The organism is Streptomyces sp. NPDC059649, from assembly GCF_042734445.1.
Lineage (GTDB): Bacteria > Actinomycetota > Actinomycetes > Streptomycetales > Streptomycetaceae > Streptomyces.
The window spans coordinates 1-49,203 of the sequence record NZ_JBHWDV010000049.1; the positions used below are offsets into that span (position 1 = coordinate 1).

A 49,203-nucleotide genomic window follows, 5' to 3' on the forward strand; every position below is an offset into this window, starting at 1 on the left:
GGCGCTTCCCTTCGGTCTTGCGTTTCCGACTCTATCAGATCCTCGCGGTCCTGATTTTCGCCGGTGCGTTTCGGCCTTTCGGCTTCTTCGCGGTTCCCACCTTACCAGATCCGTTTCCGTCTCCGGCGCCCCGTGGGAGCGGGCTCGGCCGCTTCGCTTTCGCTTTTCGGCCTTTCCGACTCTATCAGATCTTGTTCGTTCCGTTGCCGGTCCGAATTCGTTTCCGATTCCCCGTCGGAGGGGGTTTTGCCGCGCCTTTCGGCGTGTTCACTACGTTAGCGGAATTCCTCGTCGACGCATAATCGCGTCGCGGTCCGAATTTCGGCATGCCGAAATTGTTCCCGGTGAGGGGCCGTGCAGTAGTGGTGTGCCGCGAGGCGGCGGAAGGGCTACCGCAGAACCGTTCCGGCGCTGTGGCAACTCGGAGGACACTACAGATCGGGGTGACCGGTGTCAACTCGCGTGGGTGGGGCGCTCATCAGTCGAGGTCGGTGAGGCGTCCGCCGGCGTCCGGCTGGGTTTCCTCCACCCGGCGCAGCAGGCGGGTGAGGACCTGGCCGAGGAGTTGACGCTCCTCACTGGAGAGGTCCTGGAGGAGGTCCTCCTCGAAGACCGAGGCCATGCGCATCGCGGCGAGCCACTTCTCGCGGCCCTCGTGGGTCAGTTCGACGATGACGCGGACGCGGTTGGTCTCGTCGCGTTCGCGGGTGACCAGTCCTTCGTTCGCCATCCGGTCGATGCGGTGGGTCATCGCGGCCGGCGTCAGGCCGAGGTGCTTGGCGAGTTCGCCGGGGCCCATCCGGTAGGGGGCACCGGAGACGACGAGGGCCTTGAGGACCTCCCATTCGGCGTTGCTCATGCCGAGGGTCGCGGTCTGCCGCCCGTAGGCGACGTTCATCCGGCGGTTGAGGCGCTGGAGGGCGGAGACGACCTGCTCGACCTGGGGGTCGAGGTCCTGGAATTCGCGCTGGTAGGCCGCGATCTGTTCCTCAAGGGACGGCTCGGCTGCGTCCGCGGCCGCATCGGAGGGCTCAGGCATGCGGCGCAGTATGACATGAAAGTGATTGGCGTTGAAGTACTTCTCCGTGTACTCTTTAGCTTCGAAGTTTAGTGCTGAAGTCTTCAGGGTGAGACCGTCCGGAAGTCAACCTTCCGGTTCGCGGGTCTCGCCCTGGTGTCTGTCCAGCTCCTTCGACTGTCCCTTATGTCGTCTGATGACTTGACCTAGGTAGGTGAGTGTGACCACCGCGATGGGCGCCGCGCTGCGCCGGATCCAGCTGGGGAACGCGCTGAGCGCGTTCGGTAACGGCTTCACGGTTCCGTATCTGTACGTCTATGTGGCGAAGGTGCGCGACCTTGGTGCCAGTACGGCCGGTGTCGTGCTGGCGATGCTGGCCGTGGCCGCGCTGGCCGTGCTGCCGCTGACCGGTCGGGCGATCGACCGCCGCGGCCCCCTGCCGGTGGCCATCGTCGGTACGGTCTCCGCCGCGGCCGGCTCCCTGGGGCTCGGCCTGTCGTCGACCGAACCGCTGGTCATCGCCTCGGCGGCCGCGCTGGGCGCCGGTATAGCGGTGATCCAGCCGGCCCTGGCGACGATGATCGTGTGGTGCTCGACGACGGTGACCAGGTCGCGGGCGTTCGCCACCCAGTTCTTCCTGAACAACCTGGGCCTGGGCGTCGGCGGCCTCGTGGGCGGCCTGCTCGTGGACGAGTCGCATGCGGCGAGCTTCGTGCGGCTGTTCGCCATCGAGGCCGTGATGTTCCTGGTGCTCGGCGCGGCGGTGGCCACCGTACGGCTGCCGCGGGTGCCGAAGGTCGAGGACGCGGTGCCGAGCGAGGAGCGGCCCGCGGGTGCCTGGCGGGCGCTGTTGGCCGACCGGCGGATGATGTCGGTCTGCCTGCTGGGGTTCGTGCTGTTCTTCGCCTGCTACGGGCAGTTCGAGTCGGGGCTGGCCGCGTATGCGACCGAGGTGACCCGAATACCGCCGGCCAGCCTGGGCATCGCGCTCGCGGCCAATACGGCGGCGATCGTGGCGGCGCAGTTCGTGGTGCTCAAGCTGGTCGAGCGGCGGCGGCGCAGCCGGGTGATGGCGCTGGTCGGCATGGTCTGGACGGTGGCCTGGCTGGCCGCCGGGCTGTCCGGGCTGGTGCACGGCGCGCAGGCGGTGGCGACGACGCTGTTGATCTCGACGTACGCGCTGTTCGGCATCGGTGAGTCGATGCTGTCGCCCACGGTGGCGCCGCTGGTGGCGGATCTGGCGCCGGCTTCGCTGATCGGCCAGTACAACTCGGCGTTCGCGCTGGTCAAGCAGCTGGCGCTGGCGGTCGGTCCGGCGGTCGGTGCCCTGATGGTGGGGCATGGCCTGTATGCCGCGTACATCGTGATGCTGGTGGTGTGCGCGCTGGGGATCACCGCGCTGTCGTTGCGGGTGGGCCGGATGCTGCGGCCCTGGCAGGACAACCCGCACCGGGTGGCGCCGGCCGCGGTGGTGCCCGCGGCGCGGGTGCCGGCCGAGGCGGAGTCGGTGGTCTGCGGGGCCTGAGGTCCTCTATGTGCCCGTCGGCCGCGGTCCCGTGGGGGCCGCGGCCGACTGCCGTTTGCGGGCGGCCCGTTCACGGCAGCCGTTCAGGCGCTCCGCCGGGAGGTCCGTTCCGCCGCGCGGGCGGATCAGCTCCCGGGCAGGGCGAACTCGCACCAGACCGCCTTGCCGCCGCCCGGTGTCCGGCGGGAGCCCCAGGACGAGGCGATGGTGGCGACGATCGAGATGCCGCGGCCGGCCTCGTCGGCCGGTTCGGCGCGGCGGCGGCGCGGGAGGTGGTCGTCCCCGTCGGTGACCTCGACGATCAGCCGGCGGTCCGTACGGCGCAGGCGGAGGCGCATCGGGGGTGTGCCGTGCTGGAGGGAGTTGGCCACCAGTTCGCTGGCCGCCAGGACGCCGAGGTCGTGCAGCTCCGGTGAGAAGCGCCAGGAGGCGAGCACGCCGGAGGCGAAGGCGCGGGCGCGCGGGGCCGCTTCGGTGCCGCCGTGGAGTTCCAGGGCGGCGTTGTGGAAGAGCTCGGCGTCGTGGCCGGTGCGCTCGGGGTGCTGGAGGACGAGGATGGCGACGTCGTCGTCATGGGTGGCCGTGATGCCCAGGGAGCGGAGCAGGCGGTCGCAGACGATGTCGGGCGGGCCGGCGGCGCCGGCGAAGGCGCGTTCCAGGGCGTCGACGCCGTCGTCGATGTCCTTGTCGCGGCGCTCGACCAGGCCGTCGGTGTAGAGGACGGCGCTGCTGCCGGGGCCGAGGGTGACGGACCCGGAGGTGTGCAGCCAGCCGCCGGTGCCCAGGGGCGGTCCGGTGGGCTCGGCGGCGCGGCGGACCGTGCCGTCCGGGTCGCGGACCAGGATGGGCAGGTGGCCGGCGGAGGCGTAGACCAGGCGGCCCTCGTTGGGGTCGTGGACGGCGTAGACGCAGGTGGCGATCTGGTTGGCGTCGATCTCGGCGGCCAGGCCGTCCAGGAGCTGCAGGACCTCGTGGGGCGGGAGGTCGAGGCGGGCGTAGGCGCGGACGGCGGTGCGCAGCTGCCCCATGACGGCGGCGGCGCGCACACCGCGGCCCATGACGTCGCCGATGACCAGGGCGGTGCGGCCGGCGCCGAGGGTGATGACGTCGTACCAGTCGCCGCCGACCGCGGCGTCGGTGCCGCCGGGCTGGTACGTCGCGGCGACCCGGAGGTCGTCGGGCTGCTCCAGTTCCTGGGGGAGCAGGGAGCGCTGGAGGGTGACCGCGGCCTCGCGCTGGCGGGCCTCGCTGGCGCGCAGTCGTTCGGCGGACTCGACCTGGTCGGTGACGTCGGCGCCGAAGACGAGGACGCCCTTGTGCGGGGCGACGCAGGCGACCTCGGGGTCGGGCGCCGGGCCGCTGGCGGCGACCTCGATGGGGGTGCAGGTGAAGGTGTAGTAGCCGTCGCGGGAGCGGTCGCCGCCGGCGCCGCCGGGGACCTTGCGGGACTTGACGGTACGGGGCTTGCCGCTGCGCAGGACCTGGTCCATCAGGGGGAGCAGGCCGAGCGCGTCCAGTTCGGGGAGGGCCTCGCGGGCGGTCTGGCCGGCCGGACGGGGGCCGAAGACGGAGGCGTAGGCGCCGTTGACGTAGGCGAGGAGGTGCTCAGGGCCGTAGACGACGGCGACCAGGGCGGGGATGGTGCCGAGGATGTCGTGGACGGAGAGCGCGTCGACGGTGGGCGACAGGGTCACGGGCGCGGCTTCCTGGGCGGACGCCGGGTCGGGGCGTTCGGCGCGGGCGGCGGGGACGGAGCCGGTGGTGGTGGCGGCCGTCAGGGCGGCCGGGGTGCCGTCCGCGGTCGGTCCGGTGGGCTCCGGGGCCGCGGTGGGCGGGGTGGCCGGTGTGCCGGCGGGGCGGGCGGCGGCGCGGTCGGACCGCGCGGCGGCGCGCCGCTGTGTGCCGGGGAGTTTGGCGCTCCAGCGCGTGAAGATCACGGAGGGGTACCTCTTACTTCGCGTCGTCGCGCGGGATCGGGCCGTCGGCATGGCGGGACCTCCCGGCGCCGGGCCGGGGGAGGGTCGGCTGGGGGCACTCTCGGCACCCTTTTGCGGAATGCAGCAAACGTCCAGAATCCTCGTAGTTGTCACTCTTTGCAGATACGAGCCCACCCATGGTCACACGTCCAGTGTGGCCGACCGGACGGACATCCGTCAGACGCCCGGCGGCCGGTATGGAGTTCCGGACTCCGCAACCACCGGCCGGTCCAGGGCTGACGTCACGTCAAAATTCCTGTCCCCACGGCGCGTCAGCTGGCTTCGTTGTGCCGGCCGGTGCCGGCGGCGAGTTCGAACTCGGCGCGCGGGTTCTCCAGCGAGCCCAGCGAGACGATCTCGCGTTTGAACAGGCCGGCGAGGGTCCATTCGGCCAGGATGCGGGCCTTTCGGTTGAAGGTCGGCACCCGTCCGAGGTGGTACGCGCGGTGCATGAGCCAGGCGGGGTAGCCGCGCAGCTTGCGGCCGTAGACGTGCGCGACGCCCTTGTGCAGGCCGAGCGAGGCCACCGAGCCGGCGTACTTGTGCCGGTAGTCCTGGACGGTGCCGCCGCACACCGTCGCCGCGACGTTCTCGGCGAGCACCTTGGACTGCCGGAGGGCGTGCTGGGCGTTGGGCGCGCACAGGGGGCGGGGCTCGTCGGGTTTGGCGGGCGGTTCGGCCGTCAGGTCGGGGACCGCCGCGGCGTCACCCGCCGACCAGACGTGTTCCACGCCGTCCACCCGGAGCGTGGCGGTGCACTTGAGGCGGCCGTGATCGGTCAGCGGCAGGTCGGTCGCGGCCAGGATGGGGTGCGGTTTGACGCCGGCGGTCCACACCAGCGTTCTGGTGGGGAAGCGGGAGCCGTCGCTGAGTTGGGCGACGCGCTTCTCGCAGGAGTCCAGGCGGGTCTCCAGCCGTACGTCGATGTTGCGGCCGCGCAGCTCCCGTACGGCGTAGCGGCCCATGTCCGGGCCCACTTCGGGCAGGATCCGGCCGGTCGCCTCGACCAGGATCCACTTCATGTCCTCGGGCTTGATGTTGTGGTAGTAGCGGACGGCGTAGCGGGCCATGTCCTCCAGTTCGGCGAGGGCCTCCACGCCCGCGTAGCCGCCGCCGACGAAGACGAAGGTCAGCGCGGCGTCGCGGATCGCCGGGTCGCGGGTGGAGGAGGCGATGTCGAGCTGTCCGAGGACGTGGTTGCGCAGCCCGATGGCCTCTTCGACGGTCTTGAAGCCGATGCCGAATTCGGCCAGGCCCGGAACGGGCAGGGTGCGGGAGACCGAGCCGGGGGCCAGAACCAGCTCGTCGTAGACCACCTCGATGGCGCCGTTGCCGGTCTCCTCCGCCGCCAGGGTGGCGATCGTCGCCCGGCGTTCGTCGTGGTTGATGTCGGTGACCTCGCCGACGACCACGGTGCACTGCGGCAGCACGCGGCGCAGGGGGACGACGACGTGGCGCGGGGAGATGGAACCGGCCGCGGCCTCGGGCAGGAACGGCTGGTACGTCATATACGGATCGGGATCGACCACGATCACCTCGATGGAGCCCTCCCGCAGCTGCTGCTTGAGTTTCCGCTGCAGGTGGAGGGCGGTGTACATGCCCACGTAACCACCGCCGACGACGAGAATGCGGGCCACGTTGTTCGAAGACACAGCCTTCACAGGGTTCTCCTCGCGGTGTCGACCGGGCCCGGGGCGGCGCCGATCCGGTGGCCGGCCGGCAGCGCGCCCACCCTCGGGTGCCACGCTCCCGGGAAAGCGCAGCACTGTTCCATGACGCACCGCCGCAGCGCCTTTGTCCACAGGCCCGTCGAAATGTATGACCAAGCGCTGCCCTGGGGACGGAGCCGCGCTTTCCGGGCCGGCGGGGCCAGCTGCGCTGGTCAGCGGGCGGGTGGCGGAAAGCGTACGGGGGCGTAATCCGGGCGGATCAGGCCGTTGGGCCGATCGGGGGGCGCACCGTGCGGAAGGCCCCCTTCAATCTTGACCCGGGCTCAACTATGTTCGTATCTCGCTGGGGTGCACCCTTTCGTCGGTGCGTCCCGGCAGTCAGGGCGGGGAGTCTCCGGGGGGAGACGTCATTACCGGGGGATCACTATGACCATTCAGAGCTCTCAATGGCCGACAGCTGTCGCCATGGCACACACCACCGACGGCGGCAACGGCAACGGTGGCGCGCACGGCAACGGCGGCCATCACAACGGGGGCGGCGGCACCGTCGGTGCCCATACGGGCGCGGGCGGACGGACCACACCGCTGCGGGTGGACGCCCAGCGCAATCTGGAACACGTACTGCGGGCCGCGCGCGAGGTCTTCGGCGAGCTGGGCTACGGCGCGCCCATGGAGGACGTGGCGCGGCGCGCCCGGGTCGGGGTCGGCACGGTCTACCGCCGGTTCCCGAGCAAGGACGTCCTGGTCCGCCGGATAGCCGAGGAGGAGACCTCCCGGCTGACGGACCAGGCGCGGGCGGCGCTGGGGCAGGAGGACGACCCGTGGTCGGCGCTGTCCCGCTTCCTGCGGACGTCGGTCGCCTCGGGTGCCGGACGGCTGCTGCCGCCGGGAATCCTGCGGGTGAGCGCGGAGGCTGACCGGGCGGACGCGGCGACGGACGGCCTCGGCGGGGCCCGGGTACCGCAGCAGCGGATGGCGCCCGGTCCGGACGGCGGGCCGGGCGATCTGCGGCTGGTCGAGCGGCACGGCGGGCCCGAGGACGGCCCGGCGACCGAGCCGGTGGCCGAGCTGGCGGCCGAGCCGGCGCCCGCACCGGTCGAGGTGACGAACGGCGCGGAGGCGCTGCTGGAGGTCGTCGGACGGCTCGTGGAGCGCGCCCGGGCGGCCGGTGAGCTGCGGCCCGACGTGACGGTCTCGGACGTCCTGCTGGTGATCGCCACGGGCGCGCCCGCGCTGCCCGACCCCGGTCAGCAGCAGGCCGCCTCCGCGCGGCTGTTGGAGATCCTGCTGGAGGGACTGCGCCCGCGGCCGGCACGGTGAGGTGAGGGGTGCGCTCCGGTCCGCTCCCGGTGATGTTGATGGTCCGGTCCTGGCGTGTTGACGGTCCGGCCCGGTGACGTTGGTGGTCCGGCCCGGTGATGTGGGCGGTCCGGCCCGGTGACGTTGATGGTCCGGCCCGGTGGAGTAGCCGGTCCGGTCCTGTGATGTGGGCGGTCCGATCCCGGCGTGTTCGCGGTCCGGCCCGGTGTGCCGTCTCCCGGGGTGCGGGAGACGGCGGGGCCGGACCACCGGGAGTGGTTCCGCCGTACGCACGGTGGCCTCGGCCCGCGTGTGGGATGTGGCCCATACGGGTTTGCCGCGCCGTATGACCCGATTGCGCCATATGGCCCGTACGGGTGAACGACCGTGCGGGCGGGCGGGCGCTCTCCTCGGATGAGTGGTTGACGGACGAGGCCCTGAGGTGCCGGCGCCCGATGTGGCACGCTTGCGCGGTATTCGGGTGTCACGGCGGCTTCGGGGGCCTCGGCGATGGGTGTTGACGGGCGGGACGAGCAACGCGACGGCGGGACCGGGCCGGGCGGATCCGGTACGTCGCCGTCCCCTCAGGTGCCTGGACAGGCCGGTCCGTTGGGGGCCACACCCCGGGCGGGCGGGCCGACCGGTCGGCATGCCCGCGCCGGCGGTCCCGCGGGCGAAGGCCCGAGCGTGCCGCCGCAGCGCGACGGTTCGAGCCGGGCGACGCCGCAAGGCGGTCCTGAGGGCGTCCCGGCCACCACGCGTCTCGAAGGCGTCCCGGCCACCACGCGCCCTGAAGGCGCCCCGGCCACCGCGCATCCCGAGGGCGTCCCGGCCACCGCGCGAGGGTCTCGGGAAGGGGGTCAACTCCCGCCGTCGGACGACCAGTTGATCGCCGGGATGCGGGCCGGTGACGACGGCGCGTACGAGGAGATGTACCGCCGGCACGCCGACGCGGTCCGGCGCTACGCCCGGCACTGCTGCCGGGACGAGCACACCGCCGAGGATCTGACCGGTGAGGTCTTCGCCCGGACTCTGCAGGCGGTGCGCGGCGGTGCGGGCCCGAGGACCGCGGTGCGCGCGTATCTACTGACGACCGTCCGCCGGGTCGCCGCCTCGTGGGCGAAGACCGCGCGGCGCGAGCAACTGGTCGAGGACTTCGCGGTGTTCGCGCTCTCCGCGGCCGGTGCGGCGCTGGACGACGACACCCTGGAGCTGGGTGCGGACGTGCACGCCATGCACGAGGCCGAGCAGTCGATGGCCGTGCGGGCGTTCCGCAGCCTTCCGGAGCGCTATCAGACGGTGCTGTGGCACACCACGGTCGAGGACGAGTCGCCGAGCGAGGTCGCCCCGCTGCTGGGGCTGACCGCGAACGCCACCGCCGTATTGGCGCACCGTGCCCGCGAGGGCCTCAAGCAGGCGTACCTGCAGGCCCACGTCAGCCAGTCGCTGACCGCCGGCGGGGACTGCGCGCGGTACGCCGACCGGCTCGGCGCATACGCCCGCGGCGGGCTGCGGATGCGGGCCGAGCGGGGCCTGCGCCGGCATCTGGACGGCTGTGCGCGGTGCCGTACCGCGGCGCTGGAGGTCGAGCACGTCAACGAGCGGATCGGGGCGCTGCTGCCGGTGGCGGTCATCGGCTGGTTCGCCGCCTCGTACGCCGTGAAGACGGCCGCCGCGGTGGCCGGGGTCGCGGGTGCGGCCGGGACCGGTGCGGCCGCCGCGGCCACGGGCGGTTCCAGTACGGCAGGCAGCGCCAGCAGCGCGGGCGGTTCCAGTACGGCAGGCAGCGCGGGCGGTTCCGGTACGGCAGGCAGCGCGAGCAGCGCGGGCGGTTCCGGTACGGCAGGCGGCGCCAGCAGCGCGGGCGGCGGCCTCGCCGGTGAGGGACTCGGTGCGCCGGTCAAGGTCGGCATCGGGGTCGGGGTGGTCGTGGCCGGGGTGACCCTCACGCTCGCGCTGGCCGGCGGCGACCCCACACCGGCGCCGCACCCGCGGGCCGCGCCGCACCGGCCGGCCCCGGCCGCGCCGCGCCATCCGTCGCCCGCCCCGGCGAAGCCGCTGCCACCGGCGGCCGGCGCGGCCCCGACCGCCCGGCCGACCCCGTCGCCCTCCCGGTCCGCCCACCCGGCCCCGTCCCGGCCGGCGCCCGCCCCGACGACGGCCACCCACCCGCCGTCACCGACCACGCCTCCGGCCACCCCTCCGACCTCCCCTCCGGCGCCCACCCCCGAGCCGTCCCGGCCCCGCCCGGAGCCACCGCGGCCCGCCCCGACCCCGTACCAACTCGCCGCGCTCGACCACGACTTCATGGGTGACGGCAGCAAACCGGAGGTGCGCACCCTGGGGAGCGGCTGGCTGTGGCAGCGCCGGTCGCCGAGGATCGCCGGGACGACCTATGCGCACGGCGCGACCATGCACGCCGGGTCGTCGGTCCTCATCGACCTCAACCGGCCCTGCACCTCCTACGACGCCGTGGTGGGCGTCGACGACCTCAGCATGGGGATCGGCGCCCTGCGCTTCTCCGTGTACGCGGACGGCGAGCGGCTCTGGCGCTCCGCGGTGGTCCACGGCGGCCGGTCCGCCGTCCCGGTCCACGTCCCGCTGACCGGCCACCGGACCCTCCGCCTCGTCGTCGACCCCGCGACGCCACTGGACGCGGTGGCCCTGGGCGACTGGGCCGAGGCCGACATCAACTGCCGCTGAGGACAGCGAAGGCGGCATCAGCTGCCGCTGAGGACACCGGCGGCGCGACCGCACGCGGATCGGGCACCGGGATCGCTCAAGCGGAGCCGGCTGAAGGCGCACGCGGATCGGCTGAGGCGGCACGCGGGATCCGGCTGAGGCGTACGCGGCTCCGGCTAAAGGCGTACGCAAATCGGCTCAGGCGTACGCCCACGGCGCGCATGAGGTCCTCCCCGCGGTCGTATGCGCGGCCCAGCCCGGCACACAGGCCGCGCGCCCAGGGGGCGGGGCGAGGGGGCTGCGCACGACCCGGTGGGCGGGGCCGGCCGCAGGCGCACGCTCAGGACAATCGGGCGCGCGGAACCACTCCGCCGGCGACCGCCTTCTGGCGCGGCGCCTCCGCCCCCGTCCAGCAGCTGCCGCGGCGGGCGACCAGGCGGCGCAGCCACAGTTCCGTGGCGACGAGTTCGGCCAGCCCGTCCAACGGGAGCGCGGCGCCCTCGGCCGCCGCCCGGAGGGCCGTGCGGGCCACCCGCGCTTCGATCAGGCCGGCGTCGGCCAGCAGGGGTGCGTCGAAGAGCTGCACCAGGTCACCGACGGCACCGCGCAGCCCGGCGCGTACCGCCGCGGCGTGGGTGATGTGCGAGGTCGCGCCCCAACCGGGCGGCAGGTCGCGGACGCCCGCGCCGGCCAGTACGGAGCGCAGTACGGCGGCCCGTGCCCCCGGCTGCACCCGGAGCGTGTCCGGCAGGGCGCGGCAGGCGAGCACCACCTGGTTGTCGAGGAAGGGCGCGTGCAGCCGCTGACTGCGCACCTCGGCGGCCTGCTCGAAGACCCGGTGGTCGGCGGCCTGGCGGGCCAGCGCCGCACGGGCCCGCCGCTCACCGGGGCGTCCGACCGCGGCCGTACGGGCCGCCGCCTCGCTGAGGCGAACCGATACTTCGGCCAGTGCCTCGCCCGTCAGCCAGCGCGCCGCGGGCCCGGGACGGCACCAGGTCAGCGCGGCCAGCGAGGCGTCCACCGCCCCGCCGGTCACCGGTTCGTCGGCGAACTGCCGCTCCAACAGGCGGCGCGCGGCCTCCGTGATGCCCTCCGGGTACGGCGTACGGGCGAGCCGTCGCGCGGCCCGGTAGACGGTGAACGGCACCAGGACGGACTGGGCGGACGGGCCGTCGGCCTTCGCCAGCGCGGTGACCGGCCGCAGCAGATGGCGCCGGCGGCGGTCCATCAGGAGGTCGGCGAGCCGGGCGGGGTGCGCGTCGAGGACCTGCCGGGCGCCGTGTCCGACGAAGTGGTCCGCGCTGCCGGCCAGCAGGCGGCGCCGGTGGCGGCTCGCCACCGTCAGGGAGGGCCCGGGCTCGTCCGTGAGCGGGCCGCTTTCGAGGTCGGCATACGGGAGGGCCTCTTCCCCGGCGGCGACGACGACGTGGTGCAGCCGCGGGTTGTCGGCGATGCTGCGGGCGCGCTCCAGTTCGGCGTCGTGGTGGGCCCGCGCGCCGTTGGTGGCGCGGTCGTTGAAGGTGACGGCCAGCAGGCGTTCGCCCTGGCCGTTGAGGCGTCCGGGGCGGCCGGGCAGACCGGCGGCCAGCAGGGCGAGGGTTCCGGACGCGCTGCCTCCGGAGAGGTCGGCGCCGACGCCCGGGGCCGGCGCACCACGTGCCGCGCGCCGCTCGGCGGGCCCCATACCGGGCACCGGGCCGGGGTCGAGGCCGTCGAGCCCGTCCGGGTCGGGGGCGTGCCGGGGGACCGCGAGCCGGGCGCGGACGGCCTCGACGAGCGCGTCCCGGACCCCGTCCACGGCCTGCTCCGGCGGGAGTTGGGGCGCGGCGACGGCGAGCGAGGCGGTCGGCTCGTAGGAGGTGATCTCGCCGGCGCCGCCGCGCAGGATCAGGGCGTGGCCGGGCGGGATCCGGCGGACGCCCTCGTACGGGGTGCCGGCGCCGAGCGCCTCGGGGGCGTCGGGGCAGGCCAGCAGCGCGGCGAGGTGGCCGATGTCGAGGCTGGCCTCGATCAGGTCGGCGAGCGGGAGGGCGGCGGTGGCGTAGGCGGTGCCGCCCGCCCACGGGGTGTGGAAGACGGGGCGGGCGCCCGCCAGGTCCCCGGTGACGGTGATCCGCCGTCCTATCTGGACGACCGCGGTGTAGCTGCCGGACCAGGCGGTGAGGTGCCGCAGTGCGCCCCCACGCGCCGCGTACAGGCCGACCCGCAGCTGGTCGTCGGTGGCGCCGCAGATGCCGAAGACGGCGAGCCGGGTCTCGGGGTCGGCCTGGACGACGCGGACCTCGTCCGGCCGCCAGTCGCCGACCGCCCACAGGGGGTCCGGGTCGCCCCAGAGGAGGTGCGCGCCCACGGGGAGGACGGTGCGGCTCCCGAGACCCTCCGGGTCCGCGGCGGACGGCCTCGTGGCGGCACTGCTCCACCCCACCAACCAGCGCATGCCGCCTCCACCCGAATTCCCCGCGCGCCGGGGCCAACGGCCGCCCCGTACAGCGGATTGCCAAGCTGTCGCCGAGCTGTAGCAGCTGCCATAGTCGTTGTGACGGCGCTGCCGCCCGTAGTGGCGACCATGCTGCCATGACAACGGCGCGGCGGAGACGCCGGAGCGGGACGTATACGGGCAGTTCACGGCGGACGGCGAGCGACGGACACATACGGTGGACGGGCACGCCCGCGGTGCGGTACGGCGCCACGCTTGCGCAAGCCCGCCAACTGGACATGCCGCATTGCCACTTGATCTGCGGTGGCGTCAACTCGCCCCCGGTAGGCCCCCCGTGTGGCCCCCGAGGCGTCCGAGCGATGCTCGCCGGCGCTCACGAAAGTGCCGCGGCGCGAAACCATCGCCCGTCGATTTTCAGCCAAAGTCCTTACCGCACAGGGAAGTTGACACCTACGGACCTCATGTCAACCGGCGGCACGCTCCTACGGCGGGCGACCTGTGCGACGGTCCGGGAGGCGGGCTACGCCTCCCGGACCGGACCGTCACCCGCGGGGAATGAGGTGACGGTGTCCCCCAGCCCACTGGATCCAGTGCAGCGGGCCGACCCACGCACCAGCCATGGAAGCGCTCCCGTGGTCGGGCGACCAGCGCGCACGGGCAGGCGCACGGGCACACGTACCCGGAGCACATGCCAGATCCCGCACCCCTGTCTGAACATGAATCTCGCCATCCGGGACACCGGCCCTTAACGGTCGGGATCCGGCGAACTACTCTGGGTGGATGCATGCCCCGGGGTAGCGGGGCGGCTGTCGCTGTGTCGAGGGGTGCGCATGTCCAGGGATATACGCGGGCCGAACGAAAAGCTCGGCACCGTTCTCGCCCTCGCGGGTATCAGCAACGCCGGACTGGCCCGCCGGGTCAACGACCTCGGTGCGCAGCGTGGGCTGACGCTTCGTTATGACAAGACGTCGGTGGCGCGGTGGGTCTCCAAGGGCATGGTGCCGCAGGGCGCCGCGCCCCATCTGATCGCGTCCGCGATCGGCAGCAAACTGGGCCGGCCGGTGCCGCTGCACGAGATCGGGCTGGCCGACGCGGACCCGGCGCCCGAGGTCGGTCTGGCCTTCCCCCGCGATGTGGGCGCCGCGGTGCGCTCGGCGACCGAGCTCTACCGTCTCGATCTGGCCGGGCGGCGGGCCGGCGGTGGCGGCATCTGGCAGAGCCTGGCCGGATCCTTCGCGGTGAGCGCGTACGCCACGCCCGCCTCGCGCTGGCTGATATCCCCGGCCGACAGCTCGGTGGCCCGGGAGGCCGCCGAGGCGCGCGACAAGGACGCCGCGGCGGCCGGCGACGCCGGGATCCCGCAGCACGTGGGCCACAGCGACGTCAGCAAGCTGCGCGAGGCGGCGGAGGACGCGCGCCGCTGGGACTCCAAGTACGGCGGCGGGGACTGGCGTTCGTCCATGGTGCCGGAGTGCCTCCGGGTGGACGCGGCGCCGTTGCTGCTCGCCTCGTACAGCGACGAGGTGGGCCGGGCGCTCTTCGGGGCGACCTCCGAGCTCACCCGGCTCGCGGGGTGGATGGCGTTCGACACCGGGCAGCAGGAGGCCGCGCAGCGCTACTACATCCAGGCGCTGCGGCTCGCCCGCGCGGCCGCCGACGTCCCGCTCGGTGGGTACGTCCTCGCCTCGATGTCCCTCCAGGCGACGTACCGCGGGTTCGCCGACGAGGGCGTCGACCTCGCCCAGGCGGCCCTGGAACGCAATCGCGGTCTGGCCACCGCCCGCACCATGAGCTTCTTCCGCCTGGTGGAGGCACGGGCGCAGGCCAAGGCCGGTGAGGCACGCGCCTGCGAGGTGGCGCTGAAGGCGTCCGAGGGCTGGCTGGAGCGCTCCCGGGGCGGCGATCCCGACCCGTCGTGGCTGGACTTCTACTCGTACGAGCGGTTCGCGGCCGACGCGGCCGAGTGCTACCGGGACCTGCGGCTGCCCCGGCAGGTGCGCCGCTTCACCGAGCAGGCGCTGTCCCGGCCGACCGAGGAGTTCGTCCGCTCGCACGGGCTGCGGCTGGTGGTGTCCGCGGTGGCCGAACTGGAGTCCGGCAATCTGGACGCGGCCTGCGCGGCGGGCGCCCGCGCGGTCGAGGTGGCCGGCCGGATCTCCTCGGCGCGTACGACGGAGTACGTCCGCGACCTGCTGCACCGCCTCGAACCGTACGGCGATGAGCCGCGGGTCGTGGAGCTGCGGGAACGGGCGAGACCCTTGCTGGCGGCGCCGGCGTAGCGGTCCGGGGCGGCCGCCGGGCCGCCCGCGCAGCCCGCCGAGCAGCCCATCGCGCAGCCCGCCGAGCAGCCCATCGCGCAGCCCGCCGAGCAGCCGGCCGAGCGGATTGCCGACGGGAATCCCGACGGGAACGCCGACGGGATTGTCAGTGCCGACCGTCATGATGGGATACGTCGTCGGGATGGCGTGCGGGCCCGCGGCGACGGTCGGGCCCGCGGTCATGCGGTTGGGGAGGTGCAGTGTCGTCGTACGACTGCGACGTGCTGGTGATCGGTGCCGGCATCATCGGGCTCTCAACGGCGTATGCGATCACGCGCGCCGCGCCGGGCACGCGCGTCGTGGTGCTGGAGAAGGAGCAGGGCCCGGCCCGCCATCAGACCGGGCGCAACAGCGGAGTGATCCACAGCGGCATCTACTACCCGCCCGGCTCGCTCAAGGCCCGCTTCGCCGTCCAGGGCTCCGCGGAAATGGTGAAATTCTGCACCGAACACGACATTCCGCATGAGGTCACCGGCAAGCTGATCGTCGCCACCGACCGCAGCGAGCTGCCCCGGCTGCACGGCCTGATCCAGCGCGGCCGCGAGCACGGCCTGCCGGTCCGCGAGCTGGGCCCGGCCCAGATAGCGGAGTACGAACCGGAGGTCCGCGGCCTGGCCGCCATCCATGTCGGCACCACCGGCATCTGCGACTTCGGCGCGGTCGCCACCCGGCTCGGCGCGCTCGCCACGGACGCCGGCGCCCGGATCGTCTACGGCGCCGAGGTGACGGTGATCGGCCGCCGCCCCGGCCGGGTGGCGGTCCGTACGGCCGACGGCACGGTCCACCGCGCCCGCGCCCTGGTCAACTGCGCCGGGCTGCACTGCGACCGGATCGCCCGGCTGGCCGGCGATGCGCCCGGGATGCGGATCGTCCCCTTCCGCGGTGAGTACTTCACCCTCACCCCCGAGCGCGCCGCCCTGGTCCGCGGCCTGGTCTACCCGGTCCCCGACCCCGCCTTCCCGTTCCTCGGCGTCCATCTCACCCGCGGCGTCGACGGCGCCGTCCACATCGGCCCGAACGCCGTCCCCGCCCTGGCCCGCGAGGGCTACGACTGGCGCACGGTCCGCCCCGGCGAACTGGCCGGCACCCTCGCCTACCCCGGCTCCTGGCGGATCGCCCGCCGCCACTGGCGCTACGGCGCCGGCGAGCTGCACCGCTCCCTCTCCCGCCGGGCCTTCACCGACGCGGTCCGCCGCCTCCTCCCCGCCGCCCGCGAGGAGGACCTCCGCCCGTGCCCGGCCGGCGTCCGCGCCCAGGCCGTCCTCCCCGACGGCACCCTCGTCGACGACTTCCTCTTCTCCGAATCCCCCGGCATGATCCACGTCCTCAACGCCCCGTCGCCCGCCGCCACCGCCTCCCTCCCCATCGGCCGCGAGGTGGCCCGTCGGACGCTGGGCGTGCTCGGGGCGGCCTGACGTGAGGCGGTGTCTTCTCGACGAGACCGGGGAGACGTCCCCTGGCTCCGGCGCTCCGGGGCCCGCACTCCGCCCCCGTAGAATCGAACCACTGTGTCCGAGAACCGCACCCCCTCCCCCGCCCCCCTGACCGACGCCGTGGCAGCAGCCGCTCCGGAAGCCGTGGCCACGGCCGACCGGCGGCGTGGCGCGCCGGCGCCGCGTCGTGGCGAGCCGATGTTCCCCGACGGCACCGGGCCCGCGGCCGACCCCGCCGGGTCGCACCACGAGCGGCGGATCCGGTCGTTCCAGCCCCGCCGCAGCCGGGTCTCGCCGTCGCAGGCCGATGCGCTGCGCCGGCTGTGGCCGACGTGGGGCCTGGACATCGACGGGCTGTCGCGGCTGGACCTCGACGCGTTCTTCGACGGCCTGCCGGTCGTCCTGGAGATCGGCTTCGGGATGGGTGAGGCCACGGCGCAGATGGCCGCCGCCGACCCGGGCACCGGCATCCTCGCCTGCGACGTACACACCCCCGGCCAGGGAAATCTGCTCGGTCTCGCGGAGCGGAACGGCCTGTCCAACATCCGGGTGGCCAACGGCGACGCGATCATCCTGCTGCGCGAAATGCTGGCTCCCGGCTCCCTCGCCGGGCTGCGCGTCTACTTCCCCGACCCCTGGCCCAAGAAGCGCCACCACAAGCGCCGGCTGATCCAGCCGGAGTTCGTCGCCCTGGCGACGACCCGGCTCGCGCCCGGCGCGCTGGTGCACTGCGCGACCGACTGGGAGCCGTACGCCGAGCAGATGCTGGAGGTGCTCTCCGCGGAACCGACGCTGGAGAACCTCCACCCCGGCTTCGCGCCGCGGCCCGACTTCCGGCCACTGACCAAGTTCGAGGGCCAGGGCCTGGACAAGGGGCACGTCGTCCGCGACCTGCTGTTCCGCCGCCGCGGCGCGTAGGGCGGCCGCCGCTCGCTACGGTCGACTGGTGCACCCGCCCGTTCAGCCACCGCCGCAACCGCGCCGGAGAGCCCTCTGGCGCGGCACGAACCGCGGCACGAACCGCGATACGAACCGCGGTACGAGGCGCCGCGCGACCGACGGCACGCGCCGCGGTACGACCCGCGCCACCGCCCTGATGCCCCTGATATCTCTGATCTCCCTGATCTCCCTGCTCGCGCTCTCCGGCGTGATCATCGTCGGGATGGTCCGCCGGGAGACCGGCACCGAGGGCCTGCTCGTCGGGCTGGGCCTCGCGGTCTTCCCGGTGCCGCTGCTGCTCGCGGCGTTCCGCTGGCTCGACCGGATAGAACCCGAGCCCCGGCGGAACCTCGCGTTCGCCTTCGCCTGGGGGGCGTGTGCCGCGGCCCTGGTGGCGCTGGTCACCAACGGCTTCGCCACCGACTGGCTCGCCGCCAACATCGCGTCCGCGTCCCCCTCCGAGGCCGAGACCTGGGGCGCGACGGCGATCGCCCCGGTGGTCGAGGAGAGCGTGAAGGCCGCCGCCGTACTGCTCCTCTACCGCTTCCGCCGGCGCGACTTCGACGGCATCACGGACGGCATCGTCATCGCCGGCATCACCGCCACCGGTTTCGCCTTCACCGAGAACATCGTCTATCTGGGCAACGCCTTCGGCGAGGACCGCTCCATGGGCCACAGCGGTCTGGACTCGCTCACCGTGGGCACCTTCTTCGTCCGGATCATCATCTCCCCCTTCGCCCACCCCCTCTTCACCATCCTCACCGGCCTCGCCTTCGGCATAGCCGCCACCCGCTACCCCCGGCGCCGCAAAGCCCGTATCGCCCTCGTCGTCCTCGGCCTGCTCACCGCCGTCCTCCTGCACGCCATCTGGAACGCCGCGTCCTCCCTCGGCGACATCGGCTTCCTCCTCGTCTACGGGCTCTTCATGGTGCCGGTCCTCCTCGCCCTGACGTACCTGGCCGTCTGGGCCCGCAAACAGGAGCTCCTCTCCCTCCCCGGCTACCTCGCCCCCTACATCACCGCCGGCTGGCTCACCCCGGCCGAACCGGACGCCCTCTCCTCCCTCAAGACCCGCGCCCTCGCCCGCGACATCGCCCGCCGCACCCACGGCCCCGCCGCCGCCCGCGCCGTCACCGCCTACACCACCGCCGCCACCGCCCTCTCCTTCCACCGCCGCCGCGCCCACCTCACCGGCCCCGACCCGGACTTCACCACCCGCGAGCAGTACCTGCTGCAACGGGTCCGGCACTACCAGAGGTGGGGACGGCCGGCGTTGATCGATGCCTGGCACAGCGTGGGACGGAATTGCCTCGTCACGAACGAGGGCCGGTCGGCCGCCACCCGCCGGTGCACGGGCGACTCCACACGCCCTCGGACGTAGGGTTCCGAGCCGCGACCCACCGGCCCCGGCGCCGCCCGACTCGATCCTGCCGCGCCCTGCCACCTGTCACGGCCTGCCGACCGGTGCTGAGGCGCAACGGCGAATCGGGGACCGGCTCGCCGGCGCGCCCGGTAGCTGCCAAGATCCTCCGCGTCCCCCTGCGGCGGCCCGGAAGCAATGAGGCTCGGCTTCTTCTCCTGACCGCTGGTGGGCCATTCTGGGACCATGACACGCCCACCCGTCTCTCCGTCGTCGGCCGGTGTCTCCGCACGCATGAGCCGTCAGGGCAGACGGGACACCGAACCGGAGCGTGCAGTCCGGCGGCTGCTGTACGCCGCAGGACTGCGCTACCGGCTGCAACACCGCGTCCCCGGGATGGCCCGTCGCACGATCGACATCGCCTTCCCCGGCCCGCGCATCGCGGTGTTCCTCGACGGCTGTTTCTGGCACGGCTGCCCCGAACACGCCACGAGCCCCAAGGCCAATGCCGAGTGGTGGCGCACGAAGCTCGAGGGCAATGTCGCCCGCGACGCGGAGACCAACGCCCATCTCCAAGCGGCGGGATGGACGGTGCTGCGCTTCTGGGAGCACGAGAGTCCCGAAAAGGTGGCCGAGTACGTGACCCGAGCCGTGCGAGGAGCCGGCGAAGCCCGTCCGTCACAGCCGCCCGAGTCGTCGTGCGGCGGGAACGTACGGCACCGGACGTAAGGTCGAGGACAACTGACCTGCGAAACGGAGGAAATGGGCATGGCCGGCGTTCCGAGCAGTGTGGTGGCGGCGAGTGGGCTCGTTGGGGGTTATGGGGTGGCTCGGTGGACCAAGAAGCGGCCGTTGGGGGGTGTGGCGCTGGCTGCGGCGGGGGCGGTGGCGGCGCGGGAGTGGCAGCGTAAGGCCGGGGCCAAGACGGCGGCGGCGTTGGGTGGGGCCTATGTGGCGGCGTTTGTGGGGTCGCATCCGCTGGCCAAGAAGATCGGGGCCTGGCCTTCGGTGTTCGCGGTGGCGGGTGGGGTGGCGCTGGCGTCCTGGGCGGTGGTGGACCGGCGGGGGTAGCGCAACGCGCGAGGTGCCATGCGTACGTGCGTCACGGCATGCGTAAGGGAGGAGCGGGGCCCCCAGGCCCCGCTCCTCCCCTTTTCAGGCCCTCCCCGCGAAGGTCAGGCCGAGGCCTCCGTCAGGAGGGTGAGTTCGGGGGCGGTGAGGGTCAGGTCGGTGACGGCCAGGAGGGGGACGAGCTGGGCGGTCGTGCGGGCGCTGGCGATCGGGGCGGCGACCGTGGGCTGCGCGGCGAGCCAGGCCAGCGCGACGGTGGCGGGCTCGGCACCGTGGGCGGCGGCGATCGCGTCGAGGGCCGCCAGGACGCGGGGGCCGCGGTCGGTGGACAGGTACTGCGCGGCCTTCTGGGACCGGGCGCTGTCGACCGCGCCACCCGGCCGGTACTTGCCGGTCAGGAAGCCGGAGGCCAGGGCGTAGTACGGGACCGCGGCCACGCCGTTGCGGGCGGCCACATCGGCGAGTTCGCCCTCGTAGGTGTCGCGGGAGACCAGGTTGTAGTGCGGCTGCAGGGCCACGTAACGGGCCACGCCCTCGCGGTCGGAGAAGGCGAGGGACTCCTCCAGGCGCCGCGCGGAGATGTTGGAGGCGCCGATCTCGCGGACCTTGCCGGCCCGGACGAGGTCGTCCAGGGCGGTCAGGAACTCGCCGACCTCCACCGACTCGTCGTCGTAGTGGGTGTAGTAGAGGTCGAGGTAATCCGTGCGGAGACGGGTGAGGGACGCCTCGACCGCGGACTTGATGGTGGCGGCGGACAGGCCCTTGTAGTCGGGGTGGGCGCCGACCTTGGTGGCGATGACGATGTCCTCGCGATTGCCGCGGGAGGCAAGCCAGTTGCCGAGCACGGTCTCGGACTCGCCGCCCTTGTTGCCGGGCGCCCAGGCCGAGTACACGTCGGCGGTGTCGATGAAGTTGCCGCCGCCCGCCACGTACGCGTCGAGTACCGCGAACGACTCGGCCTCGTCAGCGGTCCAGCCGAAGACGTTTCCCCCGAGGCAGAGCGGGGAGACGGACAGCGAGCCCAAGGCCCTGCGGGTACCGGAGTTGTTGCTTGTCGCACTCATGGTGGGGGCAGCGTTGCGGGGCGGGTGGTTATTCCCTCGTGCGGCGGTTGGTCCCGCCTACGACGGGCGGCTACGCGTGCGCATCGCGTGGCCGCCCCACCCCGCCCCGCCCCGCTCGTCAGACGTTGAGGCCGTGGTCGCGCAGCCAGGGCATCGGGTCTATCGGGTCGCCGGCGCCGGGGCGTACCTCCAGGTGGAGGTGAGGCCCGGTGACGTTGCCCGTGGCGCCGACCCGGCCGATCACGTCACCGGTGCTGACCTTGCCCGAGGTCTTGACCATCGAGGAGAGGTGGCAGAACCAGAGCTCGGTGCCGTCGTCGAGGGTCAGGACGATGCGGTAGCCGTACGAACCGGCCCAGCCGGCCTGGGTGATGGTGCCGGAGTGCACCGCCCTGACGGGCGTACCGGTCGGGGCGGCGAAGTCCTGGCCGGTGTGGTCCGCGGCCCAGCGGTCACCGGCCTGCCCGAAGCTCGCGGTGAGGGTGTACGAGGCGACCGGGGTGAGGTAGCTCTGCGCCAGTTTGGCGAGGCGCTCGGCCTCCGCCTTCCGGCGGGCCTCCTCCTCGGCCTTGCGCCGGGCCTCGGCCGCTGCCTCCTTCTTGGCGGCCGCGGCCTTCTCGGCGGCGCTCTGGTCCGCGGCCGCGTCCGTCGTGGCCTGCTTGATCGCGGCCTGTTCGGCGGCCTCGCGGGCCTCCTGTTCGCCGGCGCCCTGCTGGGCGTCGGCCTGCTGGAGGATACGGCTGCGCAGCGCCTCACCGGCGTTCGCGCCGGAGCCCGTGCCCGCACTCGACCCGGTGTCGGTGGCCGTGGTCGACGGCGAGCCCGTCGCGGCGAGCGGGTCGACGGGCGCGGAGGCAGCGTCGGACCCGGTGTCCGAGCCGCCGTCGGATATCAGGTTGCCGACGCCGGGCAGGGAGGCGGCGTCCGGGAGGTGGTCGGTGACGGCGTCGGCCACACCGCTGAGGTCGGGCATCGAGATCGGTACCGGCGGCTTGCCCTCGGCCGTGGCCATCCCGCCCGCGCCGACCGCCGCGATGACGCCGACACCCAGGACCGTGCCACCGCGGGCGAGTCCACCGCCGCGCTGCTTGGCCACCCGGTGCTTGCCGCGGACCGGGCGGACGGACTCCTCGGTGGGGTTCCACTCCTCCCACTGGCCGTCGGCGTCACCGTGCGCCTCGCCGGCCGTCGCAAAACGGGTGTCGGTGACGAAAGCGGTGCCGCCGGAGCCTGCGAAGGCGTGCGGGGCGCCCGGCGCATGCGGGGCACCCGGGCCCCGGTCGTCGAACTCGTAGGCGGATGGAGCCTCGGGGACAGGCCTGTTGGACGCCACGGGGGCGCTCTCCTTTCCTTCCTTCTCGCCTACCGGGTTAGCTGACGGGTTCGGAGCAGGAAGGTCTCCTACGGGCACCCTCTGGCGGAGGCGTCCGATTCACCCCAAGGTGGTGGTTCCCCGGTTCCCTTGGTGCAGTTCGAGATGCTGGAGGTGCGTGAAAAGCGCGTGCGGGATTCGGCGTCGGCGCGCGGTGCCGCCTCTTGCGGCGGCTGGGACGACCGCGCTGCGTTATCGGACAGTAATAGAGATCGCGGCCGTTTTCCAAGCCTTCCCGGGAATCGATATGCCTCGCGCACCAGCTGTGGCGTGGTCTTTTCCGGTCACCATGGCCATAAATCGGGCGAGTTGACCGCACCGCCCCGCACCGCCCCGTGCCGCCGCTAAACGACCTCTCGATGATTGTGCGTCAGTTGTTATGCAGAGGGGTGCCCGACCATTACGGAACGTGAAGACAGTAACGTCGGATCATGGTCGTCAACGCCGAGCGCCCCGGATACTCCGAGAGTCCCGGACACGCCGAGAGCCCCGGACCCGCCGCACGCCTCCGCAGCACCGGTCACGGGCACCACGGCCATCCCGGCCGTCCCGGCCGCAGCGGTGGCACGTCCGGAAGCGCCCAGGACGTGGCGCGCCGGTACCAGGAGTTCTCCTGGCGCGAGGCACGCGGGCGGTCCGACGCCCACGAGGAGCTGTCCGCACGGATCGGCCAGGACCAGGAGTTGTGCGAGCTGCTGGCGGGTTCGCTGCCGGCCGGCAACAAGCAGCAGCCCCAACTCCTGGTCGCCGCCGTCCGCCATCTCGACGGCCCGCACGCGGAACAGGGCCCGCGCGGCGCGGCGGCGTACGGTCGCTGGCGCGAATGGACGATCCGTCATTGGGACCAGGTGCGGGACGTGATCATGCGCCGCGGCACCCAGACCAACGAGCCGGCCCGCTGCGCCACCCTGCTGCCGCTGCTCGCCCGGCTGCCCCAGCCACTGGCCCTGCTGGAGGTCGGCACCTCGGCGGGGCTGTGTCTGCACCCGGACCGCTATCGGTACGAGTACGCGTACCGGCACGGGCCCGGGGACGGGCAGGAGTACCGGCACGGGCCCGGGTACGCGGGCGGGCCGGCTGCCGGCCACTCTGGCGGGCGCGCACCGGGAGGAGCGCACCACCCGGTCGTCGAAGTGGGCCCGGCCGACAGCCCGGTGGTCTTCCCCTGCCTGGTGCAGGCGCCGGTGCCGGCGGCAGGGCACGGACCGCACCTCCCCACCCGGCTCCCCGAGGTCGTCTGGCGGGCCGGGATCGATCTCGATCCGCTCGACCCGGTCGCCGAGCCGGACGACCTGCGCTGGCTGCGGTCGCTCGTATGGCCCGGCGACGAGGCGCGGGCGGCCCGGCTGTCCGCGGCCGTCGAGGCGGTGCGGGCGGCGCCGCGGCCGCGGATCGTCCGCGGGGACCTGATCGAGGAACTGCCCGCGCTGGCGGCCGAGGCGCCCGCCGGGGCGACGCTGGTGGTGTTCCACACCTCCGTGCTGAGCTATCTGCCGCCGGCCCGGCGCGAGGAGTTCGCCCGGCTCGTACGGTCGGTCCTCGACGGGCGGGACGGCGGCGGGCACTGGGTCTCCCAGGAGCACCACTCCGTGCTGCCGTGGCTCCCGCTGCCCGCGCACCACACCCCGCGCCCGGACGACCCGCTGCAGCTGACCCTCGCCCTGGACGGCCACCCGGTCGCACTCACCGGCCCGCACGGGCAGAGCTTCCGCCCGCTGTAGGGGAACGCGGCACAGCCCTCACTCCCCCATGGGCCGCTGCAGCGCCAACAGGGCCATGTCGTCCGCCGGGGCCCCGCCCGTATGCCGGGAGACGTCCTCGATGAGGGCGTCCAGCAGGCTGCCGGGGCCCGGGAAGTGCCGGCCGCGGAGCTTGTCCGCCGGGTCGTAGAAACGGCCGCGCAGGTCGCGGGCCTCGGTCACGCCGTCGGTGAAGAAGAGGAGCAGCGACCCGGCCGGGAAGAACGACTCGTCGGAACGGTCCGGCCAGCTCGCCACCTCGCTCATCCCCAGCGGCAGCGCCGGCGCGGAGGGCGCCAGCTCGCACAGTCCGCCGTCCGGGCCGAGCAACAGGGGCGCCGGGTGGCCGCGGTTGAGGACCCGCAGCACGGACCGCCCGCCGGCCGGGATCTCGGCCAGAACCGCGGTGGTGAACCCCTCGCACTGGTCGAGCCCCGCGCGCCGCCCGCCCTCCCGTTGCAGCGCCCGCTCCAGCCGGCCGGCCACCGCCTCCAGGGTGGCCTCCTGTTCCGCGGCCTCCCGGAAGGCGCCGATGACCACCACGGCGGCCTCCACCGCCTCCAGCCCCTTGCCGCGGACGTCGCCGACGATCAGCCGTACGCCGTGCGGGGTGTCCTGCACCGCGTAGAGATCGCCGCCGATCCGGGCGTCCGCCCGCGCGCCCACGTACCGGGCGGCGACCGCGAGCCCGCCGAGCCGCTCGGGCGGCGCCGGCAGCACGGCCCGCTGCGCGGCCTCCGAGACGTCCCGTACGGACGCCAGATGGGCGTCGGACATCCGGACGACGCGGTTGATGGCGAGCGCCAGCAGGGCGACGACGAACACGGTCGCGATCTCGGTCACCGACTCGTGGGTGTCCTGGGCGGCGCTGCGGTACGTCACCACCAGGGACTCGCCGGCCATGGCGGCCAGGGCCGTGAGGGCGGTGGCGGGCAGCGAGAAGAGCGGCGCCGCCACCAGCGGGGCGGCGGAGAAGAAGGGCGCGGCGGTGTAGCTCGGCGGCGTCGCCATGTCGAACGCGAGGCCGCCGACGATCAGGACGGCGGGGAGCCAGCAGGCCAGGCGCCGGCCCACCGGGGACATCCGGGCCCGGCGCGCCCGCCGCTCCCCGTCGCCCGTGGACGACCCGTAGCCCTGCAGCATCCGCACCGGCCTCTTCCCGCTCCGCCCGTCCGCCGTACGAGCACCGGCATGCCGGCCGCATGTCGACGTCACCTCGACGTCCCAAGGCTGTCCGCCGCGGGGGCGCCCGGCGAATGCACGGGGGCCGGACGGGTCACCGCGCCGACCGTTCCGCCGGCCGGCACGGGCCGGGTCGCTGATCGGCCGTATCGGGGTGGTGGCGCGGTGCGGGCGCGTTCATGGTGAAGCTGACCGCTCGCGCAGGCCCGGGCCGCGCCGTGGGGCTTCCGAACGGGCCCGCCGGGTTGAGACAGCCGGGGAGGGGCGGCGGTGGGCCGATGACGACTGCTGGAGGCTGACTGTGTCATTCACCGAGAGCGAGCTGCTGGCGGCCGGCGACGGCCGGCTGGAGGAGATCTTCCGTGCCGGCCCGGCCGGTGAGGTGCCCCGTGGCCCCATGGAGGGCACCGCCATCCTGGGTGCCGGCACCGCCCTGGTGCAGCCGATCGCGGCGCTGGTGCGGCTGGCCGTGTGGCGGGGAAAGGTGTTCAGCCCCGAGAACGGCTACCTGAGCAACCGGCTGGGGCCGTTCGATGCGTTGGCCGTGCTGGCCAGGGTGGCTCCGGGCCCGAGCCTGGTGGACGAGCGGGAGTGCATCGTCATCGACTACTCGCGCACGTCCCTGGTCGCGCGCGGGGTGCGCGACGAGATCCGGCAGGTGGGCCCGGACCTGTACCTGGGCGCGATCTGGCTGTTCGGCGCGTCGAGGATCGGCTGGTTCACCCTCCGCACCCCGGAGACCGACAGCGGTACGGGCCCCGCCCCGGGACAACCGCAGGGATGAGCCGGCCCGCCCGCGGCCGGCGTCCGTCCCGACGGCGCAGCACTCGTTGCGTTCCGGGCGCACGACTGTGGCGGATCCGGTATGCGCAGCACCCGCCCCGTTCAGCGGTGACATCAGTGCCCGGCCGGCCCTGCCGCGCCTCGTGGAAAGGCTTGTGACGTCATGACCGGATCCGCCGTACGCCGGCACGCTTTCCGTCGCCCCTCCCGGCGCGGCCGGCCGCGGTGGGCCCGCCCGTTGCCGGCGGCCGCCGCCGCCGTCGCCGCGGCGTCGGCGGCGGTCACGCTGGCACTGGCCGCCGCCCCGTCAGGCGCACGGCCGGTCACGCCGTCCGGCGGCACGGTGCACGGCACGGTCACCGGCGCGGGACAGCCGCTGCGCGGGGTGCCGGTGCGGTTGTGGGCGGGCTCGCGAGAGGGCAGCAGGGAGCTGGGCCGGGCCCGCACCGACGCGGCCGGGGCCTTCCGGATCCGGTACGCCCCGCCCGCCGGCGGGGTCCTGTACGTGGAGGCCACGAGCGGGCGCAGGCTGCGGCTGCGCGCGGTGGTCGGGGTCGGGTCCGGCGGCGCCGTCCGGCCGCGGACCCTGGACCGGGTGACGGTCGACGAACTCACCACCGTGGCGGCCACCTACGCGCTGGCGCAGTTCGACAGCGGACGCCAGGTGGCCGGGCCCGCCCCGGGGCTGGAGAACGCCGCGGCGACCTCCTTCAACCTCGCCGACCCGACGACCGGAAGAGCCGGCCGGGTGGTCACCGACGCCGCCAACGGTGCCCGCAACGAAACCCTGGCCACGCTCGGCACCCTGGCCGACCTCGTCTCCGCGTGCGCGACGGACGGCCCGCGGTGCGCGCGACTGCTGCGCCTGGCCACACCCCGCGGCGGCCCCGCCCCCACGGACACGGTGCAGGCCCTGCTGGCCCTGGCCCACCATCCGACCCTGTCCACCGCCGGCCTGTACGCCCTGGCCCGCACCACCGGCGACCACACCCCCGCGCTCACCGCGCCGCCGGAAAGCTGGCTCCTGGCCCTGCGCTACACCGACACCGATCTGTACGCCCCCGGCCGCATCGCCTTCGACGCACGCGGCAACGCCTGGGCGACCAACAACTGGCTGCCGGGCACCCGCACCGCCAGCCGCTACGTCAGCGTCCTGGACCCCACCGGCCGCCCGGTCCTCGGCAGCCCCCTCAGCGGCGGCGGGATGAACGGCGGGGCGTGGGGCATCGCCGTCGACCACGGCGGTGCGGTGTGGGCGCCCAGCTACGGCACCGATGCCATGACGAAGTACTCGGCCACCGGCACGCCGCTCTCGCCCCCCACAGGGTGGGCGAACGGCGGATTCGTCCGCCCGCAGGGGGTCGCCGTCGACCAGCGCGGCAACCTGTGGATCGCCAACTCCTTCGGCCTGTCGGGCAAACCGGGCCTGGGCAGCATCGTCGTCTATCCGCACGGGGACCCCGCCAAGGCATTCACCCTCCCCCACAGCGGCCTCAACCACCCCTTCGGCCTCCAGATCGACGCCCGCGGCCGGGCCTGGATCACCAACAGCCAGATGGACTTCGGCCAGCTCCTGGACTCCCGCAGAGCCGGTACTCCCGGCAAGCTCGGCGGCAGTGTCACCGTCATCGGCCCGGACTTCACGACCCGGGCCACCATCAACAGCAGCTCGTTCCAAGGGCCGTTGGGGCTCGCCCTGGACTCCCACGGCAACGCCTGGGTACCCAGCTACTTCAACAGCACCATCACCGAACTGCGCCCCGACGGCACCGTCGCGGGCGTCCACCGGCTGCCCCGGACCGTCTTCCCCTGGTCGATCGCCGTCGACGGCTCCGACCGGGTATGGGTCGCCGGCTTCGGCAACGCCTCGGTGTCACTGCTGTGCGGCGAGAACGTGACCGCCTGCCCGCCCGGCGCCGCCACCGGTACCGTCCTGTCCCCGGCCAGGGGCTTCCACCACAAGGCGATCCAGCACCTGACCGCGGTACAGATCGACCCCTCGGGCAACGTATGGCTGGCCAACAACTGGTCCGCGCTCCTGCCTCCCACCGGCGGCGTGGGCCTGGTCCAACTCATCGGCGCGGCCGTCCCCGTCTGCACACCCCTGACCCCCCAGCCGGTACGCCCCACGGCCACCGCCGAGAACCCCTGCCCGCAGCAGCCCACCCCGGACCCGTCCGCCGGCCGGGCACCCGACACCACGAGCCCCCACCGCTACACCGTCCGCCCCGGTGACACCCTCGGCAGCATCGCCGCCACCCACGGCACCACCTGGGCCCACCTCTACCGCACCAACACCGACACCATCGGCGCCGACCCGGACCGGATCCGCCCCGGACAGGTCCTCGGCCTCGACTGAGACCCGCCGATGCGGCCCGTACGGCCGTCCACCGATCACCCTCGGCGATCCACGCCAGGTCGCCGCCGGGCGCGGGAAAAACGGAACGCCCCGTCCGGGCAATCCCGGTCGAGGCGTGGAACCGTACATCAGGCGACGTGTCCTGGCGTGGTTTCGGTGGGCCATCAGGGGCTCGAACCCTGAACCAATGGATTAAAAGTCCACTGCTCTGCCAATTGAGCTAATGGCCCGCACCGAGCAGCATAGCCCGAGGTCGTGCCGCAGCCCGAAGGCATTACCGAACGGCCAGGTCACAGGGGTGCCGCGGGCCGCGCGGCGGGCCCTTCGGCGGGGTGTGGCGACCGCACAACGCACCGGGCCCGTACGGCACTTGTGTGCGTACGGGCCCGGTGGTGAGCGGCGTCGGTCAGCGATCAGCCGTTGCGCTTCCAGCGCGGCTTGTCCTCGCGGCGGCCGTAGGAGCCGGCGGGGGCACCACGGTGGTCGTCACGGCGGCCGTAGGGGCGGTCGCCGCCGCCGGAACGGTGGCCACCGGTGGAGGGGCGGCCGCCGGAGCGGTCGTCGCGGTTGAAGGGCCGGTCGCCGCCGCCGGAACGGTAGCCGCCGGAGGAGCGGTCGTCACGGTGGAACGGGCGGTTCGGGCGGTCGCCGCGGTCGCGGTTGAAGCCGCGGTCACCGCGGTCGAAGGAACGGCCACCGGCACGGTCACCCCGGTCGTCCCGGCGGAAACCACCGCGGTCGTCACGACGGTCACGGTCGAAGGAACGGCCACCGGAACGCTCGTCACGGTTGACACCACCCCGGTCGTCACGGCGGTCGTCACGACGGTCCCGGCGCTCGAAACCGCCCCGGTCGTCGCGGCGGTCACGGTCGAAGGAACGGCCACCGGAACGGTCGTCACGGCGGTCGAAGGAACGGCCACCGGCGCGGTCGCCGCGGTCGTCACGGCGGAAACCACCGCGGTCGTCACGACGGTCACGGTCGAAGGAACGGCCACCGGAACGCTCGTCACGGTTGAAACCGCCCCGGTCGTCGCGACGGTCGTCACGACGGTCCCGGCGCTCGAAGTTGCCGCGGTCGTCACGGCGGTCGGAGGCGGCCGGACGACGCTCGTCGGCGGCGCTCCGCTCGACGGCGGCGGTCTCGGCGGCGACCTCCGCCGCGGCGGTCTCGGCAGCGGCGGCCAGCACCTCGGCCGGGTCCTCACCGCGCTCGCGGGCGGCCCGGGAGGTCAGCCGGTCGGCCTCCTCGCGCAGTTCGGCGGCCCGGCGCTGCAGCCGCTCCAGCTCACGGGTGAGCTGGGCGACCTCGCGCTCGGCCTGCTTGGCGGAGTTGTTGGCGGACTCGGCCTGGACCTCGGTGAGCGAACGCGCGCCGGTGATCCGGGCGACGTCCTCGTCGAAGGTGCCCGAGCCGACGATGTGCCGGGAGGCGTCCACACCGGCGTCCTCCATCAGGCGGAAGATCTGCCGGCGCTGGTGGGGCAGCGAGAGCGAGACGACCGTGCCGGACTGGCCGGCGCGGGCGGTACGGCCCGAACGGTGCAGGTAGTCCTTGTGGTCGCCGGCCGGGTCGACGTTGAGGACCAGGTCGATGCCGTCGACGTGGATACCGCGGGCCGCGACGTCGGTGGCGACCAGCGCGTTGACGTAGCCGTCCTTGAAGTCCGCGAGGACCCGGGTGCGGGCGCCCTGGGTCATGCCGCCGTGCAGCGCGTCGGCCTTGACGCCGGACTCGACCAGCTGCTCGGCGATGCGGTCGGCGCCCAGCTGGGTGCGGACGAAGATGATGGTGCGGCCCTTGCGGGCGGCGATGGCGGCGGTGACCGGCGCCTTGTCCTTCGGCTTCACGACCAGGACGTGGTGGGTCATGGTGGTGACGTTGCCCTGGGCGCTGTCGACCTCGTGGCTGACCGGGTCGGTCAGGTAGCGCTTGACCAGGGTGGAGATCTCGTTCTCCATCGTGGCGGAGAACAGCATCCGCTGGCCGCCCTCGGGCACCTGGTCCAGCAGCTCGGTGACCTCGGGCAGGAAGCCCAGGTCGGACATCTGGTCGGCCTCGTCGAGGACCGCGACCTGGACGTCCGCGAGGGAGCAGGCGCCGCGGTTGATGATGTCGCGCAGTCGGCCCGGGGTGGCGACGAGGATGTCGACGCCGCGCTCCAGGGCGTAGATCTGGTTGCCCATGGACGTACCGCCGCAGACGACCTTCATCTTCAGGCCGAGCACGTCGCCGTAGGGCTGGAGGGCGTCCGCGACCTGCATGGCCAGCTCACGGGTCGGGGTGAGGATGACGGCGCGCGGCTTCTTCTTCTCGGTGCGGCCGTCGGCGAGCCGGGCCAGGGTGGGCAGACCGAAGGAGAGGGTCTTGCCGGAGCCGGTGCGGCCGCGGCCGAGGATGTCCTTGCCGGCCAGGGCGTCCGGGATGGTCGCGGCCTGGATCGGGAAGGGGGTCGTCACGCCGTTCTGCGCGAGCTTGCGCACGACGCCCTCGGGGAGGCCGAGGTCGGCGAAGGTGAGGGTGTCGGCGTCGGCCTGGGCATCGGCGGCGGCGTCCGCATCGGACGCGACCGTGACCTCGGTCACCTCGGCGGTCGGCTGCTCGTCCTGCTCGTCGTGTGCGGGCATGACGGACTGATCAGTGGAAATGGACATGCGAAATGCGAAACCTTCCGGAGTCTCGGCACGCGCCCAAACTCCGTGTGTTTCACAACGACCGCCTCAATGCGGTCAGCCACGGCAAGGGAGAGAACGCGCCACGCGGCGCGCTTCTTTTCTGGCGCCGGGCAAATGGGATCAAACGATCTACCACCATACGCACTCCGCCCCCCGGATGGCAAATGAGCCGCTGACCAGGGCTTACGGAACGGGCCCCGGCCCCGCGGCCTTCGATCCGGCCCCGCACCCGGGCTCCACGGCTCTTCGCCCGCCCCCAGGAACGGCCCTTCGCCCCTCCCCAGAAGCAGCCCTTCACCCGCCCCCAGGAGCGGCCCTTCGCCCGTCCCCCCAGGAACCGTCCGCGGCCCGTACCCACCCCCGTCGGCCGGACCCGTCAGGCCCCCTCGTCCATGGTGCCTGCCTTCCCGGGCTCCCCCGGCTCGCCCGGCTCCCCCGGCTCGGACAGCGACGACATCGGCGAGACCGGGGACGGACCGGACGCCTGGGCGCTCGGCGGGGTCGCGGGGGTGCTCGGCGGCGGGGTCGGGGCGGCGGTGGGGGTGCTGGGGGGCGTGGGCGTGGCGGGCGGGGCGGACGGCCGGGTGGAGTGGGACGGCGAGGGGCCGGCGGGTCCGTGCGCGCCGCCGGAGCCGCCGCTGCCGCCCGCGCCGGGTTCCGGGCCCGAGGGCTCCACCGGGCCGGGTGTCCTACCGCTCTCGGACGGCTTGGGCTTCGCGGACTTCGACTTCTTGCCCGGCTTCTCGTCGCCGCCGGCCGGCCGGGCCTCGCCGTTACGGCCCAGCTGCCGCGCTCCGGCGCCGCGCCCGTCGGCGGTCGGTCCGCCGGGGCCGGGCTGCGAGCCCTGGCCGTCCTGGCGTGCGGCGCCACCGGACGGCTTGGGCTCGCCGGGGTCGCTGACGCTCATGCAGCCGGCCAGGGACGCGGCCAGCGCGGAGAGGGTCACGGCGGCGACGGCGACCCGGGACAGCGCCCGGCCCGCCGACGACTGCGGCACGGACGACTGCCGCACGGACGACTGCCGCACGGACGACTGCCGCACGGACGGCAGCGGCCCGGATGGCAGCGGCCCGGACAGCAGCGGCCCGGACAGCGGCGACGCGGACGGCCGCGCTGCCGACTGCGCGGCGGACGGTTGCGGTACGGGCGACGGCGACGACGGCACCGGTGGCTCCGGCGGCCGCGCCACCACGGGGGCGGCGGGCGGCGGTGTCGGGGACGGCGAGGGTCGGTAGGGGCTCGGGCGCACGGCGGGACCTCCGGATCCGGAGCGCAGGGACGGCGGCACGGACGCCCTGCCCAACTCCCGCCCCCCGCTTGAGGACACGCGCCCCACGCCGCCGATCACGCCGGGGCGCCGCCGCGGCTCAGCCGTAGCCGAGCGAATGCAGCCGGGCGTCGTCGATGCCGAAGTGGTGCGCGATCTCGTGAACGACCGTCACCTCGGCCTCGGCGACCACGTCCTCACGCGTCGCGCACATCCGGAGCGTCGGCCCCCGGTAGATCGTGATCCGGTCCGGCAGCACGCCCGCGTACCACTCACCGCGGTCGGTCAGCGGCGTCCCCTCGTACAGCCCGAGCAGCTCGGGGTCGTCGGCGGGCGGTTCGTCCTCGACGAAGACCGCCACGTTGTCCATCAGCCGGGTCAGCTCCGGCGGGATCCGGTCCAGCGCCTCGGCGACCAGTTCCTCGAACTCCTCGCGCGTCATTTCCAGCACACCACCATTCTCCGCCACCGTTCCCGCCTCCGATCGTCGCCGCCCGCCGGTCGTTCCGCACCACCACCACAGTCGCCGCACCCTGATTGACGGGCGCCGTGCCCGGGCATACGGGGCCAATGGCCCGTGCTCAGCGCTCCCGGACATCGGCCCCCGACCTACCGCGAAACCCCCTGCTCCGGTGGCTGCCCCGCCCGTTCCGCCCGCCGTGGCGTCCGGGCCGGGACCGGCCGCACGGCGTATCCGTGGCACCCGGAGCCGTCCGCCGTCCCTCCCGCTTCCGCCGTACGGAACCCGCCGTGGCCCCCCTCGACCCGCCGCGCCCGCTGGCCCGTTCGCTCGGCCTGATAGCCGTGACCGCGCTCGGCTCCTGGCTCGGGCTGCTCCTCATCGGCACCGTGCACGCCCCGGTCGGCCCGATGGACACCAGCATGGCCCTGCGCCCCTCGCTGACCGGCGGGACCCGGATCGACGTGGCGCCGCTCGGCGACCTGGAGCTGAGCAGCCACTACGCGCCACTGCGGCTCGACGTCGACGTCGACCGGCTGGACCCGGTCCGCTCGCAGGCGCTGGTCTCCCACCCCGAGCGGTTCGCCGGCCTGCAGGACGAGGTCACCCATGACGTCTCCCGCGGCGCCCTCGGGCTGGCGGTGCGCTCCTGCCTCGCCGTGGCCGCCGGCGCGACCGCGCTGGGCCTGGTCGTCTACCGCCGCCCGCGCCGCGCCCTGGCCGCCGGCGGTCTGGCGCTCGCCCTCCTCGGGGCCTCCGCCGGCACCGCGTACGCCACCTGGAACCCGGACTCGGTGCTGGAGCCGAAGTTCTCCGGGCTGCTGTCCTCGGCCCCGTCCGTGGTCGGCAACGCGCGCAGCATCGTCAGCGAATTCGACGTGTACCAGAAGGAGTTGGCGCGGCTGGTCACCAACGTCACCAAGCTCTACGACGCCACCTCGACGCTGCCGGCGTACCAGCCCGACCCCAGCACCCTCCGCGTACTGCACGTCTCCGACATCCACCTGAACCCGGCCAGCTGGCGGATCATCGCCTCCCTGGTGAAGCAGTACCGGATCAACGTGATCGTCGACACCGGCGACACCATGGACCACGGCTCGGCCGCCGAGAACCACTTCCTCGACGCGGCGTCCACGCTCGGCGCGCCGTACGTATGGGTGCGCGGCAACCACGACTCGCACACCACGCAGAAGTACCTCTCCGGCCGCCGGCACGTCACCGTCCTCGACAACGGCCGGGTGGCCCGGGTCGCCGGGGTGCGGATCGCGGGCACCGGCGACCCGCAGTTCACCCCGGACCGCTCGGTCGTGGCGGCCGGGGACGCCGCCGAGCGCGCCGCCGGCCGCCGGCTCGCCGATGTGCTGCGCACCGAGCGGCTGGCCGGAACGCCGGTCGACCTGGCGCTGGCGCACAACCCGGCCGCCGCGACGGAGACCGACGGGCTGGTCCCGCTGGTGCTGGCCGGCCACATCCACCACCGGGAGATCACCACGCTCCCCGGGGGCACCCGGCTGATGGTCGAGGGCTCCACGGGCGGCGGCGGGCTGCGGGCGGTGCAGAACAAGAAGCCCGCCCCGGTCCAGGCGTCGGTGCTCTATCTGGACCGCCGGACCAAGCGGCTGCAGGCGTGGGACGAGATCACCCTGGGCGGGCTGGGCCTGTCCCGCGCCGAGGTCAGCCGCCACCTCCCCCGGGAGAACCAGCCCGGCGCCACGCCGGCGCCGACCCGCTCGGCTCACCCGTCCGGCCCGTTCGCCGGCCCGTCCTCAGGGCCGTCCGCCGGCCGCTCACCGGGGCCTTTCTCGCGGCCGACCAGGACCCCTTCCGACGGCTCCGGGTAAACCGTTTTGGCGAACGGTCCTCCCATCCCATATGCTTCTCACGTCCCCGACGGCGCCGGTAACGACGCCAAGGAGGCCACCAGCCCTCATCGTCTAGTGGCCCAGGACGCCGCCCTTTCAAGGCGGTAGCACGGGTTCGAATCCCGTTGGGGGCACGCATCACCGTGTGTGAGAATGGTTCAGGCCGCTTTCACGCAATGCAAGGTCCTGTGGAGCAGTTTGGAGTGCTCGCCACCCTGTCAAGGTGGAGGCCGCGGGTTCAAATCCCGTCAGGACCGCTGCGGCTGGGTAGCTCAGTTGGTACGAGCGATCGCCTGAAAAGCGATAGGTCGCCGGTTCGACCCCGGCCCCAGCCACACCCATTGGACGAAGGCCCCGGTTCCTCGGAACCGGGGCCTTCGTCGTTGCGCCGCCCGAGGACGGTCGCGCAGGGGGTTCGCCCTGGGGGCCGGAGCGCCGCGATGATCAAGCATGCGCACACGCTGAAACACCGAGGCCGGACATTCCGCGCAAGAGCCGTATGCGGGCGGGCGCCCGGCCGGGCCGGCAAATGGTTCGCCAGTCGTTCACCCGAGGTGAGATCCTGGGGGACGTATGTCCAGTCAGCCTGCCTCCGCCCTGCCCGACGGCATCTCCTCCACCCCGCCCGGCTCCGCTGCTCCCACCCTCACCGCGCTGCACGCACGCCTGCCCGAGTTGATGCTGCGCGACGCGCAGCGGCTGGGGCGCCGGCTCGACGGCGCGCGCCGGATCCGTAAGCCCGAAGCCAGGGCGGCCGTGCTCGCCGAGATCGCCGACGGCATCGACGAGGCCGAGCTGCGGGTCGACCAGCGGCGCGCCGCGGTCCCGGAGATCACGTATCCGGAAGAACTGCCGGTCAGCCAGAAGCGGGACGAGATCCTCGCGGCGATCCGCGACCACCAGGTCGTGATCGTGGCCGGCGAGACCGGCTCCGGCAAGACGACCCAGATCCCGAAGATCTGCCTGGAGCTCGGCCGGGGCGTGCGCGGTCTGATCGGGCACACCCAGCCGCGCCGGATCGCGGCCCGTACGGTCGCCGAGCGCGTCGCGGAGGAGCTGCGGACCCCGCTGGGCGAGGTGGTCGGCTGGAAGGTCCGGTTCACCGATCAGGTCGGCGCCGACACCCTCGTCAAGCTGATGACGGACGGCATCCTGCTCGCCGAGATCCAGACCGACCGCGAGCTGCGCCAGTACGACACGATCATCATCGACGAGGCCCACGAGCGCAGCCTCAACATCGACTTCATCCTCGGCTACCTCGCGCAGCTGCTGCCGCGGCGCCCCGACCTCAAGGTCGTGATCACCTCCGCGACCATCGACCCGGAGCGGTTCGCGCGGCACTTCGGCTCGTTCGCCACGGTCGGGGCGGCGGCCACCGCCGCGGGCGACGGTGACGCCGCCCCCAGCGCGCCGATCGTCGAGGTGTCCGGCCGTACGTATCCGGTGGAGGTGCGCTACCGACCGCTGCTGGAGGAGGGCGGCCAGGACGCGGACCGCGACCAGATCACCGCCATCTGCGATGCGGTGGACGAGCTGCAGGCCGAGGGCCCGGGCGACATCCTGGTCTTCCTCTCGGGCGAGCGGGAGATCCGCGACACCGCGGACGCGCTCAACAAGAAGCAGCTCCCGCAGACCGAGGTGCTGCCGCTGTACGCCCGGCTGTCGCACGCCGAACAGCACCGCGTCTTCCAGCGCCACACCGGCCGGCGGATCGTGCTGGCCACGAACGTCGCCGAGACCTCGCTGACCGTGCCGGGCATCCGGTACGTCATCGACCCGGGCATGGCCCGGATCTCCCGCTACAGCTACCGCACCAAGGTCCAGCGGCTGCCCATCGAGCCGGTCTCGCAGGCCAGCGCCAACCAGCGCAAGGGCCGCTGCGGCCGGACCAGCGACGGCATCTGCATCCGGCTGTATTCCGAGGACGACTTCCTCTCCCGCCCCGAGTTCACCGACGCGGAGATCCTCCGGACGAACCTCGCCTCCGTCATCCTGCAGATGACCGCGGCCGGCCTCGGCGACATCGAGAAGTTCCCGTTCATCGATCCGCCGGACCGCCGCAACATCAAGGACGGCGTGCAGCTCCTCGAGGAGCTCGGCGCGCTCGACCCGAAGCAGAAGGACCCGAAGAAGCGGCTCACGCAGACCGGCCGCAAGCTGTCCCAGCTGCCGGTCGACCCGCGGCTGGCGCGGATGGTACTGGAGGCGGACCGCAACGGCTGTGTCCGCGAGGTCATGGTCATCGCGGCCGCGCTGTCCATCCAGGACCCGCGCGAGCGGCCGTCCGACAAGCAGCAGCAGGCCGATCAGCAGCACGCCCGCTTCAAGGACGAGAGCAGCGACTTCCTGGCGTTCCTGAACCTCTGGCGCTATGTGCGCGAGCAGCAGAAGGAGCTGTCCTCGTCGGCCTTCCGCCGGATGTGCCGGAACGAGTTCCTGAACTACCTGCGGATACGCGAGTGGCAGGACATCTACTCCCAGCTGCGCACGGTCGCCAAGACGATGGGGATCCATCTGAGCGAGGAGGACGCGGCACCGGACCGTGTCCACACCTCCCTCCTCGCCGGTTTGCTTTCGCACATCGGCCTGAAGGATACGGACGCCAAGAACGAGTATCTCGGCGCCCGGAGCGCCAAGTTCGCGGTCTTCCCCGGGTCCGCGCTCTTCAAGAAGCCCCCGCGCTGGGTGATGTCCGCCGAGCTGGTCGAGACCTCCCGGCTGTGGGCGCGGGTGAACGCGAAGATCGAGCCGGAGTGGATCGAGCCGCTCGCCCAGCACCTGGTGAAGCGCACGTACAGCGAGCCGCACTGGGAGCAGAAGATGGCCGCGGTGATGGCGTACGAGCGGGTCACGCTCTACGGCGTCCCGATCGTCGCCCAGCGCAAGGTCAACTACGGCCGGATCGATCCGGAGACCTCGCGCGAGCTGTTCATCCGCAATGCCCTGGTCGAGGGCGACTGGCGCACCCACCACCAGTTCTTCCATGACAACCGCAAACTCCTCGGTGAGGTCGAGGAGTTGGAGCACCGCGCCCGGCGCCGCGACATCCTCGTGGACGACGAGACGCTCTTCGACTTCTACGACCGGCGGATCCCCGACCACGTCGTCTCCGGCGCCCATTTCGACTCCTGGTGGAAGACCAAGCGCCGGGACGAGCCGGAGCTGCTGAACTTCGAGCACTCGATGCTCATCAACGAATCCGCCGAGGCCGTCACGAAGGACGACTACCCGGATTCCTGGCGGCAGGGAAAGCTGAAGTTCAAGGTCACCTACCAGTTCGAGCCGGGCGCGGACGCGGACGGTGTGACCGTCCACATCCCGCTGCAGGTCCTCAACCAGGTCTCCTCCGAGGGCTTCGACTGGCAGATCCCGGGCCTGCGCGAGCAGCTGGTGACGGAGCTGATCCGGTCGCTGCCCAAGCCGATCCGGCGCAACTACGTCCCGGCGCCGAACTTCGCGGCCCGCTTCCTGGACTCCGCGGTCCCGCTGCAGGGCTCGTTGACGGCCGCGCTGGCCGCCGGGCTGCAGCGGATGGTGGGCGTGCCCGTCGACCCGGCGGACTTCGACGTGGCCAAGGTCCCGGACCACCTCAAGATCACCTTCCGGGTGGTCGACGAGCGGCGGCGCAAGCTCGCCGAGGCCAAGGACCTGGAGGCGCTGCGGCACAAGCTCAAGCCGAAGACCCAGGCGGCCATCTCCAAGGCCTTCGAGCAGGCCGCCGAACGGCCGCCCCGGGGCCGCAAGGGCGACGGGGCGGCGGCCGACGCGGCGGCGCCGGCCGGCGTGGAGCAGCGCACCGGCCTGACGTCCTGGACGATCGGCGCCCTGCCGCGCACGGTCGAGACCCGGCGCGCGGGCCAGCTGCTGAAGGCGTATCCGGCGCTGGTGGACGAGGGCAGCAGCGTCGCGGTCCGGCTCTTCGACACCGAGGCCGCGCAGCAGACGGCGATGTGGGCGGGCACCCGCCGCCTCATCCTCCTCAACATCCCGTCGAATCCCGCCAAGTTCGCCCAGGACAAGCTGAGCAACCAACAGAAGCTCGCGCTGTCCCGCAATCCGCACGGCTCGATCGCGGCGCTCTTCGACGACTGCGTGACCGCCGCCGCGGACCGTCTGATCGCGGCGCGGGGCGGCCCGGCGTGGGACGAGGAGTCCTTCCGCAAGTTGTTCGACGCGGTCCGGGCCGACCTGGTGGACGTCACGCTGCGGACGATCCAGCAGGTGCAGGAGGTGCTGGCCGCCTGGCAGGCGTGTGAGCGCCGGCTGAAGGAGACCTCCTTCCCCTCGCTGCTGCCGTCGCTGACGGACGTCAGGGAGCAGTTGGCGGAGCTCATCAAGCCGGGCTTCGTGACCGCGCACGGCGCCAAGCGGCTGCCGGACCTGATGCGCTATCTGATCGCCGCCGACCGCCGTCTGACGCAGCTGCCGACCAACGCCGAGCGGGACCGCACCCGCATGGCGAAGGTGAAGGAGATGCAGGACGAATACGCCTGGCTGCTGGAGCAGTTCCCGCCGGGCCGTGCGGTGCCGGCCGAGGCCCGCGAGATCCGCTGGATGATCGAGGAGCTCCGGGTCAGCTACTTCGCGCACGCCCTGGGGACCGCGTATCCGGTCTCCGACAAGCGGATCATGAAGGCGGTGGACGCGGCGGTGCCCGCCTGAGGGGCGGCCTCCGGTATCGAGTTCGACCGCACCCCCTGACCTGCTGTACAGTCTTGCTTCGCAGCCCGCCGCAAGCGGAAAGCAAACGCAAGGTCCTGTGGAGCAGTTTGGAGTGCTCGCCACCCTGTCAAGGTGGAGGCCGCGGGTTCAAATCCCGTCAGGACCGCTTTCTACGGCCCGTATCCCTTGGGGATGCGGGCCATACTGCTGCCCGCAGAGGCCGTGGCCGCGGAGAGGCCGCCCTCGGACACCGCAAATCCCGCCAGGACCGCTTGAGTTCGGCCCGCACCCTCTCGGATGCGGGCCGTTCCGCGTTCCGGTGCGTACGTCCCCACCGTTCCGCTCCGGTTCCGTCTCCCGCGCGCCCCGTCGGCTGCGGGCCGTGACGGCTTTGCTGCCCGCTGTATTGACGGGACCCTCCGGCGCCGGTACTCACTTGGGGAGGTTTGTGGGGGCCGGGGAGGTATGCGGGATGACTACTGCGGTACGGCACGAAACCAGAGCGTTGCTGCGGGCCCATCTGGCCGCCGCCTCGGGCTACCGCCATCGGACGCGGCACTGCCCCATCTGCCATCAACTGTTGCGGCTCGCCATGGAGCCGCACACGGCCCGCTCCGGGCCCGCCGCGGCCCCGTCCGCGCCCGCCTCCGACCCGACCCCCGATCCGGCCGCCTGTGAGCCGTCGGCGGCCGAGGACGAAAGTTCCGCGCCGCGGTGACCAAGGACGCCTGCGCGACGTCTTGTGCGGTGACAGGGCGGCAAGGGGAAGGGCCTCGCGGAAAGGGGACAAGTCCCCTACCGCAGTGGGCGGATCGCTTCAAGCGGCGCGCCGTGTGACGGGAGTCACCGAACAACTTTTGACGGGTGAGGAACTTACACCCTCCCTACAACGGGTCAATTTAATATGTGCAATTGCACCACCCTCCAGGCGCATCGAATGCCCTTTCCCGGAGTCACTCCCGAAGGCCCCCAGAGGGCCCTTGAAGGCGCCGTGCGCGCCACCGGAGGCCGGCCCGGTCAACAGGTGGCCCGAGCCTCCTGACCGGCCCTGGAGCGGCCGTATACAAAAAAATCGCGCTGGACCCGGCGGAGCCCAGCGCGATCGGTGACGTACCCAGATGGAGCGGGTGTGGGGCCCGTTGGGGTCGGGCGCCGCGTCGTATGAAGCTGTGTGAAGCGTGGTGGAGCAGGTCGAGCCTGGTGCGCGAAGTGGGCGTTTTCGGGTTGGGGGCCCCGAAAACGGCCTGGCTACGCGGCTTTTCAGGCCTCGCTGCGCTGCTGCGGAATGCCCGCCAGCAGTGCGCGGACCTCAGCCTCGCGGTAACGCCGATGCCCTCCGAGCGTGCGGATGGACGTGAGCTTGCCTGCCTTGGCCCAGCGGGTGACCGTCTTGGGGTCGACACGGAACATCGTGGCAACCTCGGCAGGGGTCAGCAGCGGCTCGGCGTCAGGGGTGCGAGCGGTCATGAGCGGCCTCCTCGGGAGAACCGAACCATCACGGTTCTTTCCTCTAAATTCTGCACCTTGACCCACGTTGCCCGAAATGGCGGACGCGGGCCGAGTCGGTTATAGGACGAACGGCTTGTCCTCGGCACTACAACTACACCATCTGTCCAGCCACGTCGGCCAAACCGATGGAATTGCCCTCTCAGGTGTTCAACCTCGGCGGATGCCGATGGACCGTGCCATAGCGGACAGTCACACGGCCGTGACGATCAGTCACAACGTGCTCAGCCGCCACGAGACCCCTCAAGGACCGCAATACCGATCTATCCGCCCTTAGTTGGACGGAAGGAGCCCAGGTCGGGCTCCTTGTCCTATTTTGGCACGAGGAAGAGGCTTGCTAGCAAGACCCGAAGTAAGTGCTTTAGGTCACGCTTGAGGCAATCGCCCGGTTAAGGACCTACGTCCTTTACCGCCCGACCACCGCGAGCGAGCACCGTACGACAGCACCGTGAACTCGGGAAAGGGTTCGGGCGATCAGCTCGAGAACTGACGTTCGCGGACCGCGCGCCACCGCTGGGAGAGCTTCTCGTACGCGGCACCGGCCCGCTCGCCGTCCCCCTCGCGCAGCGCCGCCAGTCCCTCCGCCACCTCGGCGGCGGAATGGTCCTCGGCGAGCTGCCCCTCGGGCACCGCGTGCACCAGCCCTCCGTAGTCCAGCTCCACGAGCGAGCGCGGGTGGAATTCTTCGAGCCAGCGCCCAACATCTACCAGGCCGTCGATCAGCGGTCCCTCTTCGAGGGCGTTCCGCAGCGTCCGCAGCCCCCGCGCGACCCGCCGTCTGGCCTGCACCATCGGCGTGCGGTAACGCAGCACGGTCCCTTGGTCACCCTCCGCGTACTCCCGCTCGGCGTCGTCGAAGAGAACGAACCAGCGGACCGGAACGTGCCAGGTCGCGCCGCGGATCCACGGCCGGGCGTCGGGGTTGCGCTCCCGCCACCGCTCGTAGTCGGTGACGGCCTGGCGGCGCACCACCGGGGGCAGCGCCGCGTCGAGCACCGCCGCCGGCAGCAGCTCCTCCAGCCCTTCCAGGGCCTGCCAGCCGCGCAGCCGGGTGCGCCAGGGGCAGACGCACACCACCTCGTTCACGACCGCCACGAAGGCGTCCGCGCTCTCGTGGACCGGGACCGGCACCGGCGGGGTCGGCAGCAGATCGGCCAGCGCCCGGCGCTGCTCGTCCTGAGCGGTGGGGGTGTGCTCCCGCTTGGCATAGCGCGCCCAATGGGAGCGCTCCGGCTCGGGGAACGCTGCCAGCGGCTCGTAGACCCGCAGATATGCCATGTACGGGACCTGCACCGATGACGCCAGGGCCACACCCGCTCCTTACGAGGGAAGTCCACCGCCCAAGGACCCGCCACACGGCGTGCCCGACACGCCCGAGGGTCCCCGACCGGCCTGCGATACGACCAGATCGTCCCACGTCCGTCCCCCGGGAGAGGGTGATCCTCGGCACCTGACCGATCAACCGCCGCCGCAGGTCTTACGCTCTTCCCAACCGGCCCTCCCCACCCGTAGGAGGGCGTCCTTCGCGACTTATGGGAGTCACCACCGTGACTGACGTACGTCCGGCCCCCGCCGGCACCGACGGCGGCGTTCTGCACACCCTGTTCCGATCGGAACAAGGGGGCCATGAGCAGGTCGTTCTCTGCCAGGACCGGGCCAGTGGCCTGAAGGCAGTGATCGCCATCCACAGCACCGCGCTGGGTCCCGCGCTCGGCGGCACCCGCTTCCACGCCTACGCCTCCGAGGAGGAGGCCGTGCTGGACGCCCTGAACCTGTCGCGCGGCATGTCCTACAAGAACGCCCTCGCCGGGCTGGACCACGGCGGCGGCAAGGCCGTGATCATCGGCGACCCCGATCTGATCAAGACCGAGGAACTGCTGCTCGCCTACGGCCGGTTCGTGGCCTCGCTCGGCGGCCGCTACGTCACCGCGTGCGACGTCGGCACGTACGTCGCCGACATGGACGTGGTCGCCCGTACGAACAAGTGGACCACCGGCCGCTCCCCCGCCAACGGCGGCGCCGGCGACTCCTCCGTGCTGACCGCCTACGGCGTCTTCCAGGGCATGCGCGCCTCGGCGCAAGCCCTGTGGGGCGACCCGACGCTGCGCGGCCGCAAGGTGGGCATCGCCGGTGTGGGCAAGGTCGGGCACCTCCTCGTCGAGCACCTCCTCAAGGACGGTGCCGAGGTCGTGATCACGGACGTCCGGGCCGACGCGGTGGCGCGGGTGCGCGCCGAGCACCCGCAGGTCACCGCCGTCGCGGACACCGAGGCACTGATCCGCACCGAGGGCCTGGACGTGTACGCGCCGTGCGCGCTGGGCGGGGCGCTCAGCGACGACTCGGTGCCGGTGCTCACCGCGAAGGTGGTCTGTGGCGCGGCCAACAACCAGCTCGCCCACCCCGGCGTCGAGAAGGACCTCTCCGACCGCGGCATCCTCTACGCCCCCGATTACGTCGTGAACGCCGGCGGCGTCATCCAGGTGGCCGACGAGCTGCACGGCTTCGACTTCGACCGCTGCAAGACCAAGGCGGCGAAGATCTTCGACACCACGCTGGCGATATTCGCTCGTGCGAAGGCGGACGGGATCCCGCCGGCGGCGGCCGCCGACCGGCTCGCGGAACAGCGGATGGCGGAGGCGCGGAGGAGCTGACCGAAGGTTCCGGCCAGGGCGGCCGGAAACACCACCTTGCGCGGCCCGCCACGGCCGGTCGGGGAGACATCCCTCACCACCCGTCGGCGGGTCGCCGTACGGGACAGGTTAAAATCGCAGTTGACCAGCGGGGACGGGGCACCCTGCGGGTCGTGCCGAGCGGCGGGTGATGCGGGCGACGTACCGTATGGCCGCGGAAGCAGGTACCGTTAAAGCTCTACGGGCCGGTCTCTCTGTCGAGAGCCCGCTCTGATCCATGAACGCGTGTCAAGACTCTGGGGCCACCGAGCCCCGTCACTGAGGGGGTCGACCCATGGGGCGCGGCCGGGCCAAGGCCAAGCAGACAAAGGTCGCCCGCCAGCTGAAGTACAACAGCGGTGGGACGGATCTCTCAGCACTGGCCAGCGAGCTGGGTGCAACTACGGCACCGTCGAGCCAGCAGCCTCCGAACGCGGAGCCGTTCGAGGATGACGAGGACGACGACCCGTACGCACGGTACGCAGAGCTGTACAACGACGACGATGACGGGGATGAGGGCGACTCCTCCCAGCAACGTCGTCGTGCTTGACGTTCTGCGCGCTCGCGGCACCCGCTAACAGCATCACGGACCCGGTCCTGGGCATCGCCCGGGCCGGGTTTTGTGCTGCCCGGAACGACAGCGTCCGGTCGCCGGCCAGCCGGGAACCGAACGTACCGGTTCGCCGGGGAGACGGCGTAGCGACGGCCGCACCGGCGGGTGCCGGTGCGGCGGCCGGTCCGCTCAGGCGGCGTAGTCACCGGTCAGGGTCACCGCGTCGGCGTGGTCGCCGCGCTCGACGATCTCACCGCTGACCCAGGCGTCCACCCCGCGGTCGGCGAGCGTGGTCAGCGCCACGTCCACCGACTCCTGCGGGACGACGGCGATCATGCCGACGCCCATGTTCAGGGTCTTCTCCAGCTCCAGCCGCTCCACCGAGCCGGCCGTGCCGACCAGGTCGAAGACCGGGCCGGGCGTCCAGGTCGCGCGGTCGACGGTGGCGTGCAGCCCGTCCGGGACGACCCGGGCGAGGTTGTTGGCGAGACCGCCGCCGGTGATGTGCGAGAACGCGTGGACCTCGGTCGTCCGGGTCAGCGCCAGGCAGTCCAGCGAGTAGATCTTGGTGGGCTCCAGCAGCTCCTCGCCCAGGGTCCGGCCGAACTCGGCGACCTCCTGGTCGAGGGCCATCCCGGCCCGCTCGAAGAGGACGTGCCGGACCAGGGAGTACCCGTTCGAGTGAAGTCCGGACGAGGCCATCGCGATCACCGCGTCGCCCGTACGGATACGATCCGCGCCCAGCAGCCGGTCCGCCTCGACGACGCCCGTACCGGCGCCGGCCACGTCGAACTCGTCCGCGCCCAGCAGGCCCGGGTGTTCCGCGGTCTCGCCGCCGACCAGCGCACAGCCGGCCAGTACGCAGCCCTCGGCGATGCCCTTGACGATCGCCGCGACCCGCTCCGGGTAGACCTTGCCGACGCAGATGTAGTCGGTCATGAACAGCGGCTCGGCGCCGCACACGACCAGGTCGTCGACGACCATGCCGACGAGGTCGTGACCGATGGTGTCGTAGACGCCCATCTTGCGGGCGATGTCGACCTTGGTGCCGACGCCGTCGGTGGCCGAGGCCAGCAGCGGGCGTTCGTAGCGCTTGAGGGCGGAGGCGTCGAAGAGGCCGGCGAAGCCCCCGAGCCCACCGACGACCTCGGGGCGGGTGGCCTTCTTCACCCACTCCTTCATCAGGTCCACGGCGCGGTCGCCGGCTTCGATGTCGACGCCCGCGCTCGCGTAGCTGGCGCCGGAAGGTTCAGCGGACATGGCTGAGAACTTTCGTGTCGTGTGTGTACGAGCTCTACGGGCGACGCAGCGCGTCGGCCCCGCCGACCCCGGCGGTGAGCGTCTGGACGCCGTCCACGTCGGACTTCGTCGGTGCCGCGGTCTCCGACTCCAGGAGGTGCTTGCCGAGCAGCTCCGGGTCGGGCAGCTCCATCGGGTACTCGCCGTCGAAACAGGCGCGGCACAGGTTCGGCTTGGCGATCGTGGTCGCCTCGATCATGCCGTCGATGGAGATGTACGCGAGCGAATCGGCGCCCAGCGACTTGCCGATCTCCTCCACGCTCAGCCCGTTGGCGATCAGCTCCGCGCGGGTGGCGAAGTCGATGCCGAAGAAGCACGGCCACTTGATGGGCGGCGAGGAGATCCGGATGTGGACCTCGGCCGCACCGGCCTCGCGCAGCATCCGCACCAGCGCCCGCTGGGTGTTGCCGCGGACGATCGAGTCGTCGACGACCACCAGCCGCTTGCCGCGGATGACTTCCTTGAGCGGGTTGAGCTTGAGGCGGATGCCGAGCTGGCGGATGGTCTGCGAGGGCTGGATGAAGGTCCGGCCGACGTAGGAGTTCTTGACCAGGCCGGAACCGTAGGGGATGCCGCTGGCCTCGGCGTAGCCGACCGCGGCCGGGGTGCCGGACTCGGGCGTCGCTATCACCAGGTCCGCGTCGGCGGGCGCCTCGGCGGCCAGCTTGCGGCCCATCTCCACGCGGGAGAGGTACACATTGCGGCCGGCGATGTCGGTGTCCGGGCGGGCGAGGTAGACGTACTCGAAGACACAGCCCTTGGGGCGGGCCTCGGCGAAGCGGCTGCTGCGCAGGCCGTCCTCGTCGATGGCGACCAGCTCACCGGGCTCGATCTCCCGGATGAAGCTGGCGCCGACGATGTCCAGGGCGGCGGTCTCGGAGGCCACCACCCAGCCGCGCTCCAGGCGGCCGAGGACCAGCGGGCGGATGCCCTGCGGGTCGCGGGCGGCGTAGAGCGTGTGCTCGTCCATGAAGCAGAGCGAGAAGGCGCCCTGGACCTTGGGCAGGACGCGCGGCGCGGCCTCCTCGACGGTCAGCGGCTTGCCGTCCTCGTCGACCTGGCCGGCGAGCAGCGCGGTCACCAGGTCGGTGTCGTTGGTGGCCGCGACCTGGGTGGCCCGGCCGCCGTCACGCGGCAGCGCGGCGACCATCTCGGCCAGCTCGGCGGTGTTGACCAGGTTGCCGTTGTGGCCGAGCGCGATGGAACCGTGCGCGGTGGCGCGGAACGTCGGCTGGGCGTTCTCCCACACCGAGGCACCGGTGGTGGAGTAGCGGGCATGGCCCACGGCGATGTGGCCCTGGAGGGAGCCGAGGGAAGTCTCGTCGAAGACCTGGGAAACCAGGCCCATGTCCTTGAAAACGAGGATTTGGGAGCCGTTGCTCACTGCGATGCCCGCGGACTCCTGTCCACGGTGCTGCAGCGCGTACAGCCCGAAATAGGTGAGTTTGGCGACCTCTTCACCCGGAGCCCAGACACCGAAGACGCCACATGCGTCCTGGGGGCCCTTCTCACCGGGGAGCAGGTCGTGGTTGAGTCGTCCGTCACCACGTGGCACGCCCTTGAGTCTAGGGCAGGTCGCGGATTCATCCGAACCGGGGATGGCCGCGGACCTGGAGGAGTGCATGAACGGGACATGAAGCAGGCTTGACGTGGTCACGGCCACGCGGACAGGAAATTCCGCCCCCGCAGACCCCGCAACCCTTGGCGCACCTGGTGTGTTGCCGGGTGTCCCGCTCCGCGCAGCGCCTGGTTGGCCGCCACCACGGCGACCTCGGCCGCTTCGCGAGCGCCATCTGCCGCTGAGCATCAGCAGCGTAGCTACGGGTGACGACACATCCGGCGGATTTACCCGGCCACCCCTCTGAGCTGGCCTTTCGCCGCACGTCGCCTCTTCCTGCCACCTACCCGGAATGCCGCTTTCGACCTGTACGCACTGAATGCCGTACGGCACTCCGACGATCCGGTGTGAGATGCGCGACGCCTCGCCGCCCGCCGCCGCTCCCGGGCGCTCCGCGCGCCGCAGCGGGCCCCGCCCCGCCCCGGGACGATCGCTCGGGAGAGCCGAACCCATGCCGTCCGTCGATCCCGCCCGCGCCTCCCCGGCGCCCGATATGTCGCTCAACTCCCCCGATGCCGCCGGCCCCACCGCCCCGTCGCGCCTTCCGGCCCCTCACGGCGCGCCTTCTTGGCGGGCTCGCCGACGCGCCTTCTTGGCGGGCTCGCCGACGCGGGCGCCGCGGCCACCGTGGGCGGACCGGGCGCCGTCGGCCCCGGGGCCCGGCACGACCCCTGCCGCGGTCGCCGGCTCACAAGGCTCCGCGGCCGACCGACTGCCCGCCACCGTGGGCGGCCGGCTGCCTGTCCCCGTGGGCGGCCGGCTGCCTGTCCCCGTGGGCGGCCGGCTGTCAGGCCATGATCGGCAGGTGGCCGCTGAGGTCGGCCCGGTCGCCGCTGGCGCTGACCGTGGCAGCGGCCAGTTCCGCGTCCCAGGTCGTCCGGCCGGTGGCCAGGCGTATCCAGGTCAGTGGGTCGGTCTCGACGACGTTCGGCGGGGTGCCTCGGGTGTGCCGGGGGCCCTCGACGCACTGCACCACGGCGAACGGCGGGACCCGGACCTCGACCGACCCGCCGGGCACCTTGACGGCCAGCGCATCGGCCAGCAGTCGCGTCGTGGCGGCCAGCGCCTGGCGGTCGTACGGGATCTCCGCGCCGGTCGCGGCGGCCAGGTCGTCGGTGTGCACGACGAGCTCGACGCAGCGGGTGACCAGGTAGTCGGCCAGCCGCATCGCGCCGGGCCGGGCGGCCACCAGGCGCTCCGTCCCCTCCGGCGGCAGGGACCGCTCGAACTCCTCCGCGGCGCGCGCCAGCAGCTCCGCGGGGTCGTTGCCGGACGCCAGCGCATGGGTGTCCGCAGCGATCCCCGGGGCGAGCGGCGCGGTGGCGAACGGCCAGTCCAGCAGGTCGGTCGTCACCTGTGGCGGGGCGGGCAGCGCGAGCGCACGCGGCACGCTGCCGACCGCCATCGCCAGATGCGCCACGAGCTCCCGCACGGTCCAGTCGCCCAGCCGGGTCGGCCGCGCGAACTGATCGGCCGTCAGCCCGCTTACGGCCGCGCGGACGTGCGCGCACTGCGCGAGGATGGCGGCGCGGGTCTTCTTCTCGTCGTACTGGCGGGAGCGCGACTTCCGGGCGGCAGGAGACATGCGATCAGCGTAAGCGGCAGCACTGACAACCGCCCCGCGTTCGCGTTCCGCGCCCGGCCCGCACGCGGAACGCACGAGGGACGGACGCGAAACGCACGCGAAACGGCCCGCCAGGCGTGCTGGCGGGCCGTTCCGGCCGGGAAGGATTCCCGGGCCACCGGTGGACGGGGCCCGGGGCGGGGCGTCAGGCAATCAGCCCCGGGATGGTGTCCGCGTGGGCGGTGCGCAGCTCGCTGAGCGGGATGCTGAACTCGCCCTGGACGTCGATCTCTTGGCCGTCGATGACACCGATGCGGGTGGCGGGCAGGCCTCGGACGGTGCACATGTCGGTGAAGCGGACTTCCTCGCTCCGGGGCACGGCGACGACCGCGCGGCCCGCCGACTCGGAGAAGAGGTACGTGAACGCGTCCAGCCCGTCGGGGACGACCAGGCGGGCGCCCTTCCCGCCGCGCAGGCAGGACTCGACGACCGCCTGCACGAGACCGCCGTCGGACAGGTCGTGCGCGGCGTCGATCATGCCGTCGCGGGAGGCGGAGAGGAGGATCTCGGCCAGCAGCCGTTCCCGCTCCAGGTCCACGGCCGGCGGCAGCCCGCCCAGGTGGTCGTGGACGACCTGCGACCAGGCCGACCCGCCGAACTCCTCGCGCGTGTCACCGAGGAGGTAGAGCAGCTGGCCTTCCTCGGCGAAGGCGATCGGGGTGCGGCGCGTGACGTCGTCGATCACACCGAGCACGGCCACGACGGGCGTGGGGTGGATCGCCGTCTCGCCGGTCTGGTTGTAGAGGGAGACGTTGCCGCCGGTCACCGGGGTGCCCAGGGT

35 protein-coding genes, 5 tRNA genes and 1 riboswitch are annotated in these 49,203 nt (G+C 72.8%); of the genes, 23 read left to right on the forward strand and 17 right to left on the reverse strand.

The features are described 5' to 3' along the window. Window positions 1-302: hypothetical protein (locus ACFV1J_RS33100; protein ID WP_385864359.1), on the forward strand; the 302-nt coding region annotated here is incomplete at its 5' end. Between the two features lie 176 nt (window positions 303-478). On the opposite strand, the gene ACFV1J_RS33105 is transcribed toward ACFV1J_RS33100, so the two are convergent. Further along, the gene (locus ACFV1J_RS33105) at window positions 479-1,039 is read right to left on the reverse strand and encodes a MarR family winged helix-turn-helix transcriptional regulator (protein WP_385864361.1); all 561 of its coding nucleotides are present in this window, start codon (window positions 1,037-1,039) and stop codon (window positions 479-481) included. A gap of 199 nt (window positions 1,040-1,238) precedes the next feature. Between ACFV1J_RS33105 and ACFV1J_RS33110 the strand changes: the two genes are divergently transcribed. Next, window positions 1,239-2,543, forward strand: coding sequence for an MFS transporter (locus tag ACFV1J_RS33110; RefSeq protein WP_385864416.1), 1,305 nt, complete (start codon window positions 1,239-1,241; stop codon window positions 2,541-2,543). Between the two features lie 125 nt (window positions 2,544-2,668). On the opposite strand, the gene ACFV1J_RS33115 is transcribed toward ACFV1J_RS33110, so the two are convergent. Together ACFV1J_RS33115 and ACFV1J_RS33120 are read right to left on the reverse strand one after the other, a co-directional pair. Then, complete coding sequence (locus tag ACFV1J_RS33115) at window positions 2,669-4,480, reverse strand: SpoIIE family protein phosphatase (protein WP_385864363.1); 1,812 nt, start codon at window positions 4,478-4,480, stop codon at window positions 2,669-2,671. A 311-nt stretch (window positions 4,481-4,791) separates the two neighbouring features. Continuing rightward, window positions 4,792-6,171, reverse strand: a complete 1,380-nt coding sequence (locus tag ACFV1J_RS33120; RefSeq protein ID WP_385864418.1) for an NAD(P)/FAD-dependent oxidoreductase — start codon at window positions 6,169-6,171, stop codon at window positions 4,792-4,794. A 444-nt stretch (window positions 6,172-6,615) separates the two neighbouring features. Between ACFV1J_RS33120 and ACFV1J_RS33125 the strand changes: the two genes are divergently transcribed. Together ACFV1J_RS33125 and ACFV1J_RS33130 are read left to right on the forward strand one after the other, a co-directional pair. Continuing rightward, window positions 6,616-7,509, forward strand: a complete 894-nt coding sequence (locus ACFV1J_RS33125) for a TetR/AcrR family transcriptional regulator (RefSeq protein WP_385864364.1) — start codon at window positions 6,616-6,618, stop codon at window positions 7,507-7,509. A gap of 489 nt (window positions 7,510-7,998) precedes the next feature. Beyond that, the gene (locus ACFV1J_RS33130; protein WP_385864366.1) at window positions 7,999-10,191 is read left to right on the forward strand and encodes a sigma-70 family RNA polymerase sigma factor; all 2,193 of its coding nucleotides are present in this window, start codon (window positions 7,999-8,001) and stop codon (window positions 10,189-10,191) included. A 319-nt stretch (window positions 10,192-10,510) separates the two neighbouring features. On the opposite strand, the gene ACFV1J_RS33135 is transcribed toward ACFV1J_RS33130, so the two are convergent. Further along, complete coding sequence (locus ACFV1J_RS33135) at window positions 10,511-12,607, reverse strand: asparagine synthase-related protein (RefSeq protein ID WP_385864369.1); 2,097 nt, start codon at window positions 12,605-12,607, stop codon at window positions 10,511-10,513. 830 nt (window positions 12,608-13,437) lie between these two features. Between ACFV1J_RS33135 and ACFV1J_RS33140 the strand changes: the two genes are divergently transcribed. From ACFV1J_RS33140 to ACFV1J_RS33165, 6 genes are all read left to right on the forward strand, one after another. Further along, the gene (locus tag ACFV1J_RS33140; protein WP_030811648.1) at window positions 13,438-14,886 is read left to right on the forward strand and encodes a hypothetical protein; all 1,449 of its coding nucleotides are present in this window, start codon (window positions 13,438-13,440) and stop codon (window positions 14,884-14,886) included. Window positions 14,887-15,125: 239 nt separating this feature from the next. Continuing rightward, window positions 15,126-16,340, forward strand: coding sequence for an L-2-hydroxyglutarate oxidase (lhgO, locus tag ACFV1J_RS33145; RefSeq protein ID WP_385864371.1), 1,215 nt, complete (start codon window positions 15,126-15,128; stop codon window positions 16,338-16,340). A gap of 93 nt (window positions 16,341-16,433) precedes the next feature. Then, a complete protein-coding gene (gene trmB / locus ACFV1J_RS33150) occupies window positions 16,434-17,276 on the forward strand; it encodes a tRNA (guanosine(46)-N7)-methyltransferase TrmB (RefSeq protein WP_385864373.1) in 843 nt (280 codons plus the stop codon). Window positions 17,277-17,454: 178 nt separating this feature from the next. Then, on the forward strand, window positions 17,455-18,678 hold the full coding sequence (locus ACFV1J_RS33155) for a PrsW family intramembrane metalloprotease (protein WP_385864374.1): 1,224 nt from the start codon (window positions 17,455-17,457) through the stop codon (window positions 18,676-18,678). Window positions 18,679-18,903: 225 nt separating this feature from the next. After that, complete coding sequence (locus ACFV1J_RS33160) at window positions 18,904-19,386, forward strand: very short patch repair endonuclease (RefSeq protein WP_385864376.1); 483 nt, start codon at window positions 18,904-18,906, stop codon at window positions 19,384-19,386. A gap of 39 nt (window positions 19,387-19,425) precedes the next feature. Beyond that, a complete protein-coding gene (locus ACFV1J_RS33165; RefSeq protein WP_385864378.1) occupies window positions 19,426-19,728 on the forward strand; it encodes a hypothetical protein in 303 nt (100 codons plus the stop codon). 104 nt (window positions 19,729-19,832) lie between these two features. Here the strand turns inward: ACFV1J_RS33165 and ACFV1J_RS33170 are convergent, their stop codons facing one another. Together ACFV1J_RS33170 and ACFV1J_RS33175 are read right to left on the reverse strand one after the other, a co-directional pair. Further along, a complete protein-coding gene (locus ACFV1J_RS33170; RefSeq protein ID WP_385864380.1) occupies window positions 19,833-20,792 on the reverse strand; it encodes an aldo/keto reductase in 960 nt (319 codons plus the stop codon). 118 nt (window positions 20,793-20,910) lie between these two features. Then, window positions 20,911-22,125, reverse strand: a complete 1,215-nt coding sequence (locus tag ACFV1J_RS33175; protein ID WP_385864382.1) for a peptidoglycan DD-metalloendopeptidase family protein — start codon at window positions 22,123-22,125, stop codon at window positions 20,911-20,913. A gap of 11 nt (window positions 22,126-22,136) precedes the next feature. Then, window positions 22,137-22,291, reverse strand: a riboswitch (cyclic di-AMP (ydaO/yuaA leader). Window positions 22,292-22,595: 304 nt separating this feature from the next. On the opposite strand from ACFV1J_RS33175, the gene ACFV1J_RS33180 reads away from it, so the two are divergent. Beyond that, window positions 22,596-23,885 (forward strand): DUF2332 family protein, encoded by a 1,290-nt coding sequence (locus ACFV1J_RS33180; RefSeq protein WP_385864383.1) that lies wholly within the window; start codon window positions 22,596-22,598, stop codon window positions 23,883-23,885. A gap of 18 nt (window positions 23,886-23,903) precedes the next feature. Here the strand turns inward: ACFV1J_RS33180 and ACFV1J_RS33185 are convergent, their stop codons facing one another. Continuing rightward, entirely contained in the window at window positions 23,904-25,046 is a 1,143-nt protein-coding gene (locus ACFV1J_RS33185) for a PP2C family protein-serine/threonine phosphatase (protein ID WP_385864421.1), read from the reverse strand. Window positions 25,047-25,386: 340 nt separating this feature from the next. Between ACFV1J_RS33185 and ACFV1J_RS33190 the strand changes: the two genes are divergently transcribed. Next, window positions 25,387-25,869 (forward strand): hypothetical protein, encoded by a 483-nt coding sequence (locus tag ACFV1J_RS33190; protein WP_385864385.1) that lies wholly within the window; start codon window positions 25,387-25,389, stop codon window positions 25,867-25,869. Between the two features lie 162 nt (window positions 25,870-26,031). Then, window positions 26,032-28,227 carry a LysM peptidoglycan-binding domain-containing protein gene (locus tag ACFV1J_RS33195; RefSeq protein WP_385864387.1) on the forward strand — a complete coding sequence of 732 codons (2,196 nt, stop codon included), beginning with the start codon at window positions 26,032-26,034 and terminating at the stop codon, window positions 28,225-28,227. Window positions 28,228-28,384: 157 nt separating this feature from the next. On the opposite strand, the gene ACFV1J_RS33200 is transcribed toward ACFV1J_RS33195, so the two are convergent. The 3 genes from ACFV1J_RS33200 to ACFV1J_RS33210 form a co-directional block, all read right to left on the reverse strand. Further along, window positions 28,385-28,457, reverse strand: a tRNA-Lys gene (locus ACFV1J_RS33200). Window positions 28,458-28,640: 183 nt separating this feature from the next. Then, on the reverse strand, window positions 28,641-30,881 hold the full coding sequence (locus tag ACFV1J_RS33205; RefSeq protein ID WP_385864388.1) for a DEAD/DEAH box helicase: 2,241 nt from the start codon (window positions 30,879-30,881) through the stop codon (window positions 28,641-28,643). A gap of 397 nt (window positions 30,882-31,278) precedes the next feature. Next, window positions 31,279-31,809, reverse strand: a complete 531-nt coding sequence (locus ACFV1J_RS33210) for a hypothetical protein (RefSeq protein WP_385864392.1) — start codon at window positions 31,807-31,809, stop codon at window positions 31,279-31,281. Between ACFV1J_RS33210 and ACFV1J_RS33215 the strand changes: the two genes are divergently transcribed. Continuing rightward, window positions 31,808-32,137, forward strand: a complete 330-nt coding sequence (locus tag ACFV1J_RS33215) for a hypothetical protein (protein ID WP_385864394.1) — start codon at window positions 31,808-31,810, stop codon at window positions 32,135-32,137. The genes ACFV1J_RS33210 and ACFV1J_RS33215 overlap by 2 nt on opposite strands. Window positions 32,138-32,269: 132 nt before the next feature. Here the strand turns inward: ACFV1J_RS33215 and ACFV1J_RS33220 are convergent, their stop codons facing one another. After that, the gene (locus ACFV1J_RS33220; RefSeq protein WP_385864398.1) at window positions 32,270-32,620 is read right to left on the reverse strand and encodes a metallopeptidase family protein; all 351 of its coding nucleotides are present in this window, start codon (window positions 32,618-32,620) and stop codon (window positions 32,270-32,272) included. Window positions 32,621-32,739: 119 nt separating this feature from the next. Here ACFV1J_RS33220 and ACFV1J_RS33225 point away from each other — a divergent pair, with 119 nt between their 5' ends. From ACFV1J_RS33225 to ACFV1J_RS33255, 7 genes are all read left to right on the forward strand, one after another. Further along, window positions 32,740-34,470, forward strand: coding sequence for a metallophosphoesterase (locus ACFV1J_RS33225; protein ID WP_385864401.1), 1,731 nt, complete (start codon window positions 32,740-32,742; stop codon window positions 34,468-34,470). Window positions 34,471-34,552: 82 nt separating this feature from the next. Beyond that, window positions 34,553-34,625: transfer RNA gene (locus ACFV1J_RS33230), tRNA-Glu, on the forward strand. 48 nt (window positions 34,626-34,673) lie between these two features. Continuing rightward, window positions 34,674-34,748 (forward strand) — tRNA-Asp (locus ACFV1J_RS33235). A gap of 4 nt (window positions 34,749-34,752) precedes the next feature. Further along, window positions 34,753-34,826, forward strand: a tRNA-Phe gene (locus ACFV1J_RS33240). Window positions 34,827-35,064: 238 nt separating this feature from the next. After that, a complete protein-coding gene (gene hrpA, locus ACFV1J_RS33245; RefSeq protein WP_385864403.1) occupies window positions 35,065-39,153 on the forward strand; it encodes an ATP-dependent RNA helicase HrpA in 4,089 nt (1,362 codons plus the stop codon). 91 nt (window positions 39,154-39,244) lie between these two features. Continuing rightward, window positions 39,245-39,319: transfer RNA gene (locus ACFV1J_RS33250), tRNA-Asp, on the forward strand. 306 nt (window positions 39,320-39,625) lie between these two features. Further along, a complete protein-coding gene (locus ACFV1J_RS33255; protein WP_385864405.1) occupies window positions 39,626-39,871 on the forward strand; it encodes a DUF6274 family protein in 246 nt (81 codons plus the stop codon). Window positions 39,872-40,413: 542 nt separating this feature from the next. On the opposite strand, the gene bldC is transcribed toward ACFV1J_RS33255, so the two are convergent. Both bldC and ACFV1J_RS33265 read right to left on the reverse strand, forming a co-directional pair. Then, window positions 40,414-40,620: a developmental transcriptional regulator BldC gene (gene bldC / locus ACFV1J_RS33260; RefSeq protein ID WP_003949541.1), complete on the reverse strand. Its 207-nt coding sequence runs from the start codon at window positions 40,618-40,620 to the stop codon at window positions 40,414-40,416. Between the two features lie 513 nt (window positions 40,621-41,133). Continuing rightward, a complete protein-coding gene (locus ACFV1J_RS33265) occupies window positions 41,134-41,970 on the reverse strand; it encodes a hypothetical protein (RefSeq protein WP_385864406.1) in 837 nt (278 codons plus the stop codon). A gap of 221 nt (window positions 41,971-42,191) precedes the next feature. On the opposite strand from ACFV1J_RS33265, the gene ACFV1J_RS33270 reads away from it, so the two are divergent. Continuing rightward, a complete protein-coding gene (locus ACFV1J_RS33270) occupies window positions 42,192-43,310 on the forward strand; it encodes a Glu/Leu/Phe/Val dehydrogenase dimerization domain-containing protein (RefSeq protein ID WP_030416652.1) in 1,119 nt (372 codons plus the stop codon). 313 nt (window positions 43,311-43,623) lie between these two features. Next, window positions 43,624-43,878 carry a DUF3073 domain-containing protein gene (locus tag ACFV1J_RS33275; protein ID WP_030416653.1) on the forward strand — a complete coding sequence of 85 codons (255 nt, stop codon included), beginning with the start codon at window positions 43,624-43,626 and terminating at the stop codon, window positions 43,876-43,878. Window positions 43,879-44,070: 192 nt separating this feature from the next. Here ACFV1J_RS33275 and purM read toward each other — a convergent pair whose 3' ends face one another. From purM to ACFV1J_RS33295, 4 genes are all read right to left on the reverse strand, one after another. Next, window positions 44,071-45,141: a phosphoribosylformylglycinamidine cyclo-ligase gene (gene purM / locus ACFV1J_RS33280; protein WP_385864408.1), complete on the reverse strand. Its 1,071-nt coding sequence runs from the start codon at window positions 45,139-45,141 to the stop codon at window positions 44,071-44,073. A 34-nt stretch (window positions 45,142-45,175) separates the two neighbouring features. Further along, window positions 45,176-46,735 carry an amidophosphoribosyltransferase gene (purF, locus tag ACFV1J_RS33285; protein ID WP_385864410.1) on the reverse strand — a complete coding sequence of 520 codons (1,560 nt, stop codon included), beginning with the start codon at window positions 46,733-46,735 and terminating at the stop codon, window positions 45,176-45,178. An 850-nt stretch (window positions 46,736-47,585) separates the two neighbouring features. Continuing rightward, the gene (locus tag ACFV1J_RS33290) at window positions 47,586-48,383 is read right to left on the reverse strand and encodes a sterol carrier family protein (protein WP_385864412.1); all 798 of its coding nucleotides are present in this window, start codon (window positions 48,381-48,383) and stop codon (window positions 47,586-47,588) included. 184 nt (window positions 48,384-48,567) lie between these two features. Beyond that, window positions 48,568-49,203, reverse strand: a 636-nt coding sequence (locus ACFV1J_RS33295) for an AIR synthase-related protein (protein ID WP_385864414.1), incomplete at its 5' end; no start/stop codon positions are given.

Bases quoted from the DNA above. Each gene is read 5' to 3' on its own strand.
- ACFV1J_RS33185 (WP_385864421.1), bottom strand. From the start codon at position 25,046: ATGCTGCAGGGCTACGGGTCGTCCACGGGCGACGGGGAGCGGCGGGCG.
- purM (WP_385864408.1), bottom strand. From the start codon at position 45,141: ATGTCCGCTGAACCTTCCGGCGCCAGCTACGCGAGCGCGGGCGTCGAC.
- ACFV1J_RS33195 (WP_385864387.1), top strand. From the start codon at position 26,032: ATGACCGGATCCGCCGTACGCCGGCACGCTTTCCGTCGCCCCTCCCGG.
- ACFV1J_RS33225 (WP_385864401.1), top strand. From the start codon at position 32,740: ATGGCCCGTGCTCAGCGCTCCCGGACATCGGCCCCCGACCTACCGCGA.
- ACFV1J_RS33125 (WP_385864364.1), top strand. From the start codon at position 6,616: ATGACCATTCAGAGCTCTCAATGGCCGACAGCTGTCGCCATGGCACAC.
- ACFV1J_RS33205 (WP_385864388.1), bottom strand. From the start codon at position 30,881: ATGTCCATTTCCACTGATCAGTCCGTCATGCCCGCACACGACGAGCAG.
- ACFV1J_RS33290 (WP_385864412.1), bottom strand. From the start codon at position 48,383: ATGTCTCCTGCCGCCCGGAAGTCGCGCTCCCGCCAGTACGACGAGAAG.
- ACFV1J_RS33135 (WP_385864369.1), bottom strand. From the start codon at position 12,607: ATGCGCTGGTTGGTGGGGTGGAGCAGTGCCGCCACGAGGCCGTCCGCC.
- ACFV1J_RS33140 (WP_030811648.1), top strand. From the start codon at position 13,438: ATGTCCAGGGATATACGCGGGCCGAACGAAAAGCTCGGCACCGTTCTC.
- ACFV1J_RS33105 (WP_385864361.1), bottom strand. From the start codon at position 1,039: ATGCCTGAGCCCTCCGATGCGGCCGCGGACGCAGCCGAGCCGTCCCTT.
- ACFV1J_RS33210 (WP_385864392.1), bottom strand. From the start codon at position 31,809: ATGAGCGTCAGCGACCCCGGCGAGCCCAAGCCGTCCGGTGGCGCCGCA.
- ACFV1J_RS33255 (WP_385864405.1), top strand. From the start codon at position 39,626: ATGACTACTGCGGTACGGCACGAAACCAGAGCGTTGCTGCGGGCCCAT.
- ACFV1J_RS33275 (WP_030416653.1), top strand. From the start codon at position 43,624: ATGGGGCGCGGCCGGGCCAAGGCCAAGCAGACAAAGGTCGCCCGCCAG.
- ACFV1J_RS33160 (WP_385864376.1), top strand. From the start codon at position 18,904: ATGACACGCCCACCCGTCTCTCCGTCGTCGGCCGGTGTCTCCGCACGC.
- ACFV1J_RS33165 (WP_385864378.1), top strand. From the start codon at position 19,426: ATGGCCGGCGTTCCGAGCAGTGTGGTGGCGGCGAGTGGGCTCGTTGGG.
- hrpA (WP_385864403.1), top strand. From the start codon at position 35,065: ATGTCCAGTCAGCCTGCCTCCGCCCTGCCCGACGGCATCTCCTCCACC.
- ACFV1J_RS33270 (WP_030416652.1), top strand. From the start codon at position 42,192: ATGGGAGTCACCACCGTGACTGACGTACGTCCGGCCCCCGCCGGCACC.
- ACFV1J_RS33130 (WP_385864366.1), top strand. From the start codon at position 7,999: ATGGGTGTTGACGGGCGGGACGAGCAACGCGACGGCGGGACCGGGCCG.
- bldC (WP_003949541.1), bottom strand. From the start codon at position 40,620: ATGACCGCTCGCACCCCTGACGCCGAGCCGCTGCTGACCCCTGCCGAG.
- ACFV1J_RS33155 (WP_385864374.1), top strand. From the start codon at position 17,455: ATGCCCCTGATATCTCTGATCTCCCTGATCTCCCTGCTCGCGCTCTCC.
- ACFV1J_RS33180 (WP_385864383.1), top strand. From the start codon at position 22,596: ATGGTCGTCAACGCCGAGCGCCCCGGATACTCCGAGAGTCCCGGACAC.
- ACFV1J_RS33170 (WP_385864380.1), bottom strand. From the start codon at position 20,792: ATGAGTGCGACAAGCAACAACTCCGGTACCCGCAGGGCCTTGGGCTCG.
- ACFV1J_RS33215 (WP_385864394.1), top strand. From the start codon at position 31,808: ATGCAGCCGGCCAGGGACGCGGCCAGCGCGGAGAGGGTCACGGCGGCG.